At 62.5% G+C, this 57,671-nt stretch carries 53 protein-coding genes and 1 pseudogene (2 of these 54 cut by a window edge); 7 read left to right on the forward strand and 47 right to left on the reverse strand.

What is annotated here, in order from left to right:
- Nucleotides 1-175 carry the beginning of a carbon starvation CstA family protein gene (locus ACYVG8_RS03180; RefSeq protein WP_460745008.1) on the reverse strand. The gene continues 1,901 nt to the left of window position 1, outside the view, so 175 of the gene's 2,076 nt are visible here — the first part of the coding sequence; it begins with the start codon at nt 173-175; its stop codon lies beyond the left edge, outside the window.
- Between the two features lie 551 nt (nt 176-726).
- On the opposite strand from ACYVG8_RS03180, the gene ACYVG8_RS03185 reads away from it, so the two are divergent.
- Together ACYVG8_RS03185 and ACYVG8_RS03190 are read left to right on the forward strand one after the other, a co-directional pair.
- Entirely contained in the window at nt 727-1,437 is a 711-nt protein-coding gene (locus tag ACYVG8_RS03185; RefSeq protein ID WP_028499290.1) for a response regulator, read from the forward strand.
- Nucleotides 1,434-2,738: an ATP-binding protein gene (locus ACYVG8_RS03190; RefSeq protein ID WP_460745009.1), complete on the forward strand. Its 1,305-nt coding sequence runs from the start codon at nt 1,434-1,436 to the stop codon at nt 2,736-2,738. Before ACYVG8_RS03185 ends, ACYVG8_RS03190 begins: the two co-directional genes overlap by 4 nt.
- A 282-nt stretch (nt 2,739-3,020) precedes the next feature.
- Here the strand turns inward: ACYVG8_RS03190 and ACYVG8_RS03195 are convergent, their stop codons facing one another.
- The 11 genes from ACYVG8_RS03195 to ACYVG8_RS03245 all read right to left on the reverse strand — a co-directional run bounded on the left by ACYVG8_RS03195 (nt 3,021) and on the right by ACYVG8_RS03245 (nt 12,442).
- Nucleotides 3,021-3,383, reverse strand: a complete 363-nt coding sequence (locus ACYVG8_RS03195; protein WP_028499289.1) for a hypothetical protein — start codon at nt 3,381-3,383, stop codon at nt 3,021-3,023.
- Between the two features lie 172 nt (nt 3,384-3,555).
- Entirely contained in the window at nt 3,556-4,092 is a 537-nt protein-coding gene (rfbC, locus tag ACYVG8_RS03200) for a dTDP-4-dehydrorhamnose 3,5-epimerase (RefSeq protein ID WP_460745010.1), read from the reverse strand.
- Nucleotides 4,093-4,974: a glucose-1-phosphate thymidylyltransferase RfbA gene (gene rfbA, locus ACYVG8_RS03205; RefSeq protein ID WP_028499287.1), complete on the reverse strand. Its 882-nt coding sequence runs from the start codon at nt 4,972-4,974 to the stop codon at nt 4,093-4,095. It lies immediately after the preceding gene.
- 11 nt (nt 4,975-4,985) lie between these two features.
- Nucleotides 4,986-5,876 carry a dTDP-4-dehydrorhamnose reductase gene (gene rfbD / locus ACYVG8_RS03210; RefSeq protein WP_460745011.1) on the reverse strand — a complete coding sequence of 297 codons (891 nt, stop codon included), beginning with the start codon at nt 5,874-5,876 and terminating at the stop codon, nt 4,986-4,988.
- Entirely contained in the window at nt 5,873-6,940 is a 1,068-nt protein-coding gene (rfbB, locus tag ACYVG8_RS03215; RefSeq protein ID WP_028499285.1) for a dTDP-glucose 4,6-dehydratase, read from the reverse strand. Before rfbB ends, rfbD begins: the two co-directional genes overlap by 4 nt.
- 165 nt (nt 6,941-7,105) lie before the next feature.
- The gene (locus ACYVG8_RS03220) at nt 7,106-7,882 is read right to left on the reverse strand and encodes a ferredoxin--NADP reductase (RefSeq protein WP_028499284.1); all 777 of its coding nucleotides are present in this window, start codon (nt 7,880-7,882) and stop codon (nt 7,106-7,108) included.
- Between the two features lie 179 nt (nt 7,883-8,061).
- Nucleotides 8,062-9,423, reverse strand: coding sequence for a 4Fe-4S binding protein (locus ACYVG8_RS03225; RefSeq protein WP_460745012.1), 1,362 nt, complete (start codon nt 9,421-9,423; stop codon nt 8,062-8,064).
- Nucleotides 9,420-10,247: an FTR1 family iron permease gene (locus ACYVG8_RS03230; RefSeq protein ID WP_460745013.1), complete on the reverse strand. Its 828-nt coding sequence runs from the start codon at nt 10,245-10,247 to the stop codon at nt 9,420-9,422. Before ACYVG8_RS03230 ends, ACYVG8_RS03225 begins: the two co-directional genes overlap by 4 nt.
- 7 nt (nt 10,248-10,254) lie before the next feature.
- The gene (locus ACYVG8_RS03235) at nt 10,255-10,575 is read right to left on the reverse strand and encodes a cupredoxin domain-containing protein (RefSeq protein ID WP_028499281.1); all 321 of its coding nucleotides are present in this window, start codon (nt 10,573-10,575) and stop codon (nt 10,255-10,257) included.
- A gap of 86 nt (nt 10,576-10,661) precedes the next feature.
- Nucleotides 10,662-11,198 (reverse strand): iron transporter, encoded by a 537-nt coding sequence (locus tag ACYVG8_RS03240; RefSeq protein WP_028499280.1) that lies wholly within the window; start codon nt 11,196-11,198, stop codon nt 10,662-10,664.
- A 131-nt stretch (nt 11,199-11,329) separates the two neighbouring features.
- A complete protein-coding gene (locus ACYVG8_RS03245) occupies nt 11,330-12,442 on the reverse strand; it encodes a glycosyltransferase family 4 protein (RefSeq protein WP_460745014.1) in 1,113 nt (370 codons plus the stop codon).
- Between the two features lie 162 nt (nt 12,443-12,604).
- Between ACYVG8_RS03245 and ACYVG8_RS03250 the strand changes: the two genes are divergently transcribed.
- Nucleotides 12,605-12,928 (forward strand): hypothetical protein, encoded by a 324-nt coding sequence (locus tag ACYVG8_RS03250; protein WP_028499278.1) that lies wholly within the window; start codon nt 12,605-12,607, stop codon nt 12,926-12,928.
- 3 nt (nt 12,929-12,931) lie between these two features.
- Here the strand turns inward: ACYVG8_RS03250 and ACYVG8_RS03255 are convergent, their stop codons facing one another.
- From ACYVG8_RS03255 to gmd, 16 genes and pseudogenes are all read right to left on the reverse strand, one after another.
- Nucleotides 12,932-13,177, reverse strand: a complete 246-nt coding sequence (locus ACYVG8_RS03255; protein ID WP_028499277.1) for a hypothetical protein — start codon at nt 13,175-13,177, stop codon at nt 12,932-12,934.
- Between the two features lie 143 nt (nt 13,178-13,320).
- Nucleotides 13,321-13,539, reverse strand: coding sequence for a hypothetical protein (locus tag ACYVG8_RS03260; RefSeq protein ID WP_460745015.1), 219 nt, complete (start codon nt 13,537-13,539; stop codon nt 13,321-13,323).
- Between the two features lie 88 nt (nt 13,540-13,627).
- Nucleotides 13,628-14,965: a TolC family outer membrane protein gene (locus ACYVG8_RS03265; protein ID WP_036385996.1), complete on the reverse strand. Its 1,338-nt coding sequence runs from the start codon at nt 14,963-14,965 to the stop codon at nt 13,628-13,630.
- A 2-nt stretch (nt 14,966-14,967) separates the two neighbouring features.
- Nucleotides 14,968-16,332 (reverse strand): HlyD family type I secretion periplasmic adaptor subunit, encoded by a 1,365-nt coding sequence (locus ACYVG8_RS03270; RefSeq protein ID WP_211249617.1) that lies wholly within the window; start codon nt 16,330-16,332, stop codon nt 14,968-14,970.
- 11 nt (nt 16,333-16,343) lie between these two features.
- Entirely contained in the window at nt 16,344-18,068 is a 1,725-nt protein-coding gene (locus ACYVG8_RS03275; protein WP_276324990.1) for a type I secretion system permease/ATPase, read from the reverse strand.
- A gap of 141 nt (nt 18,069-18,209) precedes the next feature.
- Nucleotides 18,210-19,028, reverse strand: a complete 819-nt coding sequence (locus ACYVG8_RS03280; RefSeq protein WP_146745106.1) for a Crp/Fnr family transcriptional regulator — start codon at nt 19,026-19,028, stop codon at nt 18,210-18,212.
- A 208-nt stretch (nt 19,029-19,236) separates the two neighbouring features.
- Nucleotides 19,237-20,559 (reverse strand): DUF4214 domain-containing protein, encoded by a 1,323-nt coding sequence (locus tag ACYVG8_RS03285; RefSeq protein ID WP_146745107.1) that lies wholly within the window; start codon nt 20,557-20,559, stop codon nt 19,237-19,239.
- A 176-nt stretch (nt 20,560-20,735) separates the two neighbouring features.
- Nucleotides 20,736-21,794, reverse strand: coding sequence for a hypothetical protein (locus ACYVG8_RS03290; protein WP_146745108.1), 1,059 nt, complete (start codon nt 21,792-21,794; stop codon nt 20,736-20,738).
- On the reverse strand, nt 21,746-23,236 hold the full coding sequence (locus tag ACYVG8_RS03295; protein WP_460745016.1) for an MBOAT family O-acyltransferase: 1,491 nt from the start codon (nt 23,234-23,236) through the stop codon (nt 21,746-21,748). The genes ACYVG8_RS03290 and ACYVG8_RS03295 overlap by 49 nt, the downstream gene beginning before the upstream one ends.
- A 71-nt stretch (nt 23,237-23,307) precedes the next feature.
- Nucleotides 23,308-24,432: pseudogene (locus ACYVG8_RS03300) on the reverse strand (IS3 family transposase).
- A gap of 263 nt (nt 24,433-24,695) precedes the next feature.
- On the reverse strand, nt 24,696-26,504 hold the full coding sequence (locus ACYVG8_RS03305; RefSeq protein ID WP_460745017.1) for a DUF4214 domain-containing protein: 1,809 nt from the start codon (nt 26,502-26,504) through the stop codon (nt 24,696-24,698).
- A gap of 642 nt (nt 26,505-27,146) precedes the next feature.
- Nucleotides 27,147-30,491 (reverse strand): glycosyltransferase family 4 protein, encoded by a 3,345-nt coding sequence (locus ACYVG8_RS03310; RefSeq protein WP_460745018.1) that lies wholly within the window; start codon nt 30,489-30,491, stop codon nt 27,147-27,149.
- Nucleotides 30,481-31,746: a class I SAM-dependent methyltransferase gene (locus tag ACYVG8_RS03315; RefSeq protein ID WP_112692768.1), complete on the reverse strand. Its 1,266-nt coding sequence runs from the start codon at nt 31,744-31,746 to the stop codon at nt 30,481-30,483. The genes ACYVG8_RS03310 and ACYVG8_RS03315 overlap by 11 nt, the downstream gene beginning before the upstream one ends.
- A 3-nt stretch (nt 31,747-31,749) precedes the next feature.
- Nucleotides 31,750-32,979: an ABC transporter ATP-binding protein gene (locus tag ACYVG8_RS03320; RefSeq protein WP_028499267.1), complete on the reverse strand. Its 1,230-nt coding sequence runs from the start codon at nt 32,977-32,979 to the stop codon at nt 31,750-31,752.
- Nucleotides 32,976-33,767 carry an ABC transporter permease gene (locus tag ACYVG8_RS03325; RefSeq protein ID WP_028499266.1) on the reverse strand — a complete coding sequence of 264 codons (792 nt, stop codon included), beginning with the start codon at nt 33,765-33,767 and terminating at the stop codon, nt 32,976-32,978. The genes ACYVG8_RS03320 and ACYVG8_RS03325 overlap by 4 nt, the downstream gene beginning before the upstream one ends.
- 111 nt (nt 33,768-33,878) lie before the next feature.
- On the reverse strand, nt 33,879-34,850 hold the full coding sequence (gmd, locus tag ACYVG8_RS03330; protein ID WP_028499265.1) for a GDP-mannose 4,6-dehydratase: 972 nt from the start codon (nt 34,848-34,850) through the stop codon (nt 33,879-33,881).
- Nucleotides 34,851-34,976: 126 nt separating this feature from the next.
- Between gmd and ACYVG8_RS03335 the strand changes: the two genes are divergently transcribed.
- Entirely contained in the window at nt 34,977-35,909 is a 933-nt protein-coding gene (locus ACYVG8_RS03335) for a GDP-mannose 4,6-dehydratase (RefSeq protein ID WP_112692769.1), read from the forward strand.
- Here ACYVG8_RS03335 and ACYVG8_RS03340 read toward each other — a convergent pair.
- From ACYVG8_RS03340 to mnmG, 17 genes are all read right to left on the reverse strand, one after another.
- On the reverse strand, nt 35,869-37,071 hold the full coding sequence (locus tag ACYVG8_RS03340; RefSeq protein ID WP_158537469.1) for a glycosyltransferase family 4 protein: 1,203 nt from the start codon (nt 37,069-37,071) through the stop codon (nt 35,869-35,871). The genes ACYVG8_RS03335 and ACYVG8_RS03340 overlap by 41 nt on opposite strands.
- A gap of 6 nt (nt 37,072-37,077) precedes the next feature.
- A complete protein-coding gene (locus ACYVG8_RS03345) occupies nt 37,078-38,496 on the reverse strand; it encodes a mannose-1-phosphate guanylyltransferase/mannose-6-phosphate isomerase (protein ID WP_112692771.1) in 1,419 nt (472 codons plus the stop codon).
- 199 nt (nt 38,497-38,695) lie between these two features.
- Nucleotides 38,696-40,522, reverse strand: a complete 1,827-nt coding sequence (gene glmS / locus ACYVG8_RS03350) for a glutamine--fructose-6-phosphate transaminase (isomerizing) (RefSeq protein ID WP_460745019.1) — start codon at nt 40,520-40,522, stop codon at nt 38,696-38,698.
- A 91-nt stretch (nt 40,523-40,613) separates the two neighbouring features.
- Nucleotides 40,614-41,978: a bifunctional UDP-N-acetylglucosamine diphosphorylase/glucosamine-1-phosphate N-acetyltransferase GlmU gene (glmU, locus tag ACYVG8_RS03355; RefSeq protein WP_460745020.1), complete on the reverse strand. Its 1,365-nt coding sequence runs from the start codon at nt 41,976-41,978 to the stop codon at nt 40,614-40,616.
- Nucleotides 41,979-42,068: 90 nt separating this feature from the next.
- Nucleotides 42,069-42,491 carry a F0F1 ATP synthase subunit epsilon gene (locus ACYVG8_RS03360; RefSeq protein WP_028499260.1) on the reverse strand — a complete coding sequence of 141 codons (423 nt, stop codon included), beginning with the start codon at nt 42,489-42,491 and terminating at the stop codon, nt 42,069-42,071.
- An 11-nt stretch (nt 42,492-42,502) separates the two neighbouring features.
- Nucleotides 42,503-43,879: a F0F1 ATP synthase subunit beta gene (atpD, locus tag ACYVG8_RS03365; RefSeq protein ID WP_028499259.1), complete on the reverse strand. Its 1,377-nt coding sequence runs from the start codon at nt 43,877-43,879 to the stop codon at nt 42,503-42,505.
- 35 nt (nt 43,880-43,914) lie between these two features.
- Nucleotides 43,915-44,781 (reverse strand): F0F1 ATP synthase subunit gamma, encoded by an 867-nt coding sequence (gene atpG, locus ACYVG8_RS03370; protein WP_028499258.1) that lies wholly within the window; start codon nt 44,779-44,781, stop codon nt 43,915-43,917.
- 34 nt (nt 44,782-44,815) lie between these two features.
- Nucleotides 44,816-46,360 carry a F0F1 ATP synthase subunit alpha gene (gene atpA, locus ACYVG8_RS03375; RefSeq protein WP_028499257.1) on the reverse strand — a complete coding sequence of 515 codons (1,545 nt, stop codon included), beginning with the start codon at nt 46,358-46,360 and terminating at the stop codon, nt 44,816-44,818.
- 8 nt (nt 46,361-46,368) lie between these two features.
- Entirely contained in the window at nt 46,369-46,905 is a 537-nt protein-coding gene (locus tag ACYVG8_RS03380) for a F0F1 ATP synthase subunit delta (protein WP_028499256.1), read from the reverse strand.
- 7 nt (nt 46,906-46,912) lie between these two features.
- The gene (locus ACYVG8_RS03385) at nt 46,913-47,383 is read right to left on the reverse strand and encodes a F0F1 ATP synthase subunit B (protein WP_028499255.1); all 471 of its coding nucleotides are present in this window, start codon (nt 47,381-47,383) and stop codon (nt 46,913-46,915) included.
- A gap of 51 nt (nt 47,384-47,434) precedes the next feature.
- Nucleotides 47,435-47,716, reverse strand: a complete 282-nt coding sequence (gene atpE, locus ACYVG8_RS03390) for a F0F1 ATP synthase subunit C (protein ID WP_028499254.1) — start codon at nt 47,714-47,716, stop codon at nt 47,435-47,437.
- Between the two features lie 88 nt (nt 47,717-47,804).
- Nucleotides 47,805-48,596: a F0F1 ATP synthase subunit A gene (gene atpB, locus ACYVG8_RS03395; RefSeq protein ID WP_028499253.1), complete on the reverse strand. Its 792-nt coding sequence runs from the start codon at nt 48,594-48,596 to the stop codon at nt 47,805-47,807.
- A gap of 14 nt (nt 48,597-48,610) precedes the next feature.
- On the reverse strand, nt 48,611-48,964 hold the full coding sequence (locus ACYVG8_RS03400; protein ID WP_036385961.1) for an ATP synthase subunit I: 354 nt from the start codon (nt 48,962-48,964) through the stop codon (nt 48,611-48,613).
- A gap of 103 nt (nt 48,965-49,067) precedes the next feature.
- Nucleotides 49,068-49,913, reverse strand: a complete 846-nt coding sequence (locus tag ACYVG8_RS03405; protein ID WP_028499251.1) for a ParB/RepB/Spo0J family partition protein — start codon at nt 49,911-49,913, stop codon at nt 49,068-49,070.
- A gap of 2 nt (nt 49,914-49,915) precedes the next feature.
- Complete coding sequence (locus tag ACYVG8_RS03410) at nt 49,916-50,698, reverse strand: ParA family protein (protein WP_028499250.1); 783 nt, start codon at nt 50,696-50,698, stop codon at nt 49,916-49,918.
- Between the two features lies 1 nt (nt 50,699).
- The gene (gene rsmG / locus ACYVG8_RS03415; protein ID WP_028499249.1) at nt 50,700-51,323 is read right to left on the reverse strand and encodes a 16S rRNA (guanine(527)-N(7))-methyltransferase RsmG; all 624 of its coding nucleotides are present in this window, start codon (nt 51,321-51,323) and stop codon (nt 50,700-50,702) included.
- On the reverse strand, nt 51,314-53,212 hold the full coding sequence (gene mnmG, locus ACYVG8_RS03420; RefSeq protein WP_028499248.1) for a tRNA uridine-5-carboxymethylaminomethyl(34) synthesis enzyme MnmG: 1,899 nt from the start codon (nt 53,210-53,212) through the stop codon (nt 51,314-51,316). Before mnmG ends, rsmG begins: the two co-directional genes overlap by 10 nt.
- Before the next feature lie 233 nt (nt 53,213-53,445).
- Between mnmG and ACYVG8_RS03425 the strand changes: the two genes are divergently transcribed.
- Nucleotides 53,446-54,198 carry a GNAT family N-acetyltransferase gene (locus ACYVG8_RS03425; protein WP_107889114.1) on the forward strand — a complete coding sequence of 251 codons (753 nt, stop codon included), beginning with the start codon at nt 53,446-53,448 and terminating at the stop codon, nt 54,196-54,198.
- Nucleotides 54,199-54,207: 9 nt separating this feature from the next.
- Here ACYVG8_RS03425 and ACYVG8_RS03430 read toward each other — a convergent pair whose 3' ends face one another.
- Complete coding sequence (locus ACYVG8_RS03430; RefSeq protein WP_460745021.1) at nt 54,208-55,548, reverse strand: DUF445 domain-containing protein; 1,341 nt, start codon at nt 55,546-55,548, stop codon at nt 54,208-54,210.
- Between the two features lie 90 nt (nt 55,549-55,638).
- Entirely contained in the window at nt 55,639-56,586 is a 948-nt protein-coding gene (gene dmeF / locus ACYVG8_RS03435; protein ID WP_460745022.1) for a CDF family Co(II)/Ni(II) efflux transporter DmeF, read from the reverse strand.
- Nucleotides 56,587-56,730: 144 nt separating this feature from the next.
- On the opposite strand from dmeF, the gene ACYVG8_RS03440 reads away from it, so the two are divergent.
- Nucleotides 56,731-57,006 (forward strand): metal/formaldehyde-sensitive transcriptional repressor, encoded by a 276-nt coding sequence (locus tag ACYVG8_RS03440; protein ID WP_028499244.1) that lies wholly within the window; start codon nt 56,731-56,733, stop codon nt 57,004-57,006.
- Nucleotides 57,003-57,671: the 5' portion of a tRNA (N6-threonylcarbamoyladenosine(37)-N6)-methyltransferase TrmO gene (tsaA, locus tag ACYVG8_RS03445; RefSeq protein ID WP_460745023.1), read on the forward strand. It continues 33 nt past the right edge of the window; 669 of the gene's 702 nt are visible here — the first part of the coding sequence; its start codon is at nt 57,003-57,005; its stop codon lies off the right edge, out of view. The genes ACYVG8_RS03440 and tsaA overlap by 4 nt, the downstream gene beginning before the upstream one ends.

Raw genomic sequence — 57,671 nt, forward strand, 5'->3', positions numbered from 1 at the left:
TGCTGGCGATGAAGCGGCTGTAGAAGCGGTAGGCGATGAAGTAGCACGACACGGCGGCCACGATCAGCCAGATGGCATTGACCGATTCGCCGCGATTAAGTGCCACCACGCCGAGCGCCCAGGCGCCCAGCAATCCCACGCCGCCCCACAGCAGCGTGTCCTTGATGGATTTCATGTGTTTGTCCCCACGGGTTGTGATTTGTGGCGTCTGACGCGCCTGACTGTGCCATTTGGCACGCTTGCCGACCTGATTTCAAGCCGGGATTTTCCGGGCCGCAACATTTGCGCCGCCACAAATATTCATAAACGAATCAATAATTTTCCTTATCCAACATGACGACCAGGCCGACCGCTTTCGCCATTCATGCCGGTCGGGCGCCGGTTCTGGCGGGCACGGGTGGATTCATTGCCGCATGTCGGCCGGTCATGACATTTAATATCGCCGGTTTTTTCAGCTTTGCCATTTTCTGTTTCTCCCGCCGCCGGCGCCGTCCGGGCATCCCGCCCGCGCCGGCGGCCCGGGCGCCGCCCCCGACCCGCTGCCGATACGGGAAACGATGCCGGCAACGGCGGGATCAGTGCGAAAATGAACACGACCGTCTGTCGCATTTTCGTCAATAAAATTGTCCGATCAGCCCGCAAACGGCAGCAAATGCCCCTTCCCCCTCTTGGCAGACACGCCGCTTGGAGTAAGGTGTGCGCTGACGCATTTTCCTGCCCCCGACCATGCCCACAAAACTGTTGCTGGTGGAAGACGATGCGGCGCTGGCCGGCCTGATTGCCGACTATCTGCGCCAGAACGGCTTTCTCGTCGATATCGAACCCCGTGGCGACCTCGCGGCCGCCACCATTCATGCCACGCCGCCGGATCTGGTCATCCTCGATCTGATGTTGCCGGGCATGGACGGTTTTGCCGTCTGTCGCTCGGTTCGCGAACGCTATACCGGCGCCATCCTGATGCTGACCGCGCGCGACGATCCCATCGACCAGATCCTTGGTCTCGAACTCGGTGCCGACGACTACCTGACCAAGCCAGTCGATCCACGGCTGCTGCTGGCCCGCGTCCGCATGCTGCTGCGCCGGGTTTCCCCCCCGGCGGTGGCGGCGGACCCCGCCCCCGCCGGCTGTGATGTGCTGCGTTTCGGCGAACTGGAATGCAACCGTCGCAGTCGCCAGGTGCTGCTGGCAGGCGCGCCGCTGCCGCTCAGCACGGCCGAGTTCGATCTGCTGTGGCTGCTGGCCAGCCGGGCCGGCGAAGTCATCGGGCGCGAATCGCTGCTCGAGTCGCTGCGCGATCTCGGTTTCGACGGCGAAGACCGCTCGCTGGATGCCCGCGTGTCCCGCCTGCGCAAGAAACTCGATGAACGCGGCGACCTCGACCGCATCAAGACGGTCCGCAGCCAGGGCTATCTGTTCCGGCCCGGAGACAGCGCTTGAACCGGCGCGGCCTGCAGAAGCGCGGACTGTTCTGGCTGTTCTTCCGCTACTACATCATTCTGGCCTGCACGCTGGCGCTGCTGGTGACCCTGGCCGGCTGGCTGCTCGACACCCAGCTTGACGAGGATGTCCGCGAAGACGCGCTGGGGCGTACCGCCGACGTGATCCAGCTGATGCGCTCCGACTACGCCCGTACCCGGGCCGATGAATGGAGCTCGCTGACCCGCTATTTCAATGCGACCGGCCCGTACTCGGTTGCTCTGCTCGACGCGCCCGCCCATGCCGACATGTGGCTGTCGTCGAATGGCGATCTGGTCTACGCCCGGCTCGGACCGACCCATACCCTGGTCATCGGCCCGATCGACGCGCTGGCAACCAAAAGCCGCGATCTGCTGCTCAATACCCAGCATCAGCTGGAGCTGGTGGTGACGCTGCTGGTCGCACTGGGCTTCGGCATCGGCCTGTATGCGTGGCTCAAGCCGCAGTGGCGCGACCTGATCATGCTGCTCGATACCGCCGAGCGTCTCGGCGAGGGCCAGTTGGCCACCCGCGCGCCACCGGCCGAGTCACGGCTGTTCCAGCCGATGGTCACCACGCTGAACAGCATGGCGAGCCGGCTCGATGCGCTGCTGGCCAGCCGCCAGGTCATGGCCCATGCGCTGGCCCACGAATTGAAGACCCCGCTGGCCAGGCTGCGTTTCGGCCTGGCCCTGCACGACACGGCACCGGACCCGCAGGCACGCGCGCAGCGCCGCGCCGGCATCGATGCCGATCTGGAAGAGCTGGATCGCCTGATCAGCGACAGCCTCGGCTGGGTACGGATGGCCGGTGGCCAGGTCGAACTGCGCAGCCAGCCGCTATCGCTGGCCCACTGGCTGGCCGAGCAGATCACGCCGGTTGCCCGCGCCTACCCGGCGCTGGAGATCCACTGTCAGGTCGACACGACCCTGACCGCCACCCTAGACCCGGTCCAGTTCGGGCTGGCCATCCGCAATCTGCTGGGCAATGCCGCTCGCCATGCCCGGTCCCGCATCGACATCGCAGCCCGGATCGAGGAAGACGACAGTCTGACACTGACCGTCGATGACGACGGGCCCGGCATTCCGGAAGACGCGCGCGAGCGGATCTTCGAGCCGTTTGTCCGCCTGGACGCGGCACGCAACCGTGAAAGCGGCGGCACCGGCCTCGGGCTGGCACTGGCACGTGCTGCGGTCGAACTGCATCACGGCAAGCTGTCCGCCCTCGAGTCGCCGCTTGGCGGTGCCCGTTTCTGCATGAGCGGCCTGCGCCCGGCGCCATGACCGGCCCGGAACGGGTTCGACAGACGCAAGAAAAGGGACCTTTCGGTCCCCGGACTGCTCATGAAGTTGGGCACCGACGGTCGCGGTGGCGTCGGTACACGCCCGACTGACAGAGTCTGCCGTGAGCACGGCAGTCTGCCTGATTGAATCCTGCCTCTTCCGTCCCCGCCGCCGCGGGGAAACCTCGCTTCGCTCGTCCGTTCTTCGTGGCAGGGACCGACACAAGAAAAGGGACCTTTCGGTCCCTTTATTGTCCAGGCTACTTCCCGTAGACCTGCTTGATTACTGCGCCGGAGTCGCGGCCGGTGCAGCAGCCGGCTTGGCGGCGGCCTTCTTGTGGCTGCTCTTCTTGTTGTGATGAGCAGCGGCCTTCTTGTGCTTGGCAGCATGCTTGGTGGTGGTGTCAGCCTGGGCTTCCTGTTCAGCCTTGGCCGGAGCCTTCTTCACCGCAGCCTTTTTGGCCGGGGTCTTCTTGGCAGCCACTTTCTTGTGTGCAGCCTTCTTGTGCGTCTGGGTCGTTTGCGTGGTCTTGGCGGCCGGAGCGGCAGCGGCATCAGCAGCCGGAGCGGCCGGGGCAGCAGCCATGGCGATGGCGGTGGAACCTGCAAACAGGGCAGCAACGAGGGTGGTCAGCAGCTTGTTCATTTCATTTCTCCAAATCGGTCGGGGGCAAGGCGCTGTTCAATGTGTTGCGCCATGGATGTAGTGTCGTCCCGAACCCTTTCCGCGTCAGTGCGGCAAGCGTTTCACTTGGTATGCGTATGTATTGTCAGCTGCTGTCAGATACCGTCACATTTCCTCGCGCGAGGCACTGCCGTCAGCGCGGGTCGAAGGGCAGCGCCAGCCGGTCCTTTTCCGACAGGATGGGTTCGCGAGCCAGTGGCCAGCGGATGCCGATGCGCGGATCGTTCCAGGCAATGGTCCGTTCCAGTGCCGGGCACCAGGTGTCCGTGGTCTTGTACAGCACCTCGGCCCCGGCGGACAGCACCAGATAGCCGTGGGCGAATCCTTCGGGAATCCACAACTGCCGCCGGTTCGCCGCCGACAGCGTGACGCCGGCCCACTGCAGAAAGGTCGGCGACGATTCGCGCAGGTCGACGGACACATCGAACACTTCGCCCTGCACGACCCGCACCAGCTTGCCCTGCGCACGCGGAGCCAGTTGCTCATGCAGGCCGCGCAGCACGCCTTCGACCGAGCTGACCTGATTGTCCTGGACGAAGGTCACCTCCCGGCCGATCACGGCATCGAATGCCGACTGCCGGTAGCTTTCATGGAAAGTGCCGCGCTCGTCATGAAACACGGTCGGTTCCAGCAGGGCGAGCCCGGGCAGGGGGGTGTCGATCAGCCGCACTCAGAACACCGGCTGCTTCAGCAGGTTGAGCAGATACTGCCCATAAGTATTCTTGAGCAAGGGTGTGGCCAGCCGCTCCAGTTGTGCCGCGTCAATATAGCCCAGCCGGTAGGCTATCTCTTCCGGGCAGGACACCTTCAGGCCCTGTCGGGTTTCGATGGTGGCAATGAACTGGCTCGCCTCCAGCATCGACTCGTGGGTGCCGGTATCCAGCCAGGCATAGCCGCGACGCATGGTCTGTACATCGAGCATGCCGCGTGACAGGTAGACCTTGTTGATATCGGTAATCTCGAGTTCGCCCCGTGCCGACGGCCGGATCGAACGGGCAATCTCCACCACCTGCTTGTCGTAGAAATACAGTCCGGTCACGGCATAGTTCGATTTCGGCTGTGCCGGCTTTTCTTCGAGACTGAGCACCCGCCCGGCTTCGTCAAACTCGACCACCCCGTACCGCCCCGGATCCTGAACCCGGTAGGCAAATACGCTGGCGCCATCGGTCTTGCGATCAGCGGCACCGAGCAGGCTGCCAAAGTCATGGCCATAAAAGATATTGTCCCCAAGCACCAGGGCCGACGGCTGACCGGCCAGAAAGTCCTCGCCGATCAGAAAGGCCTGTGCCAGCCCGTCCGGGCTGGCCTGGACCGCGTACTGCAGGTTGAGTCCCCAGCCGTGACCATCACCCAGCAGTTGCGCGAAACGTGGCGTGTCCTGCGGGGTGGAGATGATCAGGATGTCACGAATGCCGGCCAGCATCAGCGTGGCCAGCGGATAGTAGATCATCGGCTTGTCATAGATCGGCAGCAGTTGCTTGCTGACCGCCAGTGTCGCCGGATACAGGCGGGTGCCGGATCCCCCGGCGAGGATGATGCCTTTTCGTGCCATGGGAATTCTGCTCAATCGTTCAACTGCGAAAATACATGGTCGACACCAGCCTGCCAGTGCGGCATCAGCAGGCCGAAGGTCCGTTCCAGCCGTTCGCAATCCAGCCTGGAATTGGCCGGACGCGGTGCCGGCAGCGGATAGTCGCTGCTCGGGATCGGCTGAATGGCATCTGTGGTCAGCGCCAGCCGCAACCCGGCCTGTTCGGCGAGGCCTACCACATGCCGCGCATAGTCATACCAGCTGGTCTCGCCGCGTGCAGTCAGGTGGTAGGTGCCGTACGGGAAGGCCTGCGGCGACTGCAGGTAGCGGGCAAGCAGATGCGCGGTCGCATCGGCCACCAGCGCCGCCGAGGTTGGCGCCCCGACCTGATCGGCAACGATGCTCAGCGTTTGCCGTTGTTGCGCCAGCGCCAGCACCGTCTTGAGGAAGTTGTTGCCATGCGCGCTGACCACCCAGCTGGTGCGCAGGATCAGGTGCCGGGCGCCGCTGTTGCGGATCGCCTGCTCCCCGTCCCACTTGGTCTGTCCGTACACCGACTGCGGCTGGGCCGCATCGTCTTCGACGTAGGCACCTGCCTTGCGACCGTCGAACACATAGTCGGTCGAGTAATGAACCAGCAACGCATCATGTCGCGCCGCCCAGGCGGCCAGCCGTGCCGGCGCCTCGGCATTGATGGCGGCCGCGGCGGCCGGTTCGGTTTCTGCCTGATCGACCGCCGTATAAGCGGCCGGATTGACAATGATGCCGGGCCGGAAGCGATCGAGCGCCGCCTCGACGGAGGCCGGATCGGACAGATCCATCTGCGCGCGATGACAGGCGACGATATCGCCCAGCAATGCCAGCGCGCGTTGCGATTCAAATCCGACCTGGCCATTGGCGCCAGTAATCAATATGCGGGTCATGCCTGGCTTCCATAGTGCAGGTCTACCCAGTCGCGGTAGGCGCCACTGGTGACATTGTTTACCCAGTCCGGATTGGCCAGATACCACTCGACCGTTTTCCGGATGCCGGTATCGAACGTTTCCGCCGGTTTCCAGCCCAGTTCGCGCTCCAGCTTGCGCGCGTCGATCGCATAGCGGCGATCGTGGCCCGGCCGGTCGGTCACGTAGTGAATCTGGCTGGCATAACTATTGCCATCGGCACGCGGTCGCAATGTGTCGAGCATTCGGCACAGGGTGCGGACCACGTCGATATTCGGCTTTTCGTTCCAGCCACCGATGTTGTACGTGTCGCCGGGTCGCCCGGCGTCCAGCACCCGGCGGATCGCGACACAGTGGTCGCCCACGTACAGCCAGTCGCGCACCTGCAGGCCATCACCGTAGACGGGAAGCGGTTTTCCGGCCAGTGCATTCAGGATCACCAGCGGGATCAGCTTTTCCGGGAAATGGTACGGCCCGTAGTTGTTGCTGCAATGGGTGGTCAGCACCGGCAGACCATAGGTATGGAACCAGGCCCGCACCAGGTGGTCGGACGCGGCCTTGCTGGCTGCATACGGGCTGTTTGGCGCACAGGCATCGTCTTCGGTGAAGGGAGCGTCGTCTGCCGACAGCGTGCCGAAGACTTCATCGGTGGAAACATGCAGGAAGCGGAATGCCGACCGCCCGGCCTCGTCCAGCGTCTGCCAGTACGCGCGCGCCGCCTCAAGCAGGGAAAAGGTGCCGACAATATTGGTGTCGACAAAGTCCGCCGGGCCATGGATCGAGCGATCGACATGGCTTTCGGCGGCGAAATGGATCACGGCCCGTGGACGATGTGTATCCAGCAACTGGCTGACCAGCGTCCGGTCGCCAATATCGCCGTGCACAAACTGGTGCCGCGAATCACCGTGCAGGCTGCGCAGCGTATCCAGGTTGCCGGCATAGGTGAGCTTGTCAAGATTGACCACCAGCTCGTCGCTTTGTGCCAGCCAGTCGAGCACAAAGTTCCCACCGATAAATCCGGCACCGCCCGTAACCAGAATGGTCATAATGTTCTGCTTGAATGAGATGCCGCTTTGATCGGAGCCCGGGCCGACAACTTGACCCGCCCGGCCATGAAAATCGCAAAAACCGCATTCTAGCGCAGCGCTCTCCCGGGCACGACAAAGCCGGCTTGCGCCGGCTTCGGACTGACTGGCGTCAACCGCCGGGCATCACTTCTCGACGAAGGCGCGCTCGATGGCGAAGTCGGCCGGATCACCCATGCGCGGCGATTCCTTGAAGCCCATGCCGGTCAGCATCACCGTCAGGTCGTGCAGCATGGCCGGGCTCCCGCAGATCAGCGCCCGGTCATTGGCCGGATCAAGTTGCGGCAGGCCGATGTCGGCGCACAGCTTGCCGGACGCCAGCAGGTCGGTCAGGCGGCCCTGATTGCGGTACGGTTCGCGGGTCACGGTCGGGTAGTAGATCAGCTTTTCGCGGACGATATCGCCAAAGTACTCGTTTTCCGGCAGTTCTCTGGTGATGTAGTCGTGATAGCCGAGCTCGCTGACCCAGCGCACGCCGTGGGTCAGGATGACTTTTTCGTAACGCTCGTAGACTTCCGGGTCCTTGATGATGGACATGAACGGGGCGAGCCCGGTCCCGGTCGACAGCAGATAGAGGTTCTTGCCCGGCAGCAGGTTGTCCTGCACCAGGGTGCCGGTCGGTTTCTTGCTGACCAGCACGGTGTCGCCGACCTGCAGATGCTGCAGCTTCGACGTCAGCGGGCCATCCTGTACCTTGATGCTGTAGAACTCGAGGTGCTCGTCATAATTCGAGCTGGCGATGCTGTAGGCACGCATCAGCGGCTTGCCGTTGACTTCGAGACCGATCATCACGAACTGGCCGTTGATGAAACGCAGTCCCTCGTCACGGGTGCAGGTGAAACTGAACAGGGTGTCGTTCCAGTGATGGACTGAGAGGACACGTTCGGCGGTCATGTTCGACATGGCAACTGGATACGGTGAGTGTCTGAGAATGCACGCATTGTACTGGCAGCGTAAAGCGCCGCCTACACAAAATACCGATAAGCAATATCAGGCGTGCCCATTAAAACAAAAGGAAATTATGGGGTTGCCGACCCATCCATATGGGATAAGGGCCGGCCCATGTCATTCATCATCCTGGGCTACCAGATGTAGAACAACAAGACCCACATCCCGAGAAACAGCCCGAGACCGGGCAGGATACAGGACAGTGCCAGCAGGCTGCGTCCCCTGCCCGCACCACGCCGGCGTGCCAGACGCCACAGCAGGCGCAGGCTCCACAGCGCGGCGGCCGACAGCAACGCCGCCCGCCACCACGGCAGGTTCGGGATATTCAGTCCCTCGTGTTTCAGCAAGGTCACGGTGGTCATCGACAGGCCGAGGAACACGCCGACCCCGGCCAGCGGAATCAGCCCCTGGGCCAGCTGGTCCAGCGTGCGTCGGCCGCGTCCCGGCAACCCGCGATCGGCCGCCCACAAGCCGGCCAGCAGCATGCTGCCGACCACCGCCGCCGTACCGAGGATAAAGCCCAGCACCAGCGAACCATCCAGCCAGCTGAAGCTGTCGTTGACTTCCGGGTAGTGCGTCAGCAACCACCACGGCGCACCGTCATCCAGCGGCCAGTAGATATCGCGGTTGATCAGCCAGGTAGCAATATCCTGCTTCAGCGCGACCAGCCACGGGCTGGACGACCAGGCAAACGCGCCGAGCGCAATGCCCATCATGCCGTAGACGATCAGCAGCGTCGGCCAGCGGCCGGAATCGGCTACCTCGACGATTTCCGCTTCCGGACTGCGCGGTGCCAGGGTCACCGCATCGCGATACCCGCTGCAGCGCCCGCACATGTGACAGTCGCCGGCGCCCTGCATATGGCCGATGGCGACCAGTGGCGCACAGTTGATCGGAATGACCTTGCGTCCGGGTTCGCGGAATTTCTCGTGATCGACCTTGAAATGCCACGGCGCCAGCCGCGCCAGCAGGTTGAACACGCCGTTGACCGGGCACAGATAGCGACACCAGACCCGCTTGCTGCTGCCATACAGCAGGCCAACGGCAACGGCGGCCACCGTCGACCCGCCCAGCACCAGCAGCACCGCCAGCGGATACTGGTATACGCTGACCAGTTGCCCATAGATGGTGGTCAGCGCAAACGCCACGAACGGCCAGCCGCCCCAGCGCATCCAGCGCGGAATCGGCCGGCGCAGGCCGCGTTCACTGGCCCACTCCGACAGCATGCCTTCGGGGCACAGCCAGCCGCACCAGGCGCGCCCGAACAGCGGCATGGACACCAGCACGAATGGCCACCACACGCCCCAGAACGCAAATTGCGCCAACACCGTCAGGTTGTTGAGCGCATGGTCGGTCTCGGTCGGCAGCGGCAGGAACGGCGGCACGACCAGCAGGGTCGCGTACACCAGCACGATCCCCCACTGCAGGCGCCGCAGCCAGTGTGCGTGGCCGCGCAGCCAGTCTCCTGCCTGCGCGGCGTAGGTAGCAACAGTCATGCTTTTGCCACGACCCCGGACTTTCCCGCCCGCTTCAGCAGCAGCGTGGTCACGACCCAGTAGCCGAGCCAGACCAGCAGCAGCGTCAGCGCCGGATGTGAACGATAGCCGGCGAAGTCGGCCAGGATCTTGCCGAGGCCATAGCTTTCGTCAAGCAGGCCGGAGCTGTCCCACAGCTGGTCGATGCCGGCCGGCAGGGTGCCCATGCCGATCAGACGATCGATACCGGCATTCAGCAGTGCGCCCGCCAGCAGCAGCAACAGGATTTCGGTAACGCGGAAGAACACCCGCCACGACAGCCAGCGACCGCCAAGCTGCAGTACGTAGAAAGTGGCCAGCGCGGCGACAAAGCCACCAATGCCGGCCAGCAGCAGGCTGGCATGGTTGTCGCTGCCGGCCACGGTGCCGTACAGGAACACCACCGTCTCGCTGCCTTCGCGCGCGACGGCGATCATCACCAGCACCAGCATGCCCCAGTAGTTGCGCTGCGCCGCCTGGGCGGACAGCCCCTGCTCCAGTTCCCGCTTCAGCGTGCGGCCGTGGCGCTTCATCCACACCACCATCTGCACCACCAGCGCCGCGGCGACCAGCGCCATGCCGGCCTGGAAGTATTCCTGCCCTTCGTCGCCCAGCCAGTCGGCCACGCCGAGCAGCATCAGCGCCAGCGCGCCGGACAGCGCCAGGCCGGCGGCCACGCCGCCCCACAGGAACGGCATGCCGCCGCGCCCCAGATGCGAGTTTGCCTTCAGCCATGCATAGAGAATGCCGACCACCAGCAGCGCTTCGACGCTTTCACGCCAGACGATAAATGCGACCTGTTCCATCCTGCTCTCACTTCACCACGATGACGCCACGCGCCTGCGGGTGGAAATCGTCAAAAAACGGGTATTCGCCCGGCGAGGCGCCCATCACCACCACCGACGACTTGACGCCGGGTGCCAGCACCTTTTCCTTGCGCAGCGGCAGGCTCTCGAATTCGGCCGGGGTCTTGCCGGTATTGATGACTTCGATGCGGAACTTGGTCTTGGCCGGCGCGACGATGCGTGTCGGCGTCAGCGTGCCGTCCTTCAGCTCGACGCGAAAAGTCGGCATGTCGTCGGCGAAGGCCAGACCGCCGAACATGAGCAGGCACAGGGCTGCAGGTAAACGCATGATCCATCCTCAAGCACTTGCGGCCCGGCGAAGCCGCCAGGCCGTTTTTCTGCGACAAGCGACGGCCAATGGCCGCCGCGCGCGTCTTAGTAGCCGCCCTTCTTGCCGGTACCGGCGTAGGCGAATTCATAATTGAGTTCGATCGGCTTGAACCACGGGCCCACGCCGGTTTCCTTGTCGACGTGACGACCGAAGTGAGCATGCTGGTTCGCGCTCGGCGGCAGGATGGTGTACTTGAGCTTGTACTTGCCAGCGCCTTCGAGCTTGATGTTGTCGCCGTAGTGCGGGCCGTCCGACGCAACCATCGGCATCAGGTCGCCCTTTTGCACCTTGGTGCTGCCGACCTTCTGCAGTTCGTACTTGACCACCAGGTACGGCATCCATTCGCCTTCGCCGAAACCGGTCGGATTGGCCTTGGCGGCGTGGATGTCAGCTTCGAGGTGGATGTCGCTCTTGGCGGCGTCCAGCATCATGCCGTCCGGGTCCATCTTCACCGGTTGCAGGTAAACGGCGGCGATCTCCATGCCGCCCTTGATGGTCGGCTTGCCGATCGGGTATTCCGCAGCACTGGCTTGCAGTGCGAGGGCAACGAGGCTGAGCCCCAGCAGCGCTTTCACTTTCATGTGACGTGTTCCTCAGAGGGGTGAAATGGGCGGATCATTAACGGGAAGTTAACGAAATGCGCGGATAAAGGATTGTACCCGCATTTCAATGAATGAGAAACAGTCGCAAATAGAGACAATGCTGAGGCGGATTATTTGCCTGAGACATCGCGATACAGCGCAGCGTACCGCTCGACCATATGCCGCGCAGTGAAATGCCCGAGATAGCGTTGCCGTGCGCGCGCGCCCATCGCGGCCGCCAGCGCCGGTTCATGCCACAGGCGGTCCAGCGCCTGGCGCAGGGCTTGTACATTGCCTGGTGGAACTACCAGGCCAGTCTCCCCATCCAGATTGATATAGCTGGTGCCGGTACCGATCTCACAGGACACAAGAGGCTTGCCGTGCATGGCGCCTTCGATCAGCGTCACGCCGAACGCCTCGGAACGCAGGTGTGACGGGAACACCACACCGAGGCAGAGCACCAGCAACGCGGCCTTGTCTTCATCCGGCAGCGGTCCGAGGAAATGCACGTTGTGCAGCCCCAGGCGCTGCGCCTGCGCGCGGAGTTCGGTCTCCATTGGTCCGCCCCCGACAATCGCAACCGGATAATCGCAGCCTGCCAGCGCGTCAAGCAGGATGTGCAGACCCTTGTAGTAACGGATGGCACCAACGAACAGGAAGAACTTTTCGCCCAGCCGTTGTCGCCATCCGGCCAGCCGGGCCGGATCTGGCACCGGCTGACTACCCTCGTCGACCCCGAGAGGAATCACTGCCACCCGGTCGGCAAAGCGCTGGAGCACCGGGCTGGTGACCAGGTAATTCGGCGAGGTGGCAACGATCCGGTCCACACTGGACAGGAAGCGGTTCATCAACGGTCGATACAGGTGCAGCAAGGTCTTCTGCTTGACGATGTCCGAGTGGTAGGTGACGACGCTCGGTTTCTTCATCCGCGTGGCGAAGTGAACGACGTCCATGAACGGCCACGGGAAATGGTAGTGAACGACATCGGCCTGACGTGCGAGTTCGGCAAACCGGCCGAACACCGCGGCGGAGAAGCCGGTCGAGGCAACATAGCAATCGAGCCTCGCGCGATGCACAACATGCCCAGCCACACGCTCGTCGCGCGCCGCGCCGCGCGGACTCAGGGACAGCACCTCGGCGTCAAGGCCGAATTCGCGCCCTCCTTCGGCAAGCTGATAGATGACCTGTTCGACCCCGCCAAAACTGTCGGGGTAATAGGTTTTGAAGAAGTGAAGAATTCTCAAATGGCGTCTCGCAATGGTGGAAAAGCACATCGCCCCCGCCAGAAAGATCGGGACCGGCCATCACGATACCATCCACCACCGCCAGTACCGGCGCTGGCAAATGACGAGGACGCCCCCATATACTTGCCTTACGCCGGGGAACCGGCCCTATGCTGGAAACCGATGAACCGCAGTACCGCCCAATGTCGCCAGTGGTTGGCGCACCACCTGCCCGAACCAGCGCTGGCCGCGTGGCGGGCTCTGCCGCGCGCGCAGCTGCGTGCGCGCATCCGCGAAACCGACAAGCAGCAGCACTTTTTCTGTAGCATGGGACTGGCATTGGTGCTGTCGTCAGTAGCCACGCCGGCCATTGGCCTGCCGGCGACGTTCCTGCTTGGTCTGGTCAAGGAAATCTGGGACGAGCGTTATGGCAGCGGATTTTGCTGGTACGACATGGCAGCCAACGCCATCGGCATAATGGCCGCCCTGCCGCTGATTCTGGTATAGCCGTTACAGCAGGCAGCGCCAGAGCACGTCGGAGAAATCTCCGCCGCCAATCAACTGGACTACTGCTTCGGAGGCATCGAGGCTGTTGTAGGTGGGCAGCGGAGCGGAAACGGCCTGCGTGGTGGGCTCCGGCGCGCCGAACAGCAGTTCCAGCGGCTCGGGGGCGGGGCTCAACGGCAGCGCCGATACCGGCAGGGCGTCGAAGGCCCCAGTCAGCTCCCTGGCATCATCAGTGGAAATCGAAGGCATGGGCGAGTCTCTGAAAGGTCGGAGCAGCGTAACAGGCTATCATACGCCGGCCTCACCATCGTGTTGCAACTATCCACCACGTGCACACCCGATGCCGACATGAAGAACACGCTCTTCAGCAAGCAGCCACACACATGAAAACCCTAATGGCATGAATTGTCACGCGGCCAATATTTAATACGCACATATCGATCGATGTCCTGCATGGCAGCGCAGGCCACGGGACAGTGAACGGCGACAACGGCATCGCTACAGCCAGCCATGCCTGCATCCCACTGCACGATCAGCCGCATAGCTGCGGTCACCTTCAAGGGCAATACTGTCACGAAAGGCAAGGAGACCATGAACAGCATCAAGCTCACGCCATTCGCATGAGCGTGAATCGCTCAATTACCACAGCCTCCCGCCACAACACGTGATCGCGCCATGGCGGGCATGCCTTCTCTTGCCTCAGAACGCTGCTTCCGCACTGAAATAGCGGTCAACCTCGATGATATCCGCCTCGCTGAGCTCGCCAGCTGCCGCTTTCAGACGCACGCGGCTGATCAGGTAGATGTACTTGGCCTCGGCCAGGTCGCGGCGCGACTGATAAAGTTGCTCCTGCGCATTGAGGATGTCGGCATTGGTGCGCAAACCGGCCTTGAATCCCATCAGCGTGGATTTCAGCGAGCGCTCACTGGACTTGACCGCCAGATCCAGCGCCCGCACCTTGCTGGCGCCAGTGGTAGTGCCCGTATACTGGCGAACCACCTCGGTGCGGATCTTGCTGATCGCCGCCTCCAGATCCTCTTTCGCCTTGTCCCGATTGGCGGCCGCCTGGCGGGTCAGTGCCGATGTATAGCCACCAGAGAACAGTGGAATATTGACCTGCACACCGATGCTTCTGCTGGTCGTCCGCTGGTTGACCGTCGTCACCGAATCACTGTCGGCCTTGGAGAACGAACCAACCAGATCCACAGTCGGATAGTGCCCGGCCTTGCTGCGATCAATTTCACGGTCAGATATTTCGACCGCCTTGCGCTGGGCACGGATTTCCGGGTTGTTGGCCAGTGCGCGTTCGGTCCACATGGCAGCCGAATCCTGCATCGTCGGCAGCACGAATGCATCGCCGCTGAGTACTGCCAGCGAGCGCGGCGTTTCGCCAATCAGTTCCTGCAGCGTCTTCAGCGAGACCTGCAGCCGGTCCTCGGCCTCAATGCGCTGGGCGTCGGCGATATCGCGCCGCGCAGTCGCTTCGTCCACGTCCGTTACCGTTCCGTCTCCGAGTTCGTACATGCGCTTGGCCGCCGCCAGCTGTTCGCTGATGGCCTTGAGCTTGGCCTCGGCCAGGTCGATCGAGTCGCGCGCCAGCAAGACGTCCATGTAAGCGCCTGACAGGCGCACAGCCAGATCCTGCAGTTTCTGGTCCAGCACCGCATCGCTGTATTCAGCGCGCGCATTACCCTGCCGGTACTCGGCCAGGCGCTGCATATTGAATAGTGGCTGGCTAAGCTGCACGCTGGCGCTCTTGCTCGTATAGTCAAGGTCCTCGGTGAACGTCCGGCCCAGGTAGGGCTGCTTGCGATCCCCGGTCACCTTGTACTTGTAGCCGCTGGCGCTGATCTGCGGCAGCAGGCCGGCGCGCCCGAGGTTGCGGTTTTCCTGTCCAGCCTCGTTTTCCTTCAACGCAGCACGCCAGGTCGGATCGCTCTCGCGCGCAGCGTGGTAGGCGTCAAACAGGCCGATCGCCTGGACGGCCGGTGCGGCGCAGGCTAGCGCCACAAAGGTGGCAATGAAAGTCCGTTTCACCGTCATTGCTCCTTGAACGCGCCATCGACGCGATCCAGCAAAGGTTTGATCAGGTAGTTGAGCATTGTGCGTTCGCCCGTTTTGACTACCACCGACGCCGGCATCCCCGGACGGATCTGGTTCTGGCCAAGCATGACCAGTCCCTTGTCGGTCACTTTTACCTGCACCAGGTAATACGGCATATTGGTACGTTCATCGACCAGGCGGTCAGCGGACACCGTGTCGACCACACCCGGAACATTCGGTGTCTTGGCATGGCTGAAGGCCGGGAACGACAGTTCGACCGGCAGCCCCGGATGCACCTTGTCGATCAGTTGCGGCGCCACCTGTGCCTCGACCACCATCGGCTCATTGCGCGGCACCACATCCATGATGTGGAAGCCCGGCTGGATAACCCCGCCAACGGTATGCACATTCAGCCCGACCACGATGCCGTCAATAGGCGACTTGATCTGCGTATTTTCGAATTCGTAGCGCAGTGCACTCAGGCGATCAGCCTGGGCATTGGCATCCTTCTGCACGTCAGTCAGCAACGACTGAACTTCTTTTTGATACTCCTGCCGGCGCTGGAGAATGCGGAGCTTGAGCTCAGCAATCTGGTTATGGGTGCGACCGATATTGGCCAGATCCTCCGCCAGCGAGCCGTTGATCTGCAGCGCATCGCGCTCCAGGCCCAGCATGCGGTTGCGCGGCACATAGCCTTCCCGGGCCATCTCGCGCACGCCCTTCAGTTCCTCGTTCAGAAAACCCAGTTGCTGCTGGCGGGACTTCCGGACCTGTTCCTGCCCATGCAGTTGCTCAAGCGCAGCAGCCAGGTTTTCTTCCAGAATGCGGATTTCGCTGTCCAGCGACGAACGTCGAGTCGTGAACAGGCGGGTCTGCAGCGCGATCGCTTCCTTCACCCGCAGGTCGTCCCCAAAACTTTTCAGCTCCGGTATCGGTTCCAGATTGGTCTTGCCATCACGCTCGGCCACCAGACGACTTTCCACCGCCTTGGCTGAAATGAACTGCGCCTCGGCCATACCCAGCTGTGAGCCAGACTGGGTCGGGTTCAGCTTGACCAATACCTGGTTTTTTTTCACCGCCTGGCCTTCGCGCACCAGAATCGCATCCACCGTGCCACCGGTCAGATGCTGGATGGTCTTGCGGTTACTGGCGACCTTGACCGACCCCGGTGAGGTCACCCCGGCATCGAGCGGTGCCAGCATGGCCCATAACATAAAGCCTCCAAAGCCCAGGATCAGCACACCCAGCCCCCAACGCACTGCACGATGAGAGTTGATATCCACGGGCGACGCTTCACCCTCGGATGCCGGGCGGGTCGCCTCGGCATCCATGATTTCAAATTTTTTCTTCAGACTTTTCATGGTCGTTTCGTTCAAGCGACATCAGTGGAAACGGGGGCCTGCTGCGGAGCAGGCACGGCCGGCTGCTGGGCCTGCATCAGAGCCTGCAGCACCTGGTCGCGTGGCCCGTACATCTGCATCGTGCCGTCGCGCAGTACCATCAGCTTGTCGACAGCGTTGATGATGCTGGTGCGGTGAGTAATCAGCACCACGGTCTTGCCGCGCTGCTTCATGCCTAGAACGGCCCGAACAAGCGCGGCCTCGCCCATGTCGTCAAGATTGGAGTTCGGTTCGTCGAGCACGATCAGGGCCGGCTCGCCATACAGGGCGCGGGCCAGACCGATACGCTGCTTCTGCCCGCCTGACAGCAGGCTGCCGTCAGCACCGAGCCGGGTATCGTAACCCTGCGGAAAACGCAGGATCATGTCGTGCACACCGGCCAGTTGTGCCGCAGCAATGACCATACCGCTGTCGATTTCGCCAAAACGCGCGATATTCTCGGCAATCGTGCCCTCGAACAGTTCGATATCCTGCGGCAGGTAGCCGATGTGAGGCCCCAGTTCGTCCTTGTTCCACAGAAAAATGTCGGCGCCGTCGAGCCGGACCTTGCCTGACTGGGCCGGCCAGACGCCCACCAGCAGACGGGCCAGCGTCGACTTGCCGGAAGCCGACGGGCCGACAATACCGACCACGTCTCCCGGATTCATCGCAAAACCCAACCCGCGCAGAACCGGTGCCTGAGCGCCCGGAGGCGCGGCAATCACATTTTCCACCACCACCTGCCCTTGCGGCACCGGCAGGCTCATCGAGCTGCCGCGTGGCGGGTGCTCGGTCAACAGCTCGTCCAGCCGCGCATAGGCGGCACGGGCACCGATCAGTTGCTTCCAGGTACCAATGGCCAGTTCGACCGGCTGCAGCGCGCGCCCCATCAGGATCGAGCAGGCAATCATCATCCCCGGGGTCAGCTTGCCTTCGATCACCAGCAGTGCACCGGCGCCCAGGATCAGTGATTGCAGCGAAATACGGATGAATTTGGTGATGGTGTTGATCTTGGCCGCCCGGTCCGAAGCCAGCGTCTGCATCGCGAGGATGCGGCTGTGATGAACGAACCATTTGCCTCGGATTGCAGGCAGCATGCCCATCGCTTCGATCACCTCGGCATTGCGCAGATTGTTGTTGGCGAAAGCACCAGAGGCAATCGATGCCTGATTGGCCTCGGCCAGCGGCTTGCGCGTGGCGACCTCGGTCACCCAGGCGAGGCAAAACAGCACCACGGCGCCAAACAGCACGATCAGGCCTAGCATCGGGTGGAACATGAAGCACACAGCCAGATAAATCGGTGTCCACGGCGCATCGAAGAAGGCGAACAGGCCATTGCCGGTCAGGAACTGGCGCACGCTGGTCAGGTCATGGATAGTCTGCCCAGGGTTGCCGCCGGCGCGGCGCAGGTTCTTCTCGAATGCAGCAGTGAATACCCGGTTATTGAGCCGCATATCCAACTGATTGCCAACGCGGATCAGCACCGCTGAACGTGTGTATTCAAGTGCCTCCATCAGCGCGAACAACCCCAGCGTCATCAGTGTCAGCATCAGCAGCGTGGTTTCGTTCTGGCTGGCCAGCACCCGGTCGTACACCTGCAGCATGTAGATCGACGGCATCAGCATCAGCAGGTTGATGACGAAGCTGAACGCGCCCAGCGCATAGAAAGTCCGGCGAAAGTCGTAAAGCACCGCACCCAGTTCAGTGCGCTTTGACAACAACGATTTCATCATGTTTGGAACTCGGTTAGACAGAAAATCCGGTCACCCGACAACAGGCCGGAGCCGGACTGCATGACAGGAACACATGCCGAAAAGGAAAAGCACGAAAGGTATGAAGGTGTCCGGAGAGCGGTCAGGTCATGCTGCCATTTCCACCCGAAGCGCTCGCACCGGCATGCCATGAGCCAGTGCCTCAAGCACATCAGGCTGACGCACAATGTACTTGCCGCCCCCCTTCTCCAGCACGCCGCGCCGGAGCAGGTCACTGAGCGTCCGCGACACCGATTCCCGGCTGGTATTGATCATGTTGGCGACATCCTGCTGACTCGGCATGGTCTCGATAACCTGAACGCCGCCAGCCTGTGGCTGGCGCAGCATGCACAGAAAACCGTAAACCCGCTGCGGGGCATTGGGCATGCCAAGCAAAACGCGGAACGCATTCGACTGCCGCAGCATCCGGGTCAGGTGCCGGAGCATCAGCTCGGCCACCGCCGGCACCTGGCAGAACAACTCGCGCGCCTGCTCGCCCGGCAACACGCCAACTCGCGATGGCTTCAGCGCCACCACCGCCACGGATGGCGGCAGTGCATCAATCACGCCAAGCTCGCCAAAAAAGCCTCCGGGCACCACGGTGCCGAGGCTGAAATCGCGTCCGTCCTCAAGCCGGCCAAGCACCTGCAACTGCCCGTGCAGCAAAAAGTACAACTCGTCACGGACTGGGGCCTGGCCAACAATGACCTCGCCTTTGGAGAAGGCACGTATCGCCACCCACTTCAGCAGGCGCTCCAGCTCAACGTCCGACAGCACGGCAAACAGCGGCACCTGTTGCAGCATGGACGGGCCGGCGCGCAAATCTCCGCACTTGCTCACGCCTCCCGGCATGTGCACTCCGCTGACAGCATGGGTTTTCGACCCTTTCTCGATGATCATCAAATCTGAAAATGTGATATTCGTCACATTTTATCGGAGATTGCCCCCCCCTGCACACTTAAATTATGCGTTGTTCGGGAATCCCATATTCCTGATTATGCTTTTGTCACCACACGCATATGCACATTGCGGCAACAGCCGGACCGGCACAGACAAAGCCCCCCCGATGCCGGGTGGCATCCGGGGGGGCATTCACGAGGGGAAGAGATTGGCAGCTTTTCGCGCGCGTCAGCAATCAGGCAGAAAACGGCACATACCAGACCCCGCCTGCAGTCTGCGAGGCGGTCAGGGAAATATTCTCCGCGCTATCGGCAAAACTCAGCAAGACCTGTGGCTGCGTCAGTGGATGACTGCTCATCTCGTTAATCCACCAGTCCATACCCGCCTGGTCCGGTGCACGGCCCAGAACATGCGCATAAACCAGGTTCAGGAATGTGGCATTATCAGCCGCTGCCCCGTACATGGTCTGGAACTCACCACTTGCCACGAAGCTGTTCGCCACATCACCGGCACTCAGGCCATGGTCCCGCTGCTGCAACCAGTAGCCCACCCCGGCTTCGTCCGGTCCACGATCAAATGCAGCCTGATACAGCCGAAACAGATCCGTTGCCGTATCGTCCAGCGCCAAGGCACGTGAATCTGTAAAGCTGACCCGCTCCACCGACGCCAGCGAATAAAATATCTGCTCTCCGTTGTTGTACAAGGTCGCGCCATCTGGTGCCACACGGGACAGGGAGTAACCATTACTGGCGCCGTCGGCTATCAGGGAATCGATGCCGCCACCGCCATCCACTGCGCAATACAGCCAGCCGGGCTTCTCCCCGGAGCTCGTCACGACGGGCAGCGCAGCTTCGAAAATGAAGTCCGCTGCCGCTGTGCCGGCATAGCTTCCCGAGGCGCCCCCCGTGTCATTGGCTGCAATCCAGCCCCGCAGCGTGTTGAGCATGGCAGTATCCAGCGCGGCAGCCCAGTCCTGCGTCGACACCACACCGATCACCAGGGGACCACTGGCAGAGTCGATCCAGACCGGCGAGCCACTGTCGCCGGAATGGATGCTCAGCAGGCTGGTATCCCACACGCTGTCGGACAGCCTGGTCACCCAGCCGGAACTCAACCCCTGGACATAGTGGTCCCAGTACATGCTGGCCAGTACGCTGTCGTAACCGGACTGTTTCACCGACAACGCGGAGCTGTAGCTGTCGTACTGATTGGACATGCCGAACCACGATCCGGTCTTGCCGGAAGTCGTCAGCAAGGCCACATCGCTGTGCACATCGGAGTAAGCGATCATGCCGTCGCCCTCTCCGACCCGGTAATAGTTGAAGTTACTGACCTTGTACGGCGTGCCTTCATCGGAGTAGCCATATCCGGCATAAGCCGTCACCTCGACAGCAGCGCCGAGTTCGGGCGCGTACACCATGTGCGATGCGGTCAGCACATCATTGGGACCGACGAATACCCCCGTGCCGAAGTAGGTCGAACCATCAGCATAACGCGACCGCACCAGGCAGATCATGTTGAGCGGAGAGCTGGGGGAAAGCTGGGGTATATCGGTCACAACACACTTCTCCAGGAGATTGCGGGGCCACCCATTACGCGGCGCACCGCAGCCCTGCCTGCCTGCCGCGGCAGGGCGATATGGACACCCCCAAGACGCTGCAAATTATATCCAACTAATGAATATTAATTGAGACAGAAAAATACCGACGTCAATTGTTAGGACAGCACTCCGCCTCAAGGCCGTGCAGTGGTCCCCTGCCAACCGCACCAGCGGCCCAGGTCCGGCCCCAGCAGCGAAATGACGCGCCCGGTATGACGGGCCCGCCCTTCCGCTGTCAGGTGGTAATCCGTATTGAAATACCAGTCGCGTGGGTACATGAAGTCATACGGATTGCCGACGTAAACCAGACCCTGCGCCCTCGCCTGCACCGGCAGAGATGCGTAGAACCGGTGCTCGACAGGATCGGTCCGGTAGGAAACATCGAACAGCAATGTCGGCGGCAACAGGATCAGGCAGGCGCCCCGCTGCTGCAGCCAGTTCCGATAAGCCACCAGGCGGCGCCAGGCCGTGGGGTCAGGCGGGTTGTCACGCCCGTATCGCCATGGACGCGTGGCAGCCAGTTCTGCCCGCTCCTGATCCGTCCGGTCGGCCGCCGCTGAATGAGTCTGATCACCGCGCACGTCTACATGGTGGCCGCCATACACTCCTTGCCCGACAGAACGGTCGGGCGGATTGCGCCAGCCCTTCCAGAGGCGCAGCGGCTCCACGTCAGCCAGAAAGCGCAGGCGCTCCCGCCACGGCAGTCCCGACCAGTAAGCGGGATCACGAGCCAGCACATAATCGATAACGATACTGTTCAACGCTTCCGCATTGCCAAACATCGGATACTCCAGAGGCATCAACACCACATCCCCGGGGCCGATCAGTGCCTTGGATGACTCAAGCACGTAAGGCAACAGCAGGCCGGCATTAACCGCACCATTGACGACAGGCAGCCCCCAGGCACGCTCGAGCCGGCCCGAATCCAGCCCGAACAGCGCATTCGAGCCCGATACCAGCACCAGTTTGCGTTGACCAGCTAGTGACTCGGCACGGGCCAGCTTGATCGCCCGCACCTCGGCCACCCAGCGGGATGACGGTGTCTGCCGGCCCAGTTGACCGGCAAACAGCACATACCACCCAAGCGAAAGCCCTGCCATCGCCATCGCCAATCCGGCCCAGAAGCGCACTTTTTCTCCGCCCGTCAGAAATTGAAATACAGGAAATCGCCCGTTGGCGCCGTCAGCAGCCATTTCAGCGCACACCACAGCAACACACCGCAGACAAGCCCCACCGCCAGGCCCGGCATGTGCGTTACAGACGCATTCGGTACGGGGTCGTAGCGCATGAAGCGGGCAGCATTCGGCAGCCCCCAGACAACGAGCAGCCCGGCCAGCAGCCACAGCCAGACAGCGGAAGGCGACAACGCGAGCATGGCCTCAACCACATCACCCTCAGGGAAAACGGGAAGCCAGGTTTGCAGCAGGGACAGGTATAAATGCCATGCGGTCGCCAGATCCGGCGCCCGGAACAACACCCAGGCCAGCGCCACCAGCAAGAATGTCATGCCGACCCCCAGCATCCGGGCTGCCGTGCCCCCCCTGGGAGAGGCAGGACGCGGCAGGTGGACGCTCACTGCGCGCCATGCATGGTTGAGCAACAGCAGCACGCCATGCATCACCCCCCACAGCACAAAGGTCCAGCCAGCTCCGTGCCAGACTCCGCCGAGCAGCATGGTCAACAACAAATTGCGATAGCGCCTTGCAGACCCTGCCCTTCCGCCGCCCAGCGGGATATACACGTAATCACGAAGAAAGGCTGACAACGTCATATGCCATCTACGCCAGAATTCAATAATTGAGTCTGCGAGATACGGCGACTGAAAATTGAGCGGCAGACGAAAGCCGAACAGCAGCCCCAACCCGATGGCCATGTCGGAGTAGCCGGAAAAATCGAAATACAGTTGCAGTGTGTAGGCAAGCATCCCGCTCCATGCGGCCTCCCCGGACACGGGACCCGCTGCCGCTGCGGCAAAGACCGGGCCGGCATAGTGGCCAAGGCTGTCAGCCAGCACGACCTTTTTGAACAGGCCGATGGCAAACAGGCCCAGCCCCGATTGCCAGATCCGATGATCATGCAACAGCGGATTGCCCGGTGATAGCTGAGTGATCAACGGCTGATGATGAACGATAGGTCCCGCGATCAACTGAGGGAAAAAGGTCACAAAAAACAGGTAATCGCGCAGCCGGTGCTGATGGACGAGTCCGCGCCTGCAATCGACGAGATAGGCGATCTTCTGAAAGGTGACGAAAGAAATTGCCAGCGGCAACACGTGGGCGGGCAGCGTCCAGTTTTGCCCGGTTACATCGGATAGTGTAATGCTCAGGAAGTGCGCATATTTGAAATAGCCGAGCGCAAGCAAATTGAAGGTGATCCCGACCGCCATCCAGTGTGCAGCTGCGGCATCCCGCCCCATGCGCCGCACGGACAGAATCCGGCCCCCGAGCAGGAAATTGATGGCCACCGAGCCCAGCAGTAGCGGCAGGTAACGCGGATCCCACCAGCTGTAGAAAACCAGGGAAGCCAGCACCAGCCAGCCAAGTGCCCATGTCAGATTTCGTCCAGCCAGCCAGCGCCAGGCCAGCCAGGCTAGCGGTAGAAACCCGAAGATGAACGTGAACGAACTAAACAGCATGCGGAAAGGCAACGGCGATAGGGAAACGGGATTCTACCGGGTCTTGTATCCGTATGCTGACCTCCTCCCGACTAACCGAGCGGTCTAAGCTGGAGATTTCCGGCTTCAAGATGGGCTAGCCGGAGCTCGCTGGGAGTCCGGTCGCCCGGTGAACTGTGCGGCCTGAATTCGTTGCAATCCTGCAACCAACGCTCGATCTTGTCACGCGCATCAGCCAGCGACAGAAACCAATGCACGTTCAGGCACCCATCACGCAGACTGCCGTTGAACGACTCGATGAAGGCATTATCCGTTGGTTTCCCGGGCCGCGAGAAGCCCAGCGTGATGCCTTGTTCGTACGCCCATTGATCCAGCGCCACCAAAATGAATTCACTGCCGCTGTCGACCTGAATCCGCTGTGGCGTACCGCGCAAGGCTTGCACATGCAGCATCGTCGCCACTACGTCCGCGGTTTTCAGGGCGAAATCCACCGTGACCGCCAGGCTTTCCCGGCTAAAATTATCCACTACAGTTAACGCCCGGATCTTTTGGCCGTTGGCCGTTGAACAGCTGATCGGCGACGAAATCCATGCTCCAGCACGCATTCACGTTGGAGACGGCCGGGCGCGCCTGGCGATGCGCAGCGGCCACGCGTCGTCTGGGGCGTTTGCGCCGCAGGTTCAGACCTTCCTCGCAGTAGATCCGGTAGGTCTTCTTGTGATTGATCAGCCAGCCCTCACGCCGCAGCAGGACATGGATGCGGCGCGCGCCGTAGCGAATGCGCGTAGCGGCAATCTCGCGGATCCTCTGCCCTTCCGCGCGATCGTCACGAGGGTGAGGGCAATAAAAACAAGTGCCTTGCCACAGTTGAACGACAGCGGTGGCGCGGCGAATGCTGACGCGGTACGCGTCGATCAGGAAGTTGGCCAACTCGCGTTTGCGAGCCGGCTTCACAGCTTTTTCTGGAAGACTTCCTGCAGCATCTGCTTGTCCAGGCTCAGGTCGGTCACCATGCGCTTGAGTCGGGCGTTCTCTTCTTCCAGCTGCTTCAAGCGGCGCAGCTCGCTGACGCCGAGGCCACCGTACTTCTTCTTCCAGTTGTAGAAGGTGGCCTCGGAGATGCCCATCTTGCGGCAGACCCCCGCGACCGTGGTGCCCGACTCCGCCTGGCGCAGCGCGAAGGCAATCTGCTCTTCCGTGAACTTCGATTTTTTCATGACAAATCTCCTGCCCGGATGGGCTCAAATTTGCCAGAAATCTCTACTTTTCACCGCTACGGTTTTTCGGGAGGAGGTCAATCCTGGCTCAGCCTCTGCTTCTGGCGACCGCTAAAAATGGGGGGATTACCACTATTGAATTCATACGGCCGATATGCTGACCGAAATGGCAACACCCCCCGGCAAGCCGGGGGGTGTTGCATTAACGCGTAAGCGTTACGACGGCGGTCTGACAAGAAGGTGACAGCTCGCCACTTGCCCAGTTAGGCAGCGTGGATGGCGTTGGTCAGGTCAACCGTACCGGCCAGCTTGATGACCAAGTCATCAGCAAGCCCAGCCGAGTCAGCGGTATTAACCGCACCGCTACCCACAACGTAGGTATCGCCACCAAACTGGAACCACTGTGCATGGTTGGCACCTGCGGCATTAACAGCAGTTTGAACCGTCAGCAGTGCAGCAGCAAAATCAGCCGGAGCCGTTGCGAAAGCAGCAGCCTTGGCAATACCGGCAGTAGCATCGGCGACGATCAGCGAGTCACCAACAGCAAAGTCGGCGATCGTCACGTGGCTGCCAGTCGAGCCGACATTAAAGGAGAACGCATCAGCACCAGCCCCACCGCTCAGTTTGATCGAGCCAGTGTTAGCAGCCAACGTCGACACCGTGATCAAGTCGTTACCGTCACCAGCATCAACAACGATCACATTGTTACCACCGGTGAGGGTGACATGGTCGTTGCCAGCGCCAGTGCTGACCGACACGTTGTTAAGCGAAGCGGCAACAACCACAGCGTCATTACCTGCCCCAGTGCTCAACGAGGTCAGCGCAGCAGCCGTCGTAACGGTCACATCGCCAGTGTAGGTGCTTGCGGCTAGAACTTGAGTAGCGCCATTCACCGTGCCCAGATTAGCAGCATGATCGCCAGTCAGGGTCACGGTCTGGAACGCACCGAGGCTGAACGCACTGTCCACACCGGTATTGTTCAGCAGCAAGTTGGAAACGTCATGGCCAGCGGTGGCATTGACGAGGCTCACGGTGTGACCGTTGGTACCATCGGTGTGCACCACGACGCTGTCACCCGACACGTCAGTCTTAGTGTTGCCCACGGTCAGCGCCAGGTTACCAGCGAGAGCCTTCTCTACGCCGACAGTCGTACCGCTATCGACCGAGACGGCAGCCGTAGTGACAGCCTTGTCAACCACCACCGAAGAGATCTTGGAGTTGGTCAGCACGCTGGCATCGAAGGCTGTAGCGGCAGCGCCACTCAGCTTCACGGCTTCAAAGTTGTAGAACTGCTTGCCGGTTGTGGCGTTCAGCGCAGCAGACAAATTTAGCGTATCGGTGCCGGCACCGGCATCGATCTTAGCATCGGTGGCCAGCGTAGCGCCGGCATAGGCAAACACATCGTTGCCAGCCGAGCCATTAGTGCTGGTGATAGCAGCAGCGTCATAGACTCTGCCACTAGCCAGCAGTGTGTCAAGATTGATCACACCTGCAGTTTCGCCACTAGCCGAGGACACGACACCAGCAGCGTTGGCAATACCAATCTGTACGCTGGCCACATTCGCGTTCACGCCGTTCAGCACGTCATGAAGGGTGCTAACGAACACCGGGGTACCATCAGCCAGCGAGGCAGCCGGCAGTTGGGCGCCGGTGGCAGCGGCCATCTGGCTTGCGAAGGAGGCAGAAACAGCTACCTTGTTGGCGATGATAGAAGCGTCGTCGCCCTGGGCGCCATTCACGACGGCCAGCAGGAACTGCGATACAGACACTTTGCCGGTAGCCAGTTCGTTGCTCCAGTAGGCCTTGCCGTCGGCATCGGCAGCGCGACCGAACAGGTTGGTGTAAACCTCATCGATGAATGCTTCACGCTTGTCAGCATACTGAATGGTGGCCGGGTACTTAACGATTTCGTACTGGGCGGCGGTTTCAGCTTGCTTGCTGTCGCCGAAAGCGCTGGCAATCGCAGCAACGTCGGCACCGGATTGGGTCCAGTAAGCCAGACCTGCCGGATCAGCGACGCGGCCGAAGTAAGCAATGTACAGTTGATGGATTTGGGTAGCAGTTGCTGCCATTGTGAAGCTCCTATCTAGATAGTTCGGTGCAATCGTGTCGCCGCCGGATTCCTGCAGCAGACCACCCTGTTGCAATCACTCTCGTCCTCGGCGGCCGGCGCCGGGTGGCTGGCTCGGCAGTGACAGGCCTTCTACAAGGTCTGCCGGACAAGGGTGTGAAACCAAGCGGTGTTGTAGAGACACTTGCGGGGACAATTCTACGAACGGGTTTGCCATGCTGACAAATCTGTCCATCGTTGTTGCTGCGGCGAGTATGACAGCTTTCTTGCCGGCAAAGCCAGCATCAATAAAAATTCATCTATCACCTCAATTCCGAATAAAAAAAACTCTTTCAAATTCATTGCATTAACTGACTTTTGATTTACATCAAACGACCGATTCGTCACAAATTTTCGTATTGACTTTTTTACGGGACCAAAAGTTTACGTTTTATCGGCTGCACTTTAACTGTATCATTTTTGCAACACCAACTCCGGATGCGTGCACCATTCAAGGAAAACGACCCGCTTCTGGCGAGCTGCAATGGCTCAAAATGCAGGCACTATCGGTTTTACCGACACATCAAAGTACGCATGATTAGGGAGGGAGAGCACTCCCGCCAACACAAAAATTCATTCGCCATTGAATATGGCAGGCCCATCATTAGTGGGCATCTAGCGATGACGGTGCGAGCCCGTCGATCAGCCGGCACAGCCGGGTCGACAACTGCGGCCACTGCCGGACCGCGCACCAGCGTGCAATGCGCTCGCACTCGGCCGTTCGCGCCACCGGTGTGGCCAGCCGCTCCAGCAGCAACGACAGGCCTGCCGCCAGTTGCTCGGGCCCGGTGCCCGGCAGACGGTTCACTGCCTCGCCCACATCATCGAAAATACTCAGCGGCGTGACCGCGACCGGCACACCGACCGACAGGCCGGTGCGCACGGCGGCACTCGACGATTCCTGGGTATGCTGATACGGATAGACGAGCAAATCGGCATGCTGAAGCCAGCTCAGGCTTTCGGTATCGGGCAGAAAATCGGTCAGGAAAGTCACTCGCCCCCCCAGCCGGTAATGGTCGATCAGCGCCTGGCAATCACGTGCTTCCTGCGCCGACTGCTCGACCGGGTAGCATGCGGTAACCAGTAACAAGTACAGATCGGACTGGCGCTCGGCAAGCATGGCAAATGCATGAATTAGCGCCTGTATGCCCTTGTGTGGCAACAGAAAGCCGTAACTGGCCAGCACGCGCTTGCCGGCCAGCACGGCCGGGCGTACAGCCGGTACGGGCGCCGCCCCCACGCCATGCGGGAACAGAACGACATTGCGTACATGACCGAAGGTCTTGAGCCGGTTCAGGTCATCCACGCCGTGAACGTACAATCGGTCGGCGGTGGCCAGCGCGGGAGCAATATCCGTCAGGGTCTTCAGTTCGGCACCATGATGGACGTCAGCCGTCGAGTGGAAGAACAGGTGCACACCGATCGCGCGTGCTTTCAGCCGCTCGACCAATCTGGCCAGCGCAGGCAGGCCGAAGAACGAGAAGTTGAACTGGATGACAACCGCCCCCAGACCCTGGGCAACGATAGTGTCATACAGCGCATCCAGGCTCCCGGCGGACTTGTCGGCAGCAGACCAACAGCGGTGGACGTTTGGCGCGTCCGGGCTCTCCACTTCGGCGTCGCGGTTGGCAAGCACGACCAGCCGGTCGGCCGGGATACGGCAGGCAAGACGTTCGGCATAGATGGCAATACCGCAGCGGCTGTGCCAGGTGCTGACCCAGCCGATTTTCGGTTCCGGGCGCAGCAGCGGTTGCGCCTCCAGTGCGGCCACTGCTGCGCGGGTCCGTTCAGCCACACCGCGCCAGGTATAGTCACGCTCGATTTTCAGGCGGGCGGCCGCCGTCCGGCGGGTCAGCCCAGCCGGGCTCGTCTGGTGCACTTCACGCAGCCTGGCGGTCAGATGCGCAAGGTCCGGCTCCGCCCAGACCGAATTCGACAGCCCGAGATGCGTCTGTGCCGGCGCGAAACGGTAATCGACCAGCCAGGCCGTTTCCTCGGTGCAAAAGTCAGTCTGCCCGCCCCAGTTGGTCGTGATGACCGGCAGATCGAACAGCATGGCTTCAGCCATCGGCATGCCCAGTCCTTCACCGCGTCCCGGCGCGACAAAGGCGTCGCAGCCTCGGTACAGCGCGTTCAGCTCGGCCTGCGGCAGATCGCGCTCGATCAGGACAACGTCCGGGTAGTCAGGATCGGCTGCCCGCAAACGTTCCAGCTGGCTGGCGACCGTGTTGTGCGGATTGGGGAAGGTCTTGATGATCAGGCTGACATCGTCCCCGGCACGGAATGCCTTGCCCCATGCGCGCAGCAGCACATCCACCCCCTTGCGCGGGAAACAGGACGACACGTGCAGGAAGCGGAAGCCGCGTCCCGGCACGCCAGTGCTGGCCACCGGCGCCGCGAGTATATGGTCGACGCCGGCCCCGACCACGGCGATCGGCGTGCTTACGCCATTGTCGCGCAGAATTTTTTCCACTTCCCGCGACAGCACGGTGATCAGGTCGAGATCATGGTTGAAGCGGGCCGCATGGTCGGCCGGAAACGCGCTTTCTTCCCACCCATAGCAGTGGAAGGCATTGACCCGCCCCCTCATCCGGTTCGTACGCGGCGGGTAGCAGAAACGCAGTACGGTATCCAGTTGCGGGTGTGACGCGCTGAGCTGCGACAGTGCAGCAATGTCGGGATGAGCGGCCAGAAAGCCGGCATCCGGCGCAAAATCCCCACCACCCTCGGTCGAAAACAATGCAACGTTCTCGCCGAGATCACGCAGTGCGCGCGCGAGTTCACGGTTGACGATGGCCAGGCTGTAATCACTATCGAACGGGCCTTCGACCTGCCAGGCCAGCAGGTCGTTACGCGGCATGTCGACCGGCGCCAGCGGCACCCCGATATCCAGCGAGCCAAGGTAATCGGCCAGTTGCCGGCGGACGACGTCGGCGCGGAAGCGTTCGAGATTGCGCCGCTGCGCGGCGATGATACGGCGGCGCAGCGCCGGCTGGCTGGAAATCAGGTTCAGCAGCGCACCGATCCGGCGCGGGTCCTTGCTGTCCAGCAGCAGGCCGCCCTCACCCAGCGTATTGCCGATATTGCTGCTGTTGTAGGCTACCACCGGGACGTCGTGCAGCATGGCCTCGATCAGCGGCATGCCGAAGCCTTCGTGCTCACTCATGGACACGAACACGTCGGCGGCACGGTAGTAGCCGATCAGGGCGTCAGCCGGCACCTTGCCCGGCATGTCGATATAATCGCCGAGTCCGAGCTCGGCGATCCGTGCATCCAGTCGCGCGCGGTAGTCCTCGCTGGTCGTGCCACCAACGATCATCAGCCGCGCCGGACGATCAATGAAGTGCAGCAGCTCGGCAAAAGCTTCCAGCAGGTCGAGCTGGCCCTTGTTCTCGCAGATGCGTCCGATAAACAGCACGTTGAATGTGTCGGCGTGCCGGGCTTCGATACGCACATCGCAGGGTGCCGCCAGTACCCGGTCAATATCGACCAGCATAGGAATGGTGACCGCATTGCCGTATCCGCTGTCGCGCAGCTCATCGGAATTGAAGTCCGAATCCCCGATGGCACCGATGCACTGCGGCGCCCAGTCGCGCAACTGCTGTCGGCCGAGGGTGCAGTAGCGGTGCAGATAGCTGCCCTCCGGGAAGAATTCCGCCGGGGTGATGTTATGGTAAACGAGGATTTTCGGCTCAGTGCGCGCCTCGATCCAGGCCGCATCGTCATGGCCGAGACTGTGATGGACGAGCAGCGCCTGGCGGTCCTCGCCGACCGGATAGTCGCGGAACGAGCGGAGATCGTGTTTGAGGGCGTCATGGACGGTAACGCAGTAGATTTCCGACCGGAATCCGAGGGAACGCAACAGCTTGCGGGTGAACAACAAGCCATTGGTCACCCCGTCGCCGGGTGCACAGCTGTGGCTGAACTGGTGGATGGCGTCAATCTGCATGTCGTTTCCAGGCGATAAGCGCGTAGTCCTGTGGACCGTACATCAGGTGGTTGAAACGCTGGGCCAGCTCACTGCTGCCGTCCTTGACATGCCATTCGGCATCAACCGGGTGCAGGCGGCGGATCTCGGTACGTGCGTAGCCGCGATGCTGAGCGAGGAATTCGAGCACCAGCGGGGGAATGGGGTTCAGATGGGTCGAGTCGTTGTAGAACGAGCAAGAACCCACAATCACGTTTTCGGGGTTTGGCGTTTCGAAAATCACCAGTCCGTCCGGGCGCAATGCGCGCAGCGCAGCGTCGAACAGCTGCAACAGCACCTCAAACGGGATGTGTTCAATGAGATGAAAACCGGTCACCGCGCCCAGGCTGCCGGCAGGCAGGCTGTTCAGGTAGGAGATCGCATCGCCATGAGTGACGTCCAGCCCGTGCTGCCGGCATTGCTCGGCCATCCGTTGGTTGAGATCGATGCCCCGGCAGGCAATGCCGTTCTCGGTCAGCAGCTCCAGCCACTCGCCCCGGCCACAACCGATGTCGAGCACGCTCCAGTCAGCCTGGCCACCGGCGCGCTCGCGCAAGACCGGCAGGTACACGGTCTGCCGGGCCTTGATCTCCTCGCGGCTGCCGCGGAAAGCGTCCTCGAAAGCCACATAGTAGCTGTCAAGCAGTGCCGTCTCGACAGTGTCGCGCGGCAAAGGAGCAGCGCATTCATCGGCCCCGCGCAGCAGCAGTTGCTCGGCTTCACGCAATTGCTGCTGGAGAGATGCAATGCGGTTTTCCTGCGTGCAACGCCAGGCCCGCTGCTGCCGCTCCATGTTCAGCAGCGCGGCGGACATGTCATTGTTCGCGTCCTGCAGGCTCTGCAGGTGCGCCTGAGACGAACGAATGGCTTCAGTATGCTGCCGGAACAGATCGTCATGCACCTGCAGCTTGCCCAGTGTGATGTCGCGGAAGCGTGGCAACTGCAGCAGCACGAAGGTCCAGCGCGCTGCTCGGCCGACCAGCGGCAACATTCGCACGCGTTCGCGGAAAGGCAGCCCATGCAGGGTCAGGGCCTGCATCGTGCGCCGTGTGGCACGCACGATGCGCACCAGCAGTGGATAACGTTGCAGACGCTGGCGCAGCGACGGTTTTCCGACGGACGCCACCGCCAGTGGTGTGGCCTGCATCAGGCTGTCACGACGACGTGTCTGTATATCGCGGGACAGCCGGGCTTCCAGCACCTGCAGGTCAATTTCCGGGTTATTGTCTTGCAGCATGGCTCAGTTTCGGGGGCTAAGGTGAGGCTCGATGACCAGAGGGCTGGTGCCGATGAACTCGGGGTGTGACCCCCGAACCACTTCGAACACCAGGCATTTTTCCCACCAGTCGTAGCTGTCCTGCAAGTGGGTCGCATGGCTGTGCAACGCCAGTGTCACACTGTAACTACCGACGCCGAGGGCAAGCGACGGGATGTTCAGCACCAGTTCCTGCTCATGACCCGGCTGCGTTCCCAGGGGCTCGGAATAGCCAAGGTGCCAAGTGTTGGTGCCGAAGATGTCATTGCCGAGGCGATCCTTGATCAGGATGCCAAACGTCAGGTCGGCCAGTTGCTCGTGAACCTGATAGCGCACGCGCAGTTGTGCCGCCTCGCCGACGCGGAAAATCTGGCGTTCCTCGTCGCCATGCTGCAGTACGACACCGTTGATCTCCGCCTTGCGGTTGCCCGAACGCAGATGCAGAGGCGTCTCGCGCGCATTCGCGCGGTGATGGTCTGCCTCGCGCTCGGCGATCAGCGCGTTGTAGTGGTCAAGCACGATATCCGGCTTGTCGTCAAGAACAATGCGGCCACCATTCAGCAGAATGGCACGATCACACAAGCTCTTGACAGCCCCCGGGTCGTGGGAGACGAACAGCAGTGTCGTGCCTTGTTCGCGAAAAGCGCGAATTCGGCCGAAACACTTGTGTTGAAAATAAACATCCCCGACTGCCAGCGCCTCATCGACAATCAGGATATCGGGCCGAAACGCTGTCGCAACGCTGAACGCCAGCCGCACTTGCATGCCACTGGAATATGTGCGAACAGGACGGTCGAAATAATCGCCAATTTCGGCAAACGCCTCGATCCCGGCCAGCGCACCGTCGATCTGGCCGCTGGTCCGTCCCATCAACTGGCCGGTCATGTAGACATTCTGACGACCGGTGAAATCCGGGTGAAATCCCATTCCCAGTTCCAGCAATGCCGATAGCTGGCCATTGACCCGGACCTGACCAGCAGTGGGAAAGGACGTCCCAGTCAGCAGTTTGAGCAGGGTGCTCTTGCCGGCACCATTCTGGCCCACAATGCCGACCGACTCGCCGGCCGCCACACTGAAGCTCAGGCCATGAAGCACCCAGCTCAGCCGGTGGCGCGGCTGCCCGCGCGGGGACAGCCATTCGCGCAGTCGGCTCCATTTGCCCGGGTAGTTCTTGTAGGCCTTGCTGAGTCCGTTGACTTCGATCACCGGATTCATAGTTCATCCACCATTTCACGTTGATGGCGACGGTAAACCCACAGGCCGATCACCAGGGAAAACGAGGTCCAGATCGCTGCAGATAGCAGACCATCGAGCGGCGGTATGCGCTGCTCCACGAAAATGGTCTGGTAGAAGTTGAAGACGCCGACCAGCGGGTTCAGCATGATCCAGCGGTGCGTCCACACTGGCAGCACAGAAATCGGGTAGATGATCGGAGTCAACCAGAAGCCGAACTGCAACACGGCACCGACCAGTTGGCCCACGTCGCGGAAAAACACGTTCAGCGTCGCGCACAGAAGGCCCAGCCCCAGCGCCAGCAGCGTCTGCAGCACAATGACCGGCAGGATGGCCAGAATCACCCACCCTGGAAAATGACCGATCAGCAGCAAAAACACCAGGAAAAGACTGAAAATCACCGCAAAATTGAACGAGGTGATCAGAACAGTGATGACAGGCAAGCAGATGTTCGGGAAACTGCTCTTCTTCATCAGGTTGGCATTGTCGATAAAGATCGTCTGACAGCGCAGCAGGGTTTCGGAAAAATACAGCCACGGCAGCAGACCCGCGCACAGGTGGATGCTATAGGCGAAGTCGCCCCCCACGCCGGGTAGCCGGCTGTGCATGACTTTGGAGAAAATCAGTGTGTAGACGAGGATCATCATCAGCGGCTGGATGACAATCCAGGTCGCGCCGAGCAGGGTCCCCAGATAACGCGCGTGGATATCCCGCTTGACGCTGCCAAGCACGAAGCCTCGAAATTGCCAGAGGGAATGGATCAGTTTCATTCGGTCCTCTGCCCGCGATAGTCGACCGCGGACAGTTTCAGGGGAGAAGCGGTACGGAAAAGCCGCCGAGAGGGCGGAGCAGGCGGGGGAACCCCGCCCGATGCGCGACGTTTATTCTTTCCCGACACGGCGCAGGTCGGCCTCGACCATCATGGTGATCAGTTGTTCGAGCGAGGTCTTCGGCGTCCAGCCCAGTTTGGCGCGCGCCTTGTCCGGGTTGCCGAGCAGCACGTCCACCTCGGCCGGGCGGAAGAAAGCCGGGTCGATGACGATATGGTCGTCGGGGTTCAGCCCCACATGGCGGAAAGCAATTTCGCACATCGTGCGCACGGTGGTCGTCACACCGGTGGCAACGACGTAATCGTCCGGTGTGTCCTGTTGCAGCATCAGCCACATGGCTTCAACATAATCTCCGGCAAAACCCCAGTCGCGCCTGGCGTCGATATTACCGAGGCGCAGTTCCTTCTGCTTGCCGAACTTGATGCGCGCGACGGCGTCAGTCACCTTTCGCGTCACGAATTCGATGCCGCGCAGCGGCGACTCGTGGTTGAACAGGATGCCGCTGGAGGCATGGAGCTTGAAGCTCTCGCGGTAGTTGACGGTGATCCAGTGACCATACAGCTTGGCCACGCCATACGGGCTGCGCGGGTAGAACGGCGTCGTCTCGCTCTGCCGCTCGGCCTGGATCAAACCGAACATTTCGCTGGTCGATGCCTGGTAGAACCGCGCGTCCGGCTTGACCAGGCGGATCGCTTCGAGCAGTCGCGTCACACCGAGCGCATCGATGTCGGCGGTGACCAGCGGCTGGTTCCACGAGGTGCCGACGAAGCTCTGTGCACCAAGGTTGTAGATTTCGTCCGGCTGACTCTGCTGGACGGCGCGGATCAGCGACGCAGCATCGGCCAGATCGGCCTCAATGAACCGGATTTCTTCGCGAATGCCCAGCTCGTCCAGCCGCCAGACTGTCGGCGTACTGCGGCGGGCAATGATCCCGTAGACTTCGTAACCCTTGTTCAACAGAAGTTGCGCCAGGTAGGCGCCATCCTGGCCGGTCAGACCAGTGATGAGTGCTCGTTTGCTCATATTCGACTCGCGGTAGACACCCGCGTCCTTTGGCTTGGCTTGCTGAAACCCGGCACGGTGATCCTCACGCGGAGGGCGCACTTCGGGCACAATACCCCGGCCATCAACCAGAGACCGGAGTAAAAAATGCGGTTAATGATAACGGGAGGTCGGGGTTTTGTCGCCGGTCATGTAGTCAGGCAACTGCAGGCCGGCCGTAGCGCCGACTGGCTGGCCCTGCCTTCTGTGGTCGATGTGCTGGACAATCGGGCACTGGAGGCGGAAATCCGCCGACTGGCCCCGGACGCCGTGCTGCACCTGGCCGCCCAGAGCAATGTCGCGGCCTCTTTCGAGGATCCCGCCGCCACGTTCCGGGTCAATTACCACGGGACAGAAGCGTTGCTCAATGCTCTCGATGCCTGCGGATTCGACGGCGCCCTGCTGTTCGTCGGTTCGGGCGACATGTATGGCCTGGTCGACCCGGCCGCATTCCCGATCACCGAGGACACGCCGTTACATCCGCGCAACCCGTACGCAGTCAGCAAGGTTGCCGCCGAGGCGCTGTGCTTCCAGCGCGCCATCAGCAGCCGCTACCGGATCATGATGGCGCGACCGTTTAATCATGTTGGCGCTGGCCAGAGCACCGGTTTCGCGCTGCCGTCTTTTGCTTCACAACTGGCCGCGATCGCCCGCGGAGAGCTGGCGCCGGTGCTGGAGGTCGGGGACATCGACGTGACACGGGATTTCACCGATGTGGCCGATGTGGCCGAGGCCTATCTGGACCTGCTAGCGCACGGCGTGCGCGGAGGCATCTACAACATCTGCTCGGGTCGCGAATACCGGGTGCGCGACCTGCTAGACCGTCTGATCGCCATTGCCGGTGTCACGGTAGAGGTCCGTCAGGACCCGGCGCGTCTGCGCCCGGCCGAACAGCGCCGGGTTGTCGCCAGTCATGCGCGGCTGAGCAACGCAACCGGCTGGCAACCGCGAACGCCGATAGAGGATTCCCTGCGCGCTATCTACTCCAGCTTCGCGAGGTTCACCACGGACAGCGGCGGTACGCATTCCGTGTCTCGCTGACACAGCGCGCCCAGGTATAGGTCGCCGCGCGCGCGCGCGCCGCAGCCACAAGACGTGCGCGCAGCGGCGCATCGGTCAGCAATCGTTCGAGCGCGACGCTCATGGCCGTCACATCAAGCGCGTCAACCAGTAGTGCGCCGTCGCCTGCCACCTCGGGCAGAGAACCACGGTCGGATGCCAATGCAGGAATGCCGGACGCCATCGCCTCCAGCAGTGGCAGACCGAAACCCTCGTACAGCGAGGGCAGCGCAAACGCCCGGGCCCCCGCGTACAGGGCCGGCAGGTCATCTTCGGCCACATAGCCGAGTCGCCGGACGCGGCCGGAGGCCTCGGCGGCCTGCAGCCGTTCGAGCAGACGAGCATTGCTCCAGCCTCGCCCGCCGGCCAGCACCAGCGGCCAGGCGCTCTGCAGCGACACCGGCAGGCGCTCATGGGCGTCCAGCAGACGTTCCAGATTCTTGCGTGGCTCCAGGGTAGCCACCGACAGCAGATATCCGCCCGACGCCAGCCGGTATCGCGCAAGCACCGGATCCAGATCGGCAGCCTCACGCGGATGGAACTCCGGCTCCACACCAAGCGGAATCGCAGTGACCTTGTCCGGGGCGACACCATAGGTGGCGATCACTTCCTGCCGTACCGACTCCGCATCCGTGATCAGACCGACCGCCTGCTCGATCCGGCTCGGCAGGCATTCGTTCATCCAGCGCACTCGCTCGGGAGGGTGGCACTCCGGGTAATGGCAGTAGGACAGATCGTGCAGCGTGATCAGCGTGCGCCCCGGATAATCGAGTCCCAGATAGTTCGGCGTGTGGAGCAGGTAGCCCTGCTCGGCCCGGCGCGCCAGCAAGGTACGGCTCTGCATGCCGACCCACTGCAGATAGGCGCGCCGCAGTATCGGGCGAAACGGCAGTCTCGCAGCGATCCGGGCCACGCGTCCGGCCGAACCGGAAGCCAGCCCGCGCTCCATCTGCCCAAGGCTGACCGGATGGCCTCCACGCAGCAACTGGAGCGCCTCCGCATCCAACTCGGCCGACAGGCCGCGTGCCAGCATCAGCGCATAGCGACCGATACCAGTCAGCGGCTGGCGCACGGCATCCACGTCGAGCAGCACGTGATCGGTCGCCGCCGGCACAGTCAGGCGGCGCAGCAGCGCGTCATCCATGCCCATTCAGCAGCGACCGTAGTTGTCCTGAAAGCGGACAATGTCGTCTTCTCCCAGGTATTCGCCGCTCTGCACCTCAATCAGTACCAGATCGATCGAGCCGGGGTTTACCAGCCGGTGCTGGTGACCGGCGGGAATATAGGTCGACTCGTTGGTCGACACGAAAATTTCCTTGTCCCCATTGACCACCCGCGCCGCGCCGCGCACGACGATCCAGTGTTCACTGCGATGATGGTGCATCTGCAGGCTGAGACTGGCCCCCGGCTTGACCACGATGCGTTTGATCTTGAAATGGTCACCTTCTTCCAGCACGGTGTAAGTGCCCCATGGGCGGTGGACTGTGCGGTGGAGCTTGTAGGCCTCATGCCCCTGCTCCTTAAGGCCCGCATAGATCCGCTTGACGTCCTGAACACGGTCCTTGCTAGCCACCAGCAACGCATCCGAAGTGTCGATGATGACCAGATTGTCGATGCCGACAGCACCAACCAGCCGCTCCTCGCTCTTGATGTAGCAGTTGCTGACATCATGAAGCATGACTTCGCTTTCGATACAGTTACCGTCCTCGTCCGGCGGAACGAGGGCGCCCAGCGCAGTCCAAGAACCGATGTCACTCCAGCCGATATCGCATGGCACCACGGCCACTCGCGACGATTTTTCCATCAGCGCATAGTCGATGGAGATATCGGGCACGACGGCAAAACGCTCGGCGTCGAGTTCAAGCTGCAGCACGTCCTGTCCTCCCACCTGCTGCGAGGCGGCCAGGCAGTGCTCGACCGCCTGAATGACCTCGGGGCTGTGCGCGTTCATCTCGTCGATCAGCGTGCCGGTCCGGAAGCAGAACATGCCCGAATTCCACAGAAAACGGCCCGAGGCCAGATAGTCGCGAGCGGTGTCCTGAGAAGGCTTTTCGACAAAACGCAGCACGCGGTGACCATCAGCCTCGATATAGCCGTATCCGGTTTCCGGGCTGTCCGGGTGGATGCCGAACGTTACCAGCATGCCATCTGCAGCCAGCTCGACTGCGCGCGCCACCGCAGTTGCAAATGCTTTCTGGTTGGCGATCAGGTGATCGGCTGCAAGCACCAGCAGCACTGCATCGTCACCATGGCGCTGGCGGACCTGCAGGGCCGCGCAGGCGACTGCGGCAGCGGTATTGCGCCCGAACGGCTCCAGCATGAATGACGCAGGCAGTTTCCGCGAATTGACTTCGCGCAGCTCGTCCTTGGTCTTGAAGAACAGATCGCGGTTGGTCACCGTCAGGATTTCTGTCACATCCGGCAATTTGAAACTGCGGAGAAATGCCTTCTGCAGCAGGCTTTTTCCGTCAGCCAGCCGGATGAACGGTTTCGGATGCTGTTCGCGCGAGACGGGCCACAGCCGCGAGCCGGCGCCGCCGCACAGAATGGTCGGGATCAAGGTAGGCATTCTGTTCCAATGGAATCGAAGATCAAAAGTTTGAAAGGTTCTGCTCGCGATTATGAACGTTTTCCCGGCGCAGGCGAAACGGACTGTTATCGCCGATCAATGGATATTCACCGCCGGCATTTTATTGACAAATAAAAATGCCAATATATTTACACCCGGAATATAAGATCTATACGGATAAAATCCGGCGCTGAGCGGTCTACTCCACCGTCACGCTCTTCGCCAGATTGCGCGGTTTGTCGACGTCGGTGCCCTTGGCCAGCGCCACGTGATAGGCCAGCAGTTGCACCGGAATGGTGTGCACGATCGGCGACAGGATGCCGACATGGCGCGGGGTACGGATCACGTGCACGCAGTCGGAATCGCTGAACTGGCTGTCCAGGTCGGCAAACACGAACAGCTCGCCGCCGCGCGCGCGCACTTCCTGCATGTTGGATTTCACCTTTTCCAGCAGCGTATCCTTCGGCGCGATGACCACCACCGGCATGTCGCTGTCGACCAGCGCCAGCGGACCGTGCTTGAGCTCGCCGGCAGGGTAGGCCTCGGCGTGGATATAGGTGATTTCCTTCAGCTTCAGCGCGCCTTCCAGCGCGATCGGGTAATGCACGCCGCGACCGAGGAACAGCGCATGCTGCTTCGACGCAAATGCCTGCGCCCAGCTGCTGATCTGCGGTTCCAGGTTCAGCGCATGCTGGACCGAGCCCGGCAGGTAGCGCAGCGCTTCCAGATAACCGGCTTCAGCCTCGGCATCGACTCGTCCGCGCTGCTTGCCCAGCGTGATCGCCAGCGTGAACAGCGCCACCAGTTGCGTGGTGAACGCCTTGGTCGAGGCGACGCCAATTTCGGCACCGGCGCGGGTGTAGAACACCAGGTCACTGGCACGCGGAATCGCGCTCTCGCTGACGTTGCAGATCGACAGCGCGGTACGGTGACCGAGCTCGCGGGCGCGCTTCAGCGCTTCCATGGTGTCCAGCGTTTCGCCGGACTGCGACAGGGTGACGATCAGGTGTGCCGGATTCACGTAGGCATCGCGGTAGCGATACTCGCTGGCAACCTCGACGCTGCACGGCAGGCCGGCAATCGCCTCGATCCAGTACTTGGCAGTCAGACCGGCGTAGTAGCTGGTGCCGCAGGCCAGGATCTTCACCCCTTCCGCTGCTGCCAGCCGGCCGCTGTCGTCACCGAACACGGCCGGGCTGAAGCCCGCGCCCAGCACGGCATCGATGGTGTCGGACAGGGCCTTGGGCTGCTCGTGGATTTCCTTCTGCATGAAGTGGCTGTACGGGCCCAGCTCCAGCGAGGCCAGCGACACTTCGCTTTCGCGGATGTCGCGCTGCACCGGCGTACCGTTCTGGTCGGTGATGTCGACCCCCTCGCGCGTCAGCCGCACGACGTCGCCCTCTTCCATGAACATCACCCGGCGGGTAGCGGACAGGATGGCGGACACGTCGGAGGCGACGAAATTCTCGTCATTGCCAAGGCCGATCAGCAGCGGGCAGCCCATGCGGGCCGCGACCAGCTCCTGCGGGCGGTCGAGCGCCATCACGCAGATGGCGTAGGCGCCATGCAGCTCGCGCACCGCGCGGCGGACCGCGTCGAACAGGTCGTGGCTCTGCTGGTCGTAGAAATCGATCAGGTGGGCGACCACTTCGGTATCGGTCTGCGAACTGAATTCATACCCCTGGGCGATCAGTTCGGCGCGCTTTTCTTCGTGGTTCTCGATAATGCCGTTATGCACGATGGCAATGCGGCCATTGGAGATATGCGGGTGTGCATTCGGCTCGGTCACGCCGCCGTGGGTGGCCCAGCGGGTATGGCCGATACCGGCGCTGCCGTGCAGGCCTTCCGCGAGCACGGCCGTTTCCATTTCCGTCACCCGGCCGACACGGCGAACCCGGCGGATTTCATCGCCGACATTGACGGCAATGCCGGACGAATCGTAGCCCCGGTATTCCAGCCGCTTCAGGCCATCGATCAGCAGAGGAACGATATCACGATGGGATACGGCACCGACTACACCACACATATTCTGTCCTTAAATCAATCCGGGCGGGCAATGCGCCATTATATACGGTGGCCCTGACCCCATCGGTAACGAAGCGTCGCCGGCGTGCGCGTTACGGCTTCTTCGGTCGCTGCCAGCCGGACAGCGTCATCTGCTTGGCCCGGGCCAGCGTCAGGGCACCGGTCGGTGCGGTGCGGGTAATGACCGAACCGGCACCAATGGTTGCGCCCTGTTCGATCCTGACCGGTGCGACCAGCATGGTGCCGGAACCGATAAACGCGTTGTCCTCAACCACGGTGCGGAACTTGTTCACGCCATCGTAGTTGCAGGTCACGGTACCGGCGCCGACATTGACGCCGCGGCCGATGTCGCTGTCGCCGATATAGGTCAGATGATTGACCTTGCTGCCCTCGCCGACACGCGATTTCTTGATCTCGACAAAGTTGCCGACATGCACGTGACCGGCCAGTTCGGCGCCCGGCCGCAGCCGCGCGTACGGACCGATGCGGGCGCCTTCGCCGACGCTGGCACCATCCAGATGCGAGAACGGCTGGACCTCACAGCCGGCTGCCAGGCTGACATTGCGCAGCACGCAATGCGCCCCGATGTGCACGCCGTCGCCCAGCATGACCCGGCCCTCGAACACACAGCCGACATCGATGCTGACGTCGCGGCCGCACTGCAGTTCGCCACGCAGATCGAAACGGGACGGGTCCAGCAGCGTGACGCCCTGGTCCAGCAGCGCATTCGCCTGTTCGCGCTGGAAGATCCGTTCCAGTTCGGCCAGTTGCCGCTTGGCATTCACCCCGGCCGCCTGCCAGCTGGCCGGCACGGCCAGTGTGGTCACCGCGACATCGTCGCGCACGGCCAGCGCAATCACGTCGGTCAGGTAGTACTCGCCCTGCACATTGTCATTGCCGAGTTCGTTCAGCCAGCCGGCCAGCCGCGCCGCCGGCAGCACCAGGATGCCGGTGTTGATTTCCCGGATCGCCAGTTGCGCCGCCGACGCGTCCTTCTGCTCGACGATGCCGCTGACCCGGCCATGTGCATCGCGCACGATGCGGCCATAGCCGGTGGGGTCGTCCAGGGTATCGACCAGCAGGCCGACGCCGCTGCCGGCCGCCGTTGCCAGCCGGCGCAGCGTCTCGGCCTGGATCAGCGGCACGTCGCCGTAGAGCACCAGCACCTGACCGTCCGCCGGCAGATGCGGCATGGCCATTTTCAGCGCATGGCCGGTACCCAGTTGCTGTGCCTGCTCGGCCCAGCGCAGGTCGCTGTCGCCAGCGAACGTTTCGCGAACCCGTTCGCCGCCGTGGCCGTACACCACGACCAGCACATCCGGCGTCAGCTGGCGCGCGGTGGTGATGACCCGGCCGAGCATCGGCTGACCACCAATCGGGTGCAGGACTTTCGGCAGGTCGGAATACATGCGTTTGCCGCGACCGGCGGCAAGAATGACGGTACTGAGCGCGTTCATTTCGGATTCAATAAAGAAAAGGCTGCAATCCGGAGAGGATAGCAGCCTTTATGCTTGGGGCCATACCGCCCCACTCGTACCAGTCCGGGTTTAGTGAACCCGACGACGCAGATACTCGAGCGACTTCAGCTCGGCCAGTGCGGTCTTCAGTGCCTGACGGGCCTGGGCGGTTTCGCGATCGTCGGTCGCCTTGGCCAGTGCGGCCTCGGCTGCCTTCTTCGCGGCTTCCGCACGCTGCTCGTCAAGCTCGTCGCCCCGTACCGCCACATCGGCGAGCACGGTGATCGAGTCCGGCTGGATTTCCATCAATCCGCCGGACACGGCAACGATCACTTCTTCGGCCTGACCCGGCACACGAATGCGCAGCGGGCCCGGTTTGATACGGGTCAGGAGCGGCACGTGACGGGGATACACACCGATTTCGCCCATCTCTGCCGGGGCGACCAGAAACTCGGCCTCGCCCGAATAGATTTGCGCCTCGGCGCTGACCACTTCCACATGCATCGTACTCATGGCCTACCCTTTTAGAGCGTCTTGGCTTTTTCAGCCGCTTCTTCGATGCCGCCGACCATATAGAACGCCTGTTCCGGCAGTGCATCGTACTCGCCAGCGAGAATCGCCTTGAAGCCCTTGATGGTTTCACGCAGCGACACGAACTTGCCCGGGCTGCCGGTGAACACTTCAGCGACGAAGAACGGCTGCGACAGGAAGCGCTGGATCTTGCGAGCGCGGGCAACGATCAACTTGTCTTCTTCCGACAGTTCATCCATACCCAGAATCGCGATGATGTCACGCAGTTCCTTGTACTTTTGCAGCGTCATCTGCACGCCACGAGCGACAGCATAGTGTTCTTCACCGACAACCATCGGATCCAGCTGACGCGAGGTCGAGTCGAGCGGGTCAACGGCCGGGTAGATACCCAGCGCGGCGATATCGCGCGACAGCACCACGGTGGCGTCCAGGTGGGCGAAGGTCGTGGCCGGCGACGGGTCGGTCAAGTCATCCGCAGGCACGTAAACGGCCTGGATCGACGTGATCGAGCCGGTCTTGGTCGACGCGACGCGTTCCTGGAACTTGCCCATTTCTTCCGCCAGCGTCGGCTGGTAGCCCACGGCGGACGGCATACGGCCCAGCAGTGCCGACACTTCGGTACCGGCCAGCGTGTAGCGGTAGATGTTGTCGACGAACAGCAGCACGTCCTTGCCTTCGTCGCGGAACTTCTCGGCCATGGTCAGGCCGGTCAGTGCCACGCGCAGACGGTTGCCCGGCGGTTCGTTCATCTGGCCGTACACCAGCGCGACCTTGTCCAGAACGTTCGACTCTTTCATTTCATGATAGAAGTCGTTGCCTTCGCGGGTCCGCTCGCCCACGCCGGTGAACACGGAGTAACCGCTGTGTTCAATGGCGATGTTGCGGATCAGCTCCATCATGTTCACGGTCTTGCCGACGCCGGCGCCGCCGAACAGGCCGACCTTGCCGCCCTTGGCGAACGGGCACAGCAGGTCGATCACCTTGATGCCGGTTTCCAGCAGTTCGGACGAAGCAGCCAGCTCGTCAAACTTCGGGGCGGTACGGTGAATCGGCATGCGCTCTTCGGTCGCAACCGGACCTTGTTCGTCAACCGGTTCGCCGAGCACGTCCATGATGCGGCCGAGCGTCGCGGTACCGACCGGTACCGAGATCGGCGCACCGCTGCTGATCACGTCGAGGCCACGCTTGAGGCCGTCCGACGAACCCATGGCGATGCAGCGCACCACGCCGTCGCCGAGTTGCTGCTGGACCTCGAGGGTCAGGCCAGTACTCTCGACCTTCAGGGCGTCATAGACCTTTGGAATGGCGTTGCGCGGAAACTCCGCGTCAACGACCGCGCCAATGATCTGTACGATTTTGCCTTGGCTCATTGTCAAATCCCAATAAAGTAAACCGTCTCGCAGCGCTAGACAGCCGCGGCGCCGGCGACGATTTCCGAAAGCTCGGTAGTAATCGCGGCCTGGCGCGCCTTGTTGTACGTCAGCTTCAGTCGCTCGATCGCCTGAGCGGCGTTGTCGGTAGCGGCCTTCATGGCCACCATCCGCGCCGCCTGTTCGCTGGCCATGTTCTCAGCCACCGCCTGGAAGACGACGGATTCGAGATAGCGGCGAACCAGAATGTCGAGAACGGAGCGCACATCCGGCTCGTAGAGATAGTCCCACGAGTACGGGAATTCGCTCTCCAGCTCTTCGGTCCTGAGCGGCAGCAACTGCTCGATCTTCGGCTCCTGCTTCATCGTGTTCACGAACTTCGAGTACACGATGTGCAGTTCGTCGATATCGCCGCTCAGGTACGAGCGGACGATTTTCGACGCCGGTCCGATCAGCTTTTCCTGCTGCGGCGTATCGCCGAGCTGGGTTGCGCTGGACACCACGTTCATTTTCAGACGGGTGAGCGCCGCAAAGCCTTTCTGGCCGAAGCAGCAAACGTCGACTTCCACGCCCTTGTCGCTCCATCCGTCGACCAGCTGATAGAAAGTGCGCAGCACGTTGGCGTTCAAGCCACCGCACAGGCCCTTGTCCGAGCTGACCAGGATGACACCGACACGCTTGACCGATTCCCGCGTCTGCAACGCGGGATGCTTGAAGTCCGGATTGGTTTCGGCGACATGCGCCATCACTTCACGGACCTTCTCGGCATACGGACGCGCGGCGCGCATGCGCGCCTGCGTCTTGCGCATTTTCGACGTCGCGACCATCTGCATAGCGCGAGTGATCTTCTGCGTACCTTCTACGCTTTTGATCTTGGTGCGAATTTCCTTGCCGACTGCCATGTCCCAATCCTTTCAGTGGTGACGTCTGAAAAGATCAGGCGAAGTTGTAGCCGGCCTTGAACGATTCCATCGCTTGCGCGAGTTTCTTGTCGTTCTCTTCCGACAGCTTGCCGGTCTTTTCCACGTCTGCGAGCAGGTCGGCGTGGTTAGCCTTCATGTGCGACAGGAAATCAGCTTCGAACTTCAGTGCCTTCCGGACCGGAACACCTTCGTAGTAACCCTTGGTCACGCCGTACAGCGTCAGGGCCATTTCCGAGATCTTCAGCGTCGAGAACTGCTTCTGCTTCATCAGCTCGGTCACGATTTCACCGTGCGACAGCTGCTTGCGGGTCAGTTCGTCGAGGTCGGAGGCAAACTGGGCAAAGGCCGCGAGTTCGCGGTACTGCGCCAGCGCCAGACGGATACCGCCGCCGAGCTTCTTGATCACGTTGGTCTGGGCTGCACCACCGACGCGCGACACCGAGATACCGGCGTTCACGGCCGGGCGGATGCCGGCGTTGAACAGGTCGGATTCCAGGAAGATCTGGCCGTCGGTAATCGAGATCACGTTGGTCGGCACGAAAGCGGACACGTCGCCGGCCTGCGTTTCGATGATCGGCAGCGCGGTCAGCGAGCCGGTCTGGCCCTTGACTTCACCGTTGGTGAACTTCTCGACGTAGTCGGCGTTCACGCGGGCTGCGCGTTCCAGCAGACGGCTGTGCAGATAGAACACGTCGCCCGGGTAGGCTTCACGGCCCGGCGGACGGCGCAGCAGCAGCGAGATCTGGCGATAGGCCACAGCCTGCTTCGACAGATCGTCGTACACGATCAGCGCATCCTGACCACGGTCACGGAAGTATTCGCCCATCGCGCAGCCGGAGTACGGGGCGATGTATTGCAGGGCGGCGGTTTCGGAAGCCGAAGCCGCGACGATGATGGTGTGACCCATCGCGCCCTGGTCTTCGAGCTTGCGCACGACGTTGGCGATCGACGAAGCCTTCTGGCCGATGGCGACGTAGATGCAGATGACGCCAGTGCCCTTCTGGTTCGCGATGGTGTCCAGCGCCACGGCGGTCTTGCCGGTCTGACGGTCACCGATGATCAGTTCGCGCTGGCCGCGGCCGATCGGGATCATCGCATCGATGCCCTTCAGGCCGGTTTGCAGCGGCTGGTCCACCGACTTCCGTTCGATCACGCCCGGCGCGACCTTTTCGATCGGGCTCGATGCCTTGGCGGCGATCGGACCCTTGCCGTCGATCGGCTGACCGAGCGAGTTCACGACACGACCGACCAGTTCAGGGCCGACCGGCACTTCCAGAATGCGACCCGTGCACTTGACTTCGTCGCCTTCGGAAATGTGTTCGTACTCGCCCAGCACCACGGCGCCGACGGAGTCGCGTTCCAGGTTCAGGGCCAGGCCATAGGTATTGCCCGGGAATTCGAGCATTTCACCCTGCATCGCGTCCTTGAGGCCGTGAATGCGGATGACGCCGTCGGTCACCGAGATGACCGTACCGGTGGTACGCGCTTCGGTGGCGGACGGCAGGTTCTGAATCTTCGCGCGAATGAGCTCGCTGATTTCAGAAGGGTTCAACTGCATGATCTCTCCTAACTTTTGAGGCTGACCGCCATTGCTTGCAGTTTGCCGCGTACCGAGGCGTCGATCACGTCGTCGCCAATCTGGATGCGTACACCGCCGAGCAGCGCAGAATCTTCGCTGACCTCGAGTTGAATCTCTTTGCCATACTTGGCTTTGAGGGTCGCTGCGAGTTCGGCCGACTGGGAGTCGGTAAGCGGGAAGGCGGAGGCGATATGTGCGGTCAGCACGCCCTCTTCCGCCTGCTTCAGCTGGTCAAACTGGTCGGCGATGGCCGGCAAGAGCACCAGACGGCGGTTCTCGGCAAGCGCGGCGACGAGGTTCTTGACCTCGGCATCGGCTTTATCGCCCAGAACACCAGTCAGCATTGCTTCGATCTCGGCCGGGGTACGCTCCGGATCGGAGACGATGGCGTCGACGGCGGGTTCGCGCACGGTGGCGGCAAGCCAGACCAGCGCTTCTTCCCACTGGGCAAGACGACCTTCGTCCTTAGCCAACCGGAATACCGCCTCGGCGTATGGCCGCGCTACGGTAATGAGTTCTGCCATGGGCTGATTACAACTCCGCTTTGATGGAGGCCAGCAGATCAGCGTGCTTGGCGGGATCGATCTCGCGCTTCAGGATTTTCTCGGCGCCGGCGACAGCCAGATCAGCAAGCTGACCCCGCAGTTCTTCCTTGGCGCGGAGCACTTCCTGGCCGATTTCGGCACGGGCGTCGGCGATGATTTTCTCGCCTTCGCTCCGTGCGGCCTGCTTCGCTTCTTCCACGATCTGGCCAGAGCGCTTTTCCGCAGCCAGCACGAGTTCACTTGCTTGCTGCTTGGCGGTGCGGATCTGTTCCTCGACGCGTTTGCTCGCCTGTTCCAGATCCTGCTTGCCGCGCTCGGCGGCGGCCAAACCATCAGCAATGCGTTTGGCGCGCTCGTCCATCATGTTGGTAAGCGGAGGCCAAACAAATTTCATCGTGAACCACACCAGGATGGCGAAGGTAATCGCCTGTCCCAGAAGTGTTGCGTTGATATCCACGCTTGTTTTCCTCCAGTCAGTTCAACAACATCCGGCCTGGGCCGGGGTTCATTACGCGCCCAGGGCAGCCTTGGCAGCGGCCAGGAACGGGTTGTTGAACGTGTACAGCAGGGCGATACCAACACCGATCATCGAGATGGCGTCGAGCAGACCGGCGATGATGAAGAGCTTGGTTTGCAGAACCGGGATCATTTCCGGTTGGCGGGCCGAGCTCTCGAGGAACTTGCCGCCCAGGATGCCGAAGCCGAGCGCGGTACCGATGGCGCCGAGGCCGATCATGATGGCTGCGGCCAGTGCGGTCATGCCCTGAATCTGCGAAACGAGTGCTTCCATGGATCTCTCCTAAGGGGTGGGACGAGGTTGATGAGGGTAAAGCAAAACAGTGTCGCCACCGCCCGAAGGCGGCGACGACGGGGAAAACTTAGTGATCCTCGACGGCGAGGCTCAGGTACACGACGGTCAGCATCATGAACACGAACGCCTGCAGCGTGATGATCAGGATGTGGAAGATCGCCCACGGTGCGCCGAGCGGCCACTGGGCCCACCACGGCAGCAACGCGATCAGGATGAAGATCATTTCGCCGGCGTACATGTTGCCGAACAGACGAAGGGCGAGAGAGATCGGCTTGGCGATCAGTTCGATGATCTGCAGCAGGAAGTTGGCCGGAGCGAGCTTCGGACCGAACGGGGCCGAGAACAGCTCCTTCACGTAGCCGCCCACGCCCTTGGCCTTGATCGAGAAGCCGATGATCAGGAACATCACCGAAATCGACATGGCGAAGGTCGTGTTGACGTCGGCAGACGGCACCACGCGCAGGTAGACGTGTTCCGGATCGGCACCGAACACATGCTCGCCGATCAGACCGGCGATGTGCGGCAGCAAGTCGACCGGCAGCAAGTCCATCGCGTTCATCATGAACACCCAGACGAAGATGGTCAGGGCCAGCGGCGCAATCACGGCGCTCTTGGCATGGAACATCTCGCGTACCTGGGTGCCGACCATCTCGACCAGCATTTCGACCGCCAGCTGCAGGCGGCCCGGTTTGTCGACGCTAAAGTTTCGCGCCACGCGGGCGAAGATGAACAGGAACAGGAAGCCGAGGATCAGCGATACAGTGAAGCTATCGATGTTGATCGCCCAGAAGCCCCCGTCATGCGGCACCGTCGCCTGCGTCAGGTGGTGCTTGATGTACTCGGTAGCATTAGCAGCCATTTGCCCACTCTCGTTTATTTGGATAGAAGTCCAAGCCAGTATGCCGACTGCGCCAGGGCGAACCCGCCCAGCAACGCCAGTGCCGACACACTTGAAAAACCCGAAATGACCACCACGAACAGGATCAGCGTGGCGAACATTTTCATTGCCTCGGCACGAAAGTGCCGTCGCAGGATGACACCGGGGTGCGCCCGTCGCCCGTGGGCGAACCATGCGTACACCAGCGACCCCGCTATCGCGATGCCTCCCCCCGCCAGGGCGGACAGGGCACCGCGAGATGGATCCTCAGTTAGCAAAGCGGCGCAAAGCGCCGCCAGGGTGGTCAATCCAATTTGCAACCGCACGACCCGGAACACGACCGTATTCATATATGGGTACGCCCGCGGTCAAAACCCGTAGATTATATTGATGTGCAGCAAAGAGCGTCAACGTCGGCAAAGACATGGGTATATCGGAATTTAACGATATACATTATTGTCGTTTCAGCTTCTGCAGATAACCATCAAGTGAATTTAGGTCAGAATATTCAATTACCAAACGGCCATGGCCTTTCGACCCATGACGAATATGGACGGTAGTGCCGAGAATTTCGGCGATTTCCTCTTCCAGCCGGAGTACGTCCGGGTCCTTGCGCGGTGCCTTGCGGTCCTCTTCGGGCTGCTGGCGCGCCTGCGCCAGCCGTTCGGCATCGCGCACCGACAGGCCGCGTTCGGCGATATCCCGCGCCAGTTCGATCTGGTCGAGCACCGGCAGCGGCAGCAGCGCACGCGCATGGCCCATGTCGATGCGGCCGGCGTAGACCAGGTCCTGCACCGGCTCGGCCAGATTCAGCAAGCGTAACAGGTTGGTCACCGCACTGCGCGAACGACCGAGCGCGGACGCCGCCCGTTCATGGGTCATGCCGAACTCGTCGATCAGCCGCTGGATGCCGTGGGCCTCTTCCAGCGGGTTCAGTTGTTCGCGCTGGATGTTCTCGATCAGCGCGATGGCCAGCGCCGCCTCGTCCGGCACGGCACGCACCACGGCGGGGATCTCGGCCAGTCCGGCCTTGCGCGCGGCGCGCCAGCGCCGTTCGCCGGCAATCAGTTCGTAGTCGCCCAGACCGATCTCGCGCACGACGATCGGCTGGATGACCCCCTGGGCGAGGATGGATTCGGCCAGTTGCGCCAGCGCCGCCTCGTCCATGTGGGTGCGGGGCTGGTAGCGACCGGGGCGAATATCGCCGATCGGAAGCGTGGCCAGACGGTCTTCGGCCGGATTGGCGGCCAGCAATACGTCGAGCCCGCGTCCGAGCCCCTTGAATTTGGGTTTGGACATCATCAGGCAGGTATGGCTTGGGTTTCGAGCCGGGCGATCAATTCATCGGCCAGCGTCAGGTAGGCTCGGGCACCGCGAGCGGCGCGATCATAGGCGAGGACCGGCAAGCCGTAGCTTGGCGCTTCCGCCAGGCGCACATTGCGCGGGATCACGGTGGTGAACACTTTGCCGCCGAAATGCTGGGTCAGCTGGGCCGAGACCTGCTGGGCCAGCGTCGAGCGCGTATCGAACATCGTCCGCAGCAGGCCGACGATGTCGATGCCCGGATTCAGCGCGCCGCGCATCTTGCGCAGCGTGGTCACCAAGTCGGACAGGCCTTCGAGCGCATAGTACTCGCACTGCATCGGGATGATGACGCCATCGGCGGCAGCCAGCCCGTTCAGGGTCAGCAGGTTCAGCGCCGGCGGACAGTCGAGCAGGATGTAGTCATACCCGGACTTCACCGTGGCCAGCGCCGCGCGCAGCCGCGTTTCGCGCTGGCCGACACCGACCAGCTCGACCTCGGCCGCAGCCAGGTCGCGATTGGCCGGCAGCAGGTCATAGCCTCCCGCCTCGCTGCGGCAGCATACCGAGTCGAACGGCGCGGCATCGATCAGCAGGTGATAGACCGTGTGTTCGAGCTGCGACTTGTCGACGCCGGAGCCCATGGTCGCATTGGCCTGCGGGTCGAGGTCGACCACCAGTACCCGACGGCCCTTCTCGGCCAGGCTGGCAGCGAGATTGACGACGGTCGTGGTCTTGCCCACGCCACCCTTCTGGTTGGTGACTGCGAGGACACGGGCCATGTCAGGCCAGTCCCAGGCGCACCAGATGCCGGTCGGCATCCAGACCGGGCACTTTGAGTTCGATCACGTCGAGCACTTTCACATCCTCCGGCAAATGCGCGATTTCCTCGTCCGGGTACACGCCCTTCAGCGCGGCCCATTCGCCGCCATCGGCGAGCAGGTGACGCGTGAGGCGCACGAACTCGGCCAGTTCGGAAAAGGCGCGAGAGGTGATGACGTCGAAGCGGCGCTCCGGCGCAAAAGCTTCGACACGCTCGCAGACCACGTCGGCATTTGCAAGTCCGAGTTCGATCACGGCCTGCTTGAGGAAGGTGGTTTTCTTGTGGTTCGCGTCCAGCAGCGTCAGTTGCCAGTCCGGCCGGCACACGGCGAACGGGATGCCGGGCATGCCGCCACCCGAGCCCACGTCGAGGATGTGGCTGCCGCGAATGCTGCCCAGCGCGGCCAGGCTGTCGAGGACGTGATACGCGACCATGCGTTCGGTTTCGCGCACGGCGGTCAGGTTGTAGACCTTGTTCCACTTGTCGAGCAGCTCGACATAGTGGACCAGCAGGAGCTCCTGCGCGGCGGTAAGCGTGAGTCCCAGCGTGTCGGCGCCGAGGTGCAGTTCGTCTTTCAGGGACATTCTTTGGCTTTCGTGACTAGGCCGGCCCGTTTCAAATGAACGAGCAGCAGGGATATCGCCGCCGGGGTGATGCCGGAGATTCTCGACGCCTGGCCCAGGGTTTCCGGACGGTGCGTCGCCAGCTTCTGCTGGACCTCCTTCGACAGACCGGACACGGCGGCAAAATCGAGGTCGGCAGGCAGGCGGATGTGCTCCATGGTATCGCGCCGGGCGACTTCATCCTGCTGCCGATCAATATAACCCTGGTATTTCACCTGAATTTCCACCTGCTCGGCAACCACGGGATCGTCGACCGGGGTGCCGAACGCGCTCAGCGTCGACAGGCCGGCATAGTCGACGTCGGGCCGCTTCAGCAGGTCGGCCAGCGAATACTCGCGCTCGACCGGCTGTCCCAGCACGCGCTCCGCCTCGTGCACGGCCACCAGTTTCGAGTTGATCCAGGTCGAGCGCAGCCGGCCCAGTTCGCGCTCGATCGCTTCGCGCTTGGTTTCGAACAGCGCCCATTGCGCGTCGCCGACCAGCCCCAGGCGACGCCCCTGCTCGGTCAGACGCAGGTCGGCATTGTCCTCGCGCAACTGCAGCCGGTATTCGGCACGGCTGGTGAACATCCGGTACGGTTCGGTCACGCCGAGCGTGGTCAGGTCGTCAGCCAGCACGCCAAGGTAGGCCTGGTCGCGCCGCGGCGACCAGCCGTCGTCGCCGGTTGCATGGCGGGCGGCGTTCAGCCCGGCCAGCAGCCCCTGCGCCGCCGCTTCCTCGTAGCCGGTGGTGCCGTTCACCTGCCCGGCGAAGAACAGTCCGGCGATATTCTTGGATTCCAGCGTCAGCTTCAGTGCGCGCGGATCGAAGTAGTCGTACTCGATCGCATAGCCGGGACGCAGGATATGGGCATTCTCCAGCCCGCGCATGCTGCGGATCGCCGCCAGCTGGATATCGAACGGCAGCGAGGTCGACACGCCGTTCGGGTAGATCTCGTGGGTGTCGAGCCCTTCCGGTTCGAGGAACACCTGATGGCTGTCGCGGTCGGCGAAGCGGTTGATCTTGTCCTCGATCGACGGACAGTAGCGCGGTCCGACGCCCTCGATCTTGCCGGTGAACATCGGCGAACGGTCGAAACCGGCGCGGATGATGTCGTGGGTCCGGGTATTGGTGTGGGTGATCCAGCACGGCAGCTGGCGCGGATGCATGTCGCGCGAACCGCGGAAGCTGAACACCGGTGCCGGGTCGTCGCCGGGCTGGACTTCGAGCACGCTGAAGTCGATCGAGCGGCCGTCGAGACGCGGCGGCGTGCCGGTTTTCAGCCGGCCGACCGGCAGCGCATAGTCGCGCAGCCGCGCACCCAGCGTGCTGGATGCCGGGTCGCCGGCACGGCCGCCGGTGTAGTTTTCCAGCCCGATATGGATCTTGCCGGACAGGAAGGTGCCGGCGGTCAGCACCAGCGACCGTCCCCGGAAGGTGATGCCGGCCTGGGTAATGGCGCCGGCCACGCGGTCGCCCTCGAGCAGCAGGTCGTCGACCGCCTGCTGGAACAGCCACAGATTCGGCTGGTTTTCCAGCATGTGGCGGATGGCAGCCTTGTAGCGCACCCGGTCGGCCTGGGCGCGGGTCGCCCGCACTGCCGGCCCTTTCGAGCCGTTCAGCGTACGGAACTGGATGCCGCCGATATCGGTGGCGAGCGCCATCGCGCCGCCGAGCGCATCGACTTCCTTGACCAGATGGCCTTTGCCGATGCCGCCGATGGACGGGTTGCACGACATCTGGCCGAGCGTTTCAATATTGTGGGTCAGCAGCAGTGTGGCGCGCCCCATGCGGGCGCTGGCAAGTGCCGCTTCGGTGCCGGCGTGGCCGCCACCGACGACGATGACGTCGAATTCGGTCGGGTAAATCATGACTGGCAGGTCGGCTGACGCCGCTTCCGCAGAAAAACGCGTGATTTTACGCCAATTCGCCGCTTCGCGTAACACACTGATTTACCGGCCATTCCCGCAAAAGCGGCAAAAACGCGTCCCGGCGGCATGCCGCACGCCCATGCCTGTCTTCAGGCTGCAATGCCGGCGTCAACGTCGCGTCATTTGCGCTGCCTAGCATGCACTCCGTCCTCTCGTGACCGGAGAAACACGCCATGCTCGACCTGAATACCGCCCCGTCGCCCCGGCGCACGCCGCGCCTTGTTGTCGGCGTTGCCGACACCGCCTCGGCCATCCGTGCCGCACAGAAACTGCGCTACGACGTCTTTGCCACCGAAATGGGCGCCACACTGGCGTCGGCAGCGGAACAGACCGACCGCGACGACTATGACGCCATCTGCGATCACCTGATCGTGACCGAAACCGCAACCGGCCGCGTGGTCGGCACCTACCGCATGCTGCCGCCCGGCCGCGCCCATCAGGCGCCGATGCTGTATTCCGAGCATGAGTTCGACCTGAGCCGGCTGGCGCACATCCGGCCGCGGCTGGTCGAGGTCGGCCGCTCGTGCGTCCACCCCGATTTCCGCTCCGGTGCCGTGATTGCGCTGCTGTGGGCCGGGCTGGCCGATTACGTCAGCCGGGTCGGCGGCGACTACCTGGCCGGCTGTGCCAGTGTCAGTCTGGCCGATGGCGGCCACCAGGCCGTCAGCCTGTACCGCTATCTGGAGCAGCGCCATCTGGCACCGGCGGACTGGCGCGTGTTTCCGCATCTGCCGCTGCCGCTCGGCCATGTCGATGATGCCCTCGACGTCGCCATGCCACCGCTGATCAAGGGCTATCTGCGTGCCGGCAGCCTGGTGTGCGGCGAGCCGGCCTGGGACCCGGACTTCAATTGCGCCGATTTTTTCATGCTGATGCCGATGGACCGGGTCGACGCCCGCTACGCGCGACGCTTCATGGGCGAATGAGTCGCCCGTTCAGCCGAGCCACAGCCGGGTCAGGGCGATCACGGCAGCGGCCAGTCCGCCGACTACGGCGCCGTTGACGCGAATCCACTGCAGCTCCTCGCCGACCTTGTCCTCGATCTGCCGCACCAGCGCCCGGGTCGGCAGCCTGGATTCGGACAGCGACAGACGGACGGTATCGCCGATCAGTTGCGGGCGCGATTCGATCACTTCGACAATCAGCCGCCGCACGATATCGTCGAAGCCGTTCCGGGTGTCGTCGTGGGTCAGGAAATGGGCAATCGCGCCGCCGATCATCGCATCCAGTCGCAAGCTGGCGGCCGAGGCCGGATCGTCCAGCGCGGCATCCAGCTCGTGCCGCAGCATGGCGAGCCAGCCGGTCAGCGCGCCACCGGGCTGCAGCGCCTTGTCCAGCAACTCGCGCAGACCGGCGGTCAGCATGGCGGCCGAAGGCGCTTCGCCGTCCGCCATCCGCGTCGCCCAGCGATGCAGCGCCACATACAGGCCGAGCCGCAGCGGGTGGGCCGGATCGGCGCGCACCTCGGCCAGCACCAGTTGCAGCCGTTCCGCCATCTCGCCGACCAGGTGTTCGACCTTGCCGGCATCGTCATCGCCATCGAGGAACAGCCTCGCCAGCCGGACCTTGGTCGATTCCCACCAGCCCTCGTGCGCATACTCGGACAGTGCCGACAGCAGCGCATCGCGGAACCAGGCCTGCAGTTCGGCCTTGCCCAGCGCCGCGCCGAGCACGTCAGCCAGCCCGTCACCCAGCCGATGCTGGATGGCCGGATCGGCCAGTACCTGCGCCAGCCCCTGCCCCAGCGGCCGGCCCAGATCGGCCGTCGCCAGCCGGGACCGTGCGCCGGCAGCGATGGCCTCGACGAAGGTCGGGTGTTCCAGTGCCGCCGTCAGCGGCACGATAAAGCCGCGCAGCGCGCGGCGCACGCTGTCGCGGTTGCGCGGATCGCGCAGGTAAGAGGCAATCAGCCCGGAAAACGACACCCCGGCCAGCCGCTCGCGCACCACGGCCGGCGACAGCCAGTGCGTCTCCACCATCTCGACGATGCCGTCGGCCAGCCGCTCGCGCTTGCGCGCCAGCAGGTCGGTATGACGGGCCACCAGCGGGATCGGAATGCGGCGGAACAGGGCGGACACGGCGAACCAGTCGGCCAGACCGCCGACCGTCGCCCCTTCAAAAGCGGTAACCAGCACCCGGCCGACATGCGGGGGCAGCAGGCCGGCACGGGTTGCGGCCTCGCCGGCCACCAGCCCGGCCACGGCCACGGCCAGGGAAACGGTGCCACGGTGGTGTCCAAGCCAGCTGGCGCGGCGCGGGGGGGTGTCGGTCGTCATCGGCATGGCTGAAGTGTAACGCGTCGCTGCACCGGCAAAACAGTATTGGATATATCCCTGCCGGGAGATAACCCATCCGGTTTCGCGTTCTCAGGCGGCGGCGCGCACTTCGACCGTCACGTGCACCAGCTCGGCATGTTCGGCGAGATGGGTGTGGATCAGCCCGGCGTCGACCGCCCCCGCCACGGTCAGCACACACGCATACTGGGCGCGACCGACCCGCCAGACATGCAGATCGAGCAACCGGCCGGCGCCATCCGTCGCCGCGGCGACGGCATCGCGGACTTCGGCCACCACGCCGGCGTCCATCTCCGCATCGAGCAGTACCCGTCCGGATACCGACAGCAGGCTGATGGCCCAGCGCGCCACCAGCACGCTGCCGGCAATGCCGATGACCGGGTCCAGCCACACTGCACCGGCGTACTTGCCGGCCAGCAGCGCGACGATGGCGGCGACCGAGGTCGCCGCATCGGCCAGTACATGCAGATAGGCCGAGCGCAGGTTCAGGTCCTGATGCAGGTGTTCATGACCATGCGGATGGTCATGATCATGGCCATGGCCGTGGTCATGCCCGTGGTGACCGTGTCCGTCGCCGCGCATCAGCAGCCAGGCACTGAACAGGTTGACGGCCAGGCCGAGCACGGCGACTTCGGCCGCCTGGTCGAAAGCGATCGGCAGCGGATTGAACATCCTCCCGACCGACTCGATCACCATGCCCAGCGCCACCATCAGCAGCAGCAGCGCACTGGCAAAGCTGCCGAGAATTTCGATTTTCCAGGTCCCGTAGGCAAAGCGCAGGTCGCCGGCATAGCGCCGCGCCGCCCAGTACGCCAGCAGGGCCATGCCCATGGCCACCGCATGTGAGCTCATGTGCCAGCCATCAGCCAGCAGCGACATCGAGTTGAACAGCTGCCCGGCAATGATTTCGACCACCATGGTGATCAGGGTCAGCACCAGCACGCGACGCGTACCGACTTCACCGGCCGGATTGCCACTGTCGAAGCGGCGCTGGCACAGGCACGGGGCAAGGTAACTCATGATGGCGGACTCGATGCGGGACAGGCGCCGGCCGGCTGGCCGGGCACGGATAAAATACTACTCCCCAGTATCCTGAAACACCAGTTCCCGGCAGAAATTCCCGACGGACTTGCCGCTGGCGGCGAGCGCATCGACAATTCCGGCATGCCCCATACCCATCGTGACAAGAACAAGCTGATCAATCGCGTGCGTCGCCTGCGCGGCCAGCTCGACGCCGTCGAGCGCGTGCTCGAAAACGAGGAGCACTCGTGCACCGAGATCCTGCAGCAGATCGCCGCCATCCGCGGCGCGGTCAATGGCCTGATGTTCGAGGTGCTCGAAGGCCATGTCCGCAGCCATGTCGCCGTCCCGGAGCCGGATGACGAACAGGCCGCCGACATCGACCAGCTGGTCGCCGTGCTGCGTTCCTATCTGAAATGAGCGCGTATACCTTCACCCCGGTCGGCATCCTGCATTCGCCGTTCGTCGACAAGTTCGGCGTGCCGCGCCAGCCCCGGCTGGCGCCGCATGCCCGCGCCGAGCTGGTGTTCGTGCCGCCGTACGACCATCCGGACTGCGTGCGCGGGCTGGCGCAGTTCTCCCATGTCTGGCTGAGTTTCGTCTTTCACGCCCATGTCGATCGCGGCTGGCGGCCGTTGATCCGGCCGCCGCGGCTGGGCGGCAATGACAAGCTCGGCGTGTTTGCCAGCCGCTCGACCTTCCGGCCGAACCCGCTTGGCCTGTCGCTGGTCGAACTGCTGGCGGTCGAGCCCGGCCGGCTGTTGCTGGCCGGCGCCGATCTGGTCGACGGCACGCCGATACTGGACGTGAAGCCGTACATCCCGTTTTCCGACAGCGCGGCCGATGCCCGCGGCGGCCTGGCGGGGGCGCCGCCGGTACCGCTGCCGGTTCGCTGGCGCGCCGAAGCCCGCGAACAGTGTGCCCGCCATGCGGCGAGCTGCCCCGACCTGGCGGCCCTGATTGACGAAGTGCTGGCGCAGGACCCGCGGCCGGCCTTCCATGACGACCCGGAGCGGCTCTACGGCGTGCGGCTGTACGCGCTGGATGTCCGCTTCCGCGTCGATGCCGACGATGGCGGCGTCGAG

Source organism: Microvirgula curvata (genome assembly GCF_054781615.1).

Bases quoted from the DNA above. Each gene is read 5' to 3' on its own strand.
- ACYVG8_RS03335 (WP_112692769.1), top strand. From the start codon at position 34,977: ATGCGGTTAATGATAACGGGAGGTCGGGGTTTTGTCGCCGGTCATGTA.
- ACYVG8_RS03400 (WP_036385961.1), bottom strand. From the start codon at position 48,964: ATGAATACGGTCGTGTTCCGGGTCGTGCGGTTGCAAATTGGATTGACC.
- ACYVG8_RS03270 (WP_211249617.1), bottom strand. From the start codon at position 16,332: ATGAAAAGTCTGAAGAAAAAATTTGAAATCATGGATGCCGAGGCGACC.
- glmU (WP_460745020.1), bottom strand. From the start codon at position 41,978: ATGAACGCGCTCAGTACCGTCATTCTTGCCGCCGGTCGCGGCAAACGC.
- ACYVG8_RS03220 (WP_028499284.1), bottom strand. From the start codon at position 7,882: ATGTCGAACATGACCGCCGAACGTGTCCTCTCAGTCCATCACTGGAAC.
- ACYVG8_RS03440 (WP_028499244.1), top strand. From the start codon at position 56,731: ATGCCCCATACCCATCGTGACAAGAACAAGCTGATCAATCGCGTGCGT.
- glmS (WP_460745019.1), bottom strand. From the start codon at position 40,522: ATGTGTGGTGTAGTCGGTGCCGTATCCCATCGTGATATCGTTCCTCTG.
- ACYVG8_RS03185 (WP_028499290.1), top strand. From the start codon at position 727: ATGCCCACAAAACTGTTGCTGGTGGAAGACGATGCGGCGCTGGCCGGC.
- ACYVG8_RS03290 (WP_146745108.1), bottom strand. From the start codon at position 21,794: ATGGCTGCTGACGGCGCCAACGGGCGATTTCCTGTATTTCAATTTCTG.
- dmeF (WP_460745022.1), bottom strand. From the start codon at position 56,586: ATGAGTTACCTTGCCCCGTGCCTGTGCCAGCGCCGCTTCGACAGTGGC.
- ACYVG8_RS03195 (WP_028499289.1), bottom strand. From the start codon at position 3,383: ATGAACAAGCTGCTGACCACCCTCGTTGCTGCCCTGTTTGCAGGTTCC.
- ACYVG8_RS03340 (WP_158537469.1), bottom strand. From the start codon at position 37,071: ATGGATGACGCGCTGCTGCGCCGCCTGACTGTGCCGGCGGCGACCGAT.
- ACYVG8_RS03225 (WP_460745012.1), bottom strand. From the start codon at position 9,423: ATGACTGTTGCTACCTACGCCGCGCAGGCAGGAGACTGGCTGCGCGGC.
- atpD (WP_028499259.1), bottom strand. From the start codon at position 43,879: ATGAGCCAAGGCAAAATCGTACAGATCATTGGCGCGGTCGTTGACGCG.
- ACYVG8_RS03235 (WP_028499281.1), bottom strand. From the start codon at position 10,575: ATGCGTTTACCTGCAGCCCTGTGCCTGCTCATGTTCGGCGGTCTGGCC.
- atpB (WP_028499253.1), bottom strand. From the start codon at position 48,596: ATGGCTGCTAATGCTACCGAGTACATCAAGCACCACCTGACGCAGGCG.
- ACYVG8_RS03295 (WP_460745016.1), bottom strand. From the start codon at position 23,236: ATGCTGTTTAGTTCGTTCACGTTCATCTTCGGGTTTCTACCGCTAGCC.
- ACYVG8_RS03255 (WP_028499277.1), bottom strand. From the start codon at position 13,177: ATGCCTTCGATTTCCACTGATGATGCCAGGGAGCTGACTGGGGCCTTC.
- ACYVG8_RS03345 (WP_112692771.1), bottom strand. From the start codon at position 38,496: ATGCCTACCTTGATCCCGACCATTCTGTGCGGCGGCGCCGGCTCGCGG.
- gmd (WP_028499265.1), bottom strand. From the start codon at position 34,850: ATGAGCAAACGAGCACTCATCACTGGTCTGACCGGCCAGGATGGCGCC.
- ACYVG8_RS03425 (WP_107889114.1), top strand. From the start codon at position 53,446: ATGCTCGACCTGAATACCGCCCCGTCGCCCCGGCGCACGCCGCGCCTT.
- ACYVG8_RS03325 (WP_028499266.1), bottom strand. From the start codon at position 33,767: ATGAAACTGATCCATTCCCTCTGGCAATTTCGAGGCTTCGTGCTTGGC.
- ACYVG8_RS03240 (WP_028499280.1), bottom strand. From the start codon at position 11,198: ATGAAAGTGAAAGCGCTGCTGGGGCTCAGCCTCGTTGCCCTCGCACTG.
- atpE (WP_028499254.1), bottom strand. From the start codon at position 47,716: ATGGAAGCACTCGTTTCGCAGATTCAGGGCATGACCGCACTGGCCGCA.
- ACYVG8_RS03380 (WP_028499256.1), bottom strand. From the start codon at position 46,905: ATGGCAGAACTCATTACCGTAGCGCGGCCATACGCCGAGGCGGTATTC.
- rsmG (WP_028499249.1), bottom strand. From the start codon at position 51,323: ATGTCCCTGAAAGACGAACTGCACCTCGGCGCCGACACGCTGGGACTC.
- ACYVG8_RS03315 (WP_112692768.1), bottom strand. From the start codon at position 31,746: ATGCTGCAAGACAATAACCCGGAAATTGACCTGCAGGTGCTGGAAGCC.
- ACYVG8_RS03360 (WP_028499260.1), bottom strand. From the start codon at position 42,491: ATGAGTACGATGCATGTGGAAGTGGTCAGCGCCGAGGCGCAAATCTAT.
- ACYVG8_RS03310 (WP_460745018.1), bottom strand. From the start codon at position 30,491: ATGCAGATTGACGCCATCCACCAGTTCAGCCACAGCTGTGCACCCGGC.
- rfbA (WP_028499287.1), bottom strand. From the start codon at position 4,974: ATGGCACGAAAAGGCATCATCCTCGCCGGGGGATCCGGCACCCGCCTG.
- ACYVG8_RS03250 (WP_028499278.1), top strand. From the start codon at position 12,605: ATGAACCGCAGTACCGCCCAATGTCGCCAGTGGTTGGCGCACCACCTG.
- ACYVG8_RS03410 (WP_028499250.1), bottom strand. From the start codon at position 50,698: ATGGCCCGTGTCCTCGCAGTCACCAACCAGAAGGGTGGCGTGGGCAAG.
- mnmG (WP_028499248.1), bottom strand. From the start codon at position 53,212: ATGATTTACCCGACCGAATTCGACGTCATCGTCGTCGGTGGCGGCCAC.
- ACYVG8_RS03305 (WP_460745017.1), bottom strand. From the start codon at position 26,504: ATGGCAGCAACTGCTACCCAAATCCATCAACTGTACATTGCTTACTTC.
- rfbB (WP_028499285.1), bottom strand. From the start codon at position 6,940: ATGACCATTCTGGTTACGGGCGGTGCCGGATTTATCGGTGGGAACTTT.
- rfbD (WP_460745011.1), bottom strand. From the start codon at position 5,876: ATGACCCGCATATTGATTACTGGCGCCAATGGCCAGGTCGGATTTGAA.
- atpG (WP_028499258.1), bottom strand. From the start codon at position 44,781: ATGGCAGTCGGCAAGGAAATTCGCACCAAGATCAAAAGCGTAGAAGGT.
- ACYVG8_RS03430 (WP_460745021.1), bottom strand. From the start codon at position 55,548: ATGACGACCGACACCCCCCCGCGCCGCGCCAGCTGGCTTGGACACCAC.
- ACYVG8_RS03320 (WP_028499267.1), bottom strand. From the start codon at position 32,979: ATGAATCCGGTGATCGAAGTCAACGGACTCAGCAAGGCCTACAAGAAC.
- ACYVG8_RS03230 (WP_460745013.1), bottom strand. From the start codon at position 10,247: ATGGAACAGGTCGCATTTATCGTCTGGCGTGAAAGCGTCGAAGCGCTG.
- ACYVG8_RS03405 (WP_028499251.1), bottom strand. From the start codon at position 49,913: ATGTCCAAACCCAAATTCAAGGGGCTCGGACGCGGGCTCGACGTATTG.
- atpA (WP_028499257.1), bottom strand. From the start codon at position 46,360: ATGCAGTTGAACCCTTCTGAAATCAGCGAGCTCATTCGCGCGAAGATT.